Below are 53,761 nucleotides of genomic sequence, written 5' to 3'. Positions count from 1 at the left end.
AGCGGGTGACCGGCGAGCAGTGGCGGCGGACCGGGAACCGGAGCGACGGGGCGCGGTTCACCGTCGAGTCGTTCTCCCGGTACCTGATCCACGACCCGGTGCACCACCTGGTCGACGTGACGGGCGAGCGGGTCTGAGGCCGTCCGGAAGGCGCGTGGGGCCGCACGGCGGGGCCGCGGGAGCGCGTGGGTCGCGTGGTGCCCGAGGTCACCAGCCGGAGGCCTCGCGCAGCATGGTGCGGCGCAGCCGTCCGGCCACGCTGGCGGCGTCGGTGCCGATGACGTCGGCGATCTCGGGGGCGGCGAGGCCGACGACGTAGTGCAGGATCGCCAGGTCGTCGTCGGCCGGGTGGCGGTCCGGGTCCGGTGGCTCCCGGCGGGTGCGCTCGGCGACGGTGCCGCGCAGGATCTCCCAGGCGTGCGCGGTCGGATTGGAGCTTCCCATCAACTCGCGCCAGTGAACCGCGATTTCGGCGAACGCCTGCTGGACGGCGATGGCCGCGTCGCCGTGCTCGGTCAGCCACACCCTGGCGTAGCTGAGGTACCGGGGGCGGTGGAGCTCACAGAAGGCCGTGAACTCCAGCGGTACGTCCTCCGGCTCGCCGGGCCCCGGGGGTGGCTCGGCTGAAGTCGCGTGACGGTTGGTCATCTCGTCTTCTCGGAAAGGGAGATGGGTTTCTGACGGTCGATCATCTGTGCTCACTCTACGGTAGGCCCTCGGTGCGCTGGGTGACCAATCCGATGGAATGCCCGGAACCCGCTGCCGCCCGGCCGGTTCCGGTGGCGACCGGGTCGTGAAGGGGCGGTGGAGCGGTCGGGCGGGGCTGGCGGGGGGCCGGCGCCGGTCCGGCGGGGTGGTGCTGCGCAGTGACGTGGGAAGCGTAGGTGCGAGTGCGTCGCGGCTGGTCAGAGGGTGTGGAACGGCTGTGGCTGCAAGGCAGTTGATGTGCCACCGTAGGTCCTCCGGAGGCTGGCGTCCACGCCCACGGCGCGAACCCGCGCCCGCACAACCACCCGCACAACCGCACTCACGACCACAGCGGCGATCACCGTGACGAGGGACGCGGATGCGGGTACGGGCGTCACCACGACCACACGCATGGCCCTATCCGGGGCCGTGCTCGCGGAGTGGGTGCGGGCCGTGCGCCATCGCGGGCGGCGGCGTGCGGGGGGTGTCCGTCGGTGCACGGGGTGTCCTCCGGTGTCCGTCGACGTCCGTCGATGTCCGCCGACGTCCGTCGATCGTGCCCCGGCGGCCGGAACTGGCCTCGGCGGCCGGGGCGGTGCGGACGGACGGTGTGGTCGTCCGTCGGGGGGCGTCCGTCGGGGAGGTCGTCAGGTGGTCGTGCGGGCCTCCGTCGGGGAGATCCGGTCGGCGGCGGTGTCCCGCTCGATCTGGGCGGGGAAGGACTCGACGGCCCGCCGCCGGGCGGCCTGTGCGGCCGTGGCTGCCGCGGCCGCAGCCGCCACGGCTGCCCCGGCGGCCGCTTCCTCGCGCTCGCAGCGGTGCGCGGTCCCGCCGGTGTGCGTCCCGCCGGCGTGTGGCCCGCCGGTGTGCGCCCCGGTGGTGTGTGTACCGGGGCCGTGCGCCCCGCCCGGATGCGCCCCGCCCGCGTGAACCGTCGGTGCGTGCCCGCCGGAGCCCCGCCCCGACGCCCGTCGCCGGCCGCCGACCGCGGCCCGGGCGGCGTGTTCCTCGGCCGCCTGTCTAGCGGCCAGGTAGGCCTGCACCGCCGCCATGCCGTAGACCGGCTGGATGAGCTGGTGGCCCTTGAAGAACGGTCTGGCCGGGGCGAACCCGGCGGCGACGACCAGGTCGCGGATCTCTGCTATCTCGGCCTCGCTGCGGGCGGTGAAGCGGACCTCCCAGCCCTTCTTGTACGTATGGCCCTTTTCGCCGCTGCGGCGGGCGGGGTCCGGGCGGCGGACGTATCCGGGCAGGCGGCCGAGGCGGAGCTGGGCCGCGCGGAGGCCGGCGGTCTCGTCACGTGACATGACGTAAGCCTAGGCAATCCCCGGGGCGGGATTGACGCCTGGAGGGTCCCTCGCCGTATGCCTTTGGTCACTCTGGGTCAGGCGACCAGGTCGGCGATCGTTTTCGATCAGATATGGCAACCGGCTGGGCGTCAATTACTCCAAATGAGTGAGGGTATGAGGACTTTAGTGCGGGCTGATCCCGGTTTAGCGACGGTTGCGTAACAGTGCGTCAGGCTCCCGGTCGCGGGTCGGGGTGGTTGGGGATGGTGTCGGCATGAGCTACCGGATTCCCTCGCCTCCGCCGTCGCTGGAGGAGCTGGCGAAGCGTCAGCAGAACGTCGTCACCGCGAGTCAGCTGCGTGCCCGGGGCGTGCCGGCCCGCGTCATCACCGAGCACTGCCGTCGGGGCGGCCCCTGGCAGCGGATGCTGCCGCGGGTCTACCTGCTGCAGTCCGACGGGCCGACCCCGGAGCAGCGGATCTGGGCCGCGCTGCTGTACGCCGCGCAGAACGGCCGTGAGGAGGGTCGTCGCGAGGGGGCGGTGATCACCGGTGCGGCCGCTCTGGCGCTGTACGGCTTCGCGGCCGTGCCGCGGCTGCCGGCGGTGACCGGGGTGGACGTCCTGGTCCCCCGTCAGCGCCGGCTGAAGGACGTCGGCGAGGTGCGGATCCGGCGCACCGAGCGGGAGTTGGTGGCCCACTCGGTGCACGGCCTGGCCTGCGCGCCGGTGGCCCGGGCGGTCGCCGACGCGCTCGGCGAGTGGACGGCGGTCCCGGGAGCCCCGGCACCGGTGCGCGAGGTGCTGCGCGAGGCCGTCTCCCGCCGCGAGAACGGCTGCACGGTGCGGGAGTTGGCCGTGGAGCTGATCGAGTCCGGGCTGACCGACGAGCCCCGGGTGCGTTCCGCGCTGGACGAACTCCTCGCGGCCGAGCGGGACTCGGTGCTGGAGCGACTCGGCCACCTGGTGGACGAGTGGCTGCTGCCGGTCCCGCTGAACGCCCCCGAGCTGCGGATGCGCGGCGGTACGTACATCGCCGTCCCGGACCTCTACTGGCCCGAGCGCGGCGTCGCGGTGGAGGTGGACTCGGACCTGCGCTGCGTCAGCGAGGGCGAGGCGGCCTGGGTGCGCGGCGGCCAGCACCGGATGGAGTACCTGGGCATCCGGGTGGTGTACGTCTCCGGCGCCCGGCTCGCCGCCGACCCGGACGCGGTCGGCGGCGAGCTGCGCGAGGCCCACCGGGCCGGCGGCACGGACGTGGTGGAGCTGCTGGTGGTCTGAACCGGAGGTGCCGCGGGCGCCGGGTGCGTCAGGAACGGACCACCGGCGCGCCGACCAGCTCGACCCCGGCCGCCCGCAGCTCCTCCAGCGCGGCGGCGGTGGTCTCCGGAGCCACCCCGGCGGTGAGGTCCAGCAGGACGCGGGTGGCGAAGCCCGCCCGGGCGGCGTCCAGCGCCGTCGCACGGACGCAGTGGTCGGTGGCGATGCCCACCACGTCGACCGCGTCGACCTGCCGCTCGCGCAGCCACTCCACCGGACCGCGGTTGTTCTCGTCCAGCCCCTCGAAGCCGCTGTACGCCGCCGAGTGGGCGCCCTTGTCGAAGACCGCCTCGACCGCGCCGGAGATCACGGAGGGCGCGAAGTTGGGGTGGAAGCCCACGCCCTCGGTGCCGGCCACGCAGTGCGGCGGCCAGCTGTCGACGTAGTCCGGCTCGGCGGAGAAGTGCGCACCCGGGTCGATGTGGTGGTCGCGGGTGGCGAGGATGTGCTGGTAGCCGGGGGAGGACTCGGCGATCAGGTCGGTGATGGCGGCGGCCACCTCGGCGCCGCCGGCGACGGCCAGGCTGCCGCCCTCGCAGAAGTCGTTCTGAACGTCGACGACGATCAGTGCCCGGTGCATGGCTCGCATCCTCGGATGTCGGGGGCCCGCGGGAGGCGGCGCCCCGGTGGGGGAGCCCTCGGGAGTACTCGGCCCGGCGGTGCGGGCTCGGGGGGTTCTCGGGGAGCTCCGGGGAACTCTACGGCTGACTCTAGGGAGTGCCGCGCGGGGGCGGAAGCCCCGGGGCCCGTCCGGTGGCCGGACCGGAGGCGGGTCCGGTGGTCGGACCGGTGCCTCCGTGCGGGCGCCCGTGCGGGCGTCCGCGTCCGTCCTCGGGCGGGTCGTCCGTCCGGACGGGGTACGTCGGTCGCCGGACGGGGTGCGTAGGACGGGTACGTCGGACGGGCTGCGTCGGACGGGTGCGTCGGTCGGGGCCGCGCCCCGTCAGAGCACCACGTCGGCCGGCAGGAGCAGCTCGGTCGGCAGCACCGGGTCGCCCTTGGAGAGCTGGGTGGCCGACAGCGGCAGCGCGGCCCGGGCGCGGACGTGGCGCTCGCGCGCGGCGCTCAGCGGCTCCCGGCCGACCGTCTCGCCGGCCCGCACCAGCGGCACCTGCACGAGGTGCGGCCGCAGCTCGTCCGGGACGGGCCCGGTGCCGACCACCTCGGCCTCGGCCACGCCGTCGGCGTCGGGCCGGCGGGCGGCCCACTTGCGGCCGCCGATGCTGGTCTTGCCGCCGGCCGCGCGCTTGGCCACCGGCACGAGCGGACCGCCGTCCGTCCCGGCGCGGGCGACCAGCTTGTAGACCATCGCGCAGGTCGGGTGCCCGCTGCCGGTGACCAGACTGGTCCCGACGCCGTAGCCGTCCACCGGCGCGGCGGCCAGGGCGGCGATCGCGTACTCGTCCAGGTCCGAGGTCACGATGATCCGGGTGTTCCCGGCGCCCAGCTCGTCCAGCTGTCGGCGGACCCGGTGGGCCAGCAGGGTGAGGTCGCCGGAGTCGATCCGGACGGCGCCCAGCTCGGGGCCCGCGACCTCGACGGCGGTGCGCACGGCCTCGTGCAGGTCGAAGGTGTCGACCAGCAGCGTGGTGCCCTTGCCCATCGAGGCGATCTGGGCGCGGAAGGCGTCCCGCTCGCTGTCGTGCACCAGGGTGAAGGCGTGCGCGGCTGTGCCGGTGGTGGGGATGCCGTGGGTGAAGCCGGCCTCCAGGTCGGAGGTGGCGGCGAACCCGGCCACGTAGGCGGCCCGGGCGGCGGCGACGGCGGCGTGTTCGTGGGCCCGGCGGGCACCCATCTCGATCACCGGGCGGCCGCCGGCGGCGGCGGTCATCCGGGAGGCGGCGGCCGCGATCGCCGAGTCGTGGTTGAGGATCGACAGGATCACCGTCTCCAGGATCACCGCCTCGGCGAAGCTGCCCTCGACGGTGAGCAGCGGCGAGCCGGGGAAGTAGACCTCGCCCTCGGGGTAGCCCTGGATGTCGCCGCGGAAGCGGTAGTCGGCGAGGAAGCGCAGGGTGTCCTCGTCGACCACGTCCTGTCCGGACAGCCAGTCGAGCTGGGCGCTGGAGAAGCGGAAGTTCTCGACGGCGTCGAGTACCCGGCCGGTGCCGGCCATGACGCCGTACCGGCGGCCGTTCGGCAGGCGGCGGGTGAACACCTCGAAGACGGAGCGGCGGTGCGCGGCCCCGCTGCGCAGGGCGGCCTGCAGCATGGTGAGCTCGTAGCGGTCGGTGAGCAGCGCGGTCGAGCCGGCCGCGCGCACTGAAGTGGCGTCCATGAGGATGATGCTACTACCACTTAGCGTCAGAGTGACGATTTCTCGCCGAGTGGGCCGGGTCGGAATCGCCCGGGTGTCCCCCGGATGGCAGCATGGGGCTTGAGGACCAACGGACGAGTGTGCAGCGAGGAGGACCCGGCGTGAGTGTCGCGCCCGCAGAGATCGAGCGCCCTGAGGTCGAGGGGCTGCCGGTGACAGAGCCGGACACGCCCTGGGTGACCATCGTGCACAACGACGCGGTCAACCTGATGAGCTACGTCCAGTACGTGTTCCAGGCCTACTTCGGCTACCCGAAGGACAAGGCCAGGAAGCTGATGATGGACGTCCACACCAAGGGGCGGGCGGTGGTCTCCAGTGGTTCCCGCGAGGAGATGGAGCGCGACGTCCAGGCGATGCACGGCTACGGCCTCTGGGCGACGCTGCAGCACGACTGACGCCGGGCCGACGGGTCGGGCGGCCGCGCGCCGACCGGCCGAACGCCGACCGCCGACCGCACGACACGAAGACGACGAAGACGGGCTGACCGATAGAGATGGCTGGGTTGTTCGAGAGCACCGGCGGTGGCGGCGCGGCGATCGCGCTGGACGAGTGGGAGGCCTCCATCCTCCGCTCGCTGGAAGTGCAGTTGCTGGAGCTGATCGGCCCCGGCCCGGGTGGGGAGGGCGGCGACCCGCTGGCCGCGCTGTTCGCCGAGGGCCCGACCGAGGCACCCGCCGACCCGGTGCTGAACCGCTTCTTCCCGGACGCCTACCGCGACCCGGAGAAGCCGGACGACGAGGAGGCCCGGGCCGCGTCCGGGGAGTTCCGCCGCTTCACCGAGCTGGACCTGCGGGCCCGCAAGCGGGACGACGCGCTGTTCGTCGTCCGGGCGCTGGACGGCCTCGGCGGCGCCGGGGTGCTCAAGCTGGGCGCTCCCGACGTCCTGCGCTGGCTGGGTGCGCTGAACGACCTGCGGCTGGCCCTCGGCGTGCGGCTGGAGGTCACCGAGGACGACGAGGAGGGCCTCTACGCGCTGCCGGACGGCGACGAGCGCAAGCCGCTGGTGATGGCGTACCTCTGGCTGGGCGCGCTGCAGGAGTCGCTGCTGGAGGCGATGGCCGACTGAGCGGCGCCGGCGGGCGGACGGCCCCGGTCGGGTGAACGGGGCCTGAACCCAAGGGAGTTCCCGCGTGTACGCGGGGCGTCGCGGTTCTCTCCCGTTCGCACTTCCGGGGTGATCCTGCCCGCTTTCGGGCAGGCCCCGGCGGTTCGGTCCAGCATGTGGACGATCAGCCGCGGCTTTTCCCTCCAAAATCGGGCAAACCCTGCCAGGGCATGCTCAAATATCGCTCAGATGGACACCGTTATCCGGATCGTGCGTGGTACGACTTCTCCACCCCCGAGACCGAGCAGGACGGTGCACCATGGCCGAGAAGTCGTACGACCACGTGGTCGACACCAAACCGGACGAGGAGGGCTACGAGCGGGGACTCGGCAGCCGCCAGATCCAGATGATCGCGATCGGCGGAGCGATCGGCACCGGGCTCTTCCTCGGCGCCGGCACCGCGATCTCCAAGTCCGGCCCGAGCCTGATCCTCTCCTACGCCGTCGCCGGCGTGGTGATCTTCGTGATCATGCGCGCCCTCGGTGAACTCCTCACCTACCGACCGGTCTCCGGCAGCTTCGCCGAGTACGCGCGGGAGTTCCTCGGCCCCTTCGCCGGCTACGTGACCGGCTGGACGTACTGGCTGTTCTGGGTCGTCACCGGCATGGCGGAGACCACCGCCGCCGCCGTGTACGTGAAGTTCTGGGCACCCGGCATACCCCAGTGGGCCAGCGCGCTGACCTTCCTGGTCGTCCTCTACGCGGCCAACCTGATCTCGGTGAAGCTGTTCGGCGAGATCGAGTTCTGGTTCTCCATGGTCAAGGTCACCGCCATCATCGGCATGATCCTGATCGGCATCGGGGTGCTCACCCTCGGCTTCAGCAAGGCCGGTGACACCGCGTCGATCACCCACCTGTGGCAGGACGGCGGCTTCTTCCCCAAGGGCATCGGCGCCACCGTGATGACCCTTCAGATCGTCATGTTCGCCTACCTGGGCGTCGAACTCGTCGGCGTCACCGCGGGCGAGAGCGAGAACCCCGAGAAGACCCTGCCGCGCGCCATCAACACCCTGCCCTGGCGCATCGCGCTGTTCTACATCGGCGCACTGGTCGTCATCCTCTCGCTCGTGCCGTGGACCGAGTTCCAGCCCGGCGTCAGCCCGTTCGTCGCCGCCTTCGGCAAGATCGGCATCCCGGCCGCGGCCGGCATCATCAACTTCGTGGTGCTCACCGCCGCGCTCTCCTCCTGCAACTCCGGGATGTACTCCACCGGCCGCATGCTGCGCGACCTCGCCCTGCGCGGCCAGGCCCCGGGACAGCTCACCAAGCTCAACTCCCGCCGCACCCCGGCCTTCGCGATCACCGTCTCCAGCCTGCTGATGGGCCTCGGCGTGGTGCTCAACTACCTCGTCCCGGCACGGGCGTTCGAGTACATCACCTCGGTCGCCACGGTCTGCGGCCTGTGGACCTGGGCGATGATCCTGATCTCCCAGATCCGCTACCGCCGGGCCTGGCAGGCCGGCCGCCTGCCGGCGCCCAGCTTCAAGGCCCCTGGCGGCGCCTGGGTCAGCTGGACCGCGCTCGCCTTCCTCGCCCTGGTCGTGGTCCTGATCGGCCTGGACGAGGACAACCGCATCTCGCTCTACGTGTTCCCGGGCTGGGCCCTGGTGCTGGTGGTCGGCTACCGCTTCCTGCGGCGCCGCGACCCACAGGCCGTCGACGGCCCCGCCCAGGAGGCCGGCCGCGACCACGCGCAGGTCGCCAACGGCGGCTGATCCCGCGCCTCGTACGGACACCGGGCCCACCCGGCGGGCGCCCCCGCCGGGTGGGCCCGGAGTCCGTCGCCCACCCCGCGGACGCCCGCCGACCGCGCCTCGGACGCCCCGGCGGACACCCGCCGGGGCGTGGCTATCCTGACCGCATGCTGACCATCACCCGAGAACTCCGCGACCGGATCGTGGCCCACGCCCGCGCCGACCACCCGGACGAGGCCTGCGGCGTGGTCGCCGGACCGGCCGGCAGCGGACGGCCCGAGCGGTTCATCCCGATGCTCAACGCCGCCCGCTCGCCCACCTTCTACGAGTTCGACTCGGGCGACCTGCTCAAGCTCTACCGCGAGATGGACGACCGCGACGAGGAGCCGGTGATCGTCTACCACTCGCACACCGCGACCGAGGCCTACCCCTCGCGCACCGACGTGAGTTACGCCTCCGAGCCGTTCGCCCACTACGTCCTGGTCTCCACCGCGGACGGCAACGGGGAGGACGACCCCTACCAGTTCCGCTCGTTCCGCATCGTGGACGGCGAGATCACAGAGGAAGACGTCCAGGTCGTCGAGACGTACCAGGCCTGACCGGCACCCGCCCGGACGCGGCCCGCCGACCGCCGACGAGCGGTCGGCGGCCCGCGCCGTCTCAGCAGCGGGGACGGGAACATCCGGATCCCGAGACGGGCATGTCTAAGCGGGCCCGGGAATCTATACGATGAGCCCATGCGTTCCGTCGATGTGAGCAACCAGGCCCCGGGCACCCGCCTCGTGGCGCGCCTGCACATCGACCTGTGCCGGCACGCCGGCGCGATCTGTCCAGGCACGCCCGCGCGCTCGCGCTGAGAGCCGCCGCACCCCACCCGGGCCCGCCACCCCTGCGGCGGCGCCGAGCCCCGGGCACCCGTCCGCCCTGCCGCGCCCGCTGCGGCCCACCCACTCCACGACTCGCACAGGAGCGCACCCATGGCCATCGAGGTCCGCATCCCGACCATCCTCCGCACCTACACCGACGGCGCCAAGGCCGTCGAGGGCAACGGCAGCAACCTCGGGGAACTCTTCACCGACCTCGACGCCCGGCACCCGGGCATCGCCGCCCGCCTGGTCGAGGGCGGCGAGCTGCGCCGCTTCGTCAACGTCTACCTGAACGACGAGGACGTGCGGTTCCTGGAGGGCATCTCCACCGCCCTCGCCGACGGTGACAGCGTCACGATCCTGCCCGCCGTGGCCGGCGGCGCCCGCTGACCTCCCGGTTCCCCCGCCGCCGGCGGGGGAACCACCCTCGTGACCCTCACCGCCGTGTGACCCTCACCGCCGTGGCCGGAGGCCTCCCTTGCGTTACGACAGTCCGCTCGAAGCCGTCGGCAACACCCCGCTGGTCCGCCTGCCGCGGCTGTCCGCCGCCGTTCCCGGCAACACCGAGGGCCTGGTCAGCCTCTGGGCCAAGCTGGAGGACCGCAACCCGACCGGCTCGATCAAGGACCGCCCGGCGCTGCACATGATCGAGCGCGCCGAGGCCGACGGCCGGCTCGCCCCGGGCTGCACCATCCTGGAGCCCACCAGCGGCAACACCGGCATCTCGCTCGCCATGGCCGCCAAGCTCAAGGGCTACCGGATGGTCTGCGTCATGCCCGAGAACACCAGCGAGGAACGGCGCGAGCTGCTCCGCATGTGGGGCGCCGAGATCATCCCCTCCCCGGCCGCCGGCGGCTCCAACACCGCCGTCCGGATCGCCAAGGAGATCGCCGCCGAGCACCCCGACTGGGTCATGCTCTACCAGTACGGCAACCCCGACAACGCGGGCGCCCACTACACCGGCACCGGCCCCGAGATCCTCGCCGACCTGCCGACCGTCACCCACTTCGTGGCCGGCCTCGGCACCACCGGCACCCTGATGGGCGTCGGCCGCTACCTGCGCGAGAAGGTCCCCGGCGTGAAGATCGTCGCCGCCGAACCGCGCTACGACGACCTGGTGTACGGGCTGCGCAACCTCGACGAGGGGTTCGTCCCCGAGCTGTACGACGCCGAGGTGCTCACCACCCGCTTCTCCGTCGGCTCCGCGGACGCCGTCCGCCGCACGCGTGAACTCCTGCAGCAGGAGGGCATCTTCGCGGGCGTCTCCACCGGCGCCATCCTGCACGCGGCGATCGGCGTCGGCCGCAAGGCCGCCGCCGCGGGGGAGCGCGCGGACATCGTCTTCGTGGTCGCCGACGGCGGCTGGAAGTACCTGTCCACCGGCATCTACACCGCCGAGTCCACCGAGGCGGCGGTCGAGGCGCTGCAGGGCCAGCTCTGGGCCTGAGGCCCGGCCCCGGCCCCAGCGCCGGACCCGGCTAGTTCAGCACCTTCTGCGCCCGGGCCCACACCTGCCGGTCCACCGTGCCCGCCCGGCGGCGGAACGCCGACAGCGGCACCTCGCGCAGCTCGTCGGTCTCCAGCCAGCTGGCCCGGCCCTGGCGGTCGCCGACCGAACCGGGCGGCAGCGGCAGCACTCCCGGTCGCTCGGCGTGGTGCTTGCTGGTGATCTTCGCGACGGTGGCCGTCCGGCCGTGCACCCGCAGCACCAGGCACGGGCGGTCCTTGGCGCCGGGGCCGTCCTCGAACGGCACCTCCGCCCACCAGATCTCCTGCGGCTCCGGGCGGGCCGCCCGGGTGCTCGGGCGCGGCCGCGGGCCGGTCGGCCCCGCCGGGCGCGCGGCCGGGCGGGTGCGCCGCGCCAGCACCGCCGCGACGGCCGCCACCAGCGCGATGCCGGCCAGCGCCAGGACGACCCAGGTACCAGTCATGCCGTTCATGCGGCGAACCGTACCGGGCCGACGGCGGACGCCACCACCGTGCCGACCGTGACAGTTGAGTATTTGTCCCCGCGTTGCTCCCGGTTCGTCACGGAACCGCCACGGTGCCCGTTCTGTGCCGAACGCCCGCCCCGCTCCGGGGAGGCTGCGTCACGAACGCCCGCCCCGCCCCGGAGGTGCCTCGTGAGTGAGCGACGTCAACGAAGCGAGCGAACGGTCGACGAGCGAACGGCCGACCGGAGAACGGTCGGGGGGCGCGCGTGAGCCGCGACGACGAACCGTGGTCCTACGCCGAGATCGCCCGGCACATCGGCGTCCGGCCCGACACCGTCCGCAGCTACCGGCGGCACGGACTGCTGCCCGACCCGGACGCGACCGACGGCAGCGGCCACCCCCGCTGGTACCCCGACACCATCCGCGCCTGGGCGCGCAACCGCCCCCGGCACCGCTGATCCCACCCGCGCCCCCGCCTCCCGCCGCCGTCCCCGGCGTTCTGGTGATTCCAGCCACAGCCCGGCACGGGGACGGGGGCAAAGTGCCGCTCCACCCTTACCCTCGACACACCAATGCAGTGCTACCGGCCGGTCCACCGGCCCGGCCTGCCGTTTTCCATGCCGTTTTCCAGCAGCAGCCAGGACGTGTCGGGGCGGAGGGGCTCGGATGAAACTGACCGTGGTGGGGTGCTCGGGGAGCTTCCCGTCCGCCGACTCGCCCTGCTCCAGCTACCTGGTCGAGGCCGAGGGCTACCGCGTCGTCCTCGACCTCGGCAACGGAGCCCTCGGCGCCCTGCAGAAGTACACCGGCCTCTACGACGTCGACGCCGTCCTGCTCAGCCACCTGCACGCCGACCACTGCATCGACCTGTGCGCGTACTGGGTGGCCCGCAACTACCGCGCCGAGGGCTGCCCCGACCCGCTCCCGGTGTACGGCCCGGCCGGCACCGCCGAGCGACTCGCCCGCGCCTACGACATGCCGGAGAACCCCGGCATGAAGGAGGTCTTCGAGTTCCGCACCCTCACGCCGGGCAGCTTCGACCTGGGCCCGTTCCGGGTGGACGTCGCCCAGGTCAACCACCCCGTCGACGCCTTCGCCTTCCGCCTCGGACACGGCGGCCGCTCGATCGTCTACAGCGGTGACACCGGTGAGAGCACCGAACTCGTCGAACTGGCCCGCGACACCGACCTCTTCCTCTGCGAGGCCGCCTACATCGACGGTCGGGACACCTACCGGGCCGTCCACCTCAACGGCCGCGAAGCCGGCGAGCACGCAACCGCCGCCGGCGCCCGCCGGCTCGTCCTCACCCACATCCCCCCGTGGACCGACGCCGAGCACAACCGCCGCGACGCGGCCGCCGCCTACGCCGGCCCGGTCGAGATCGCCCGCGCCGGCGCGGTGTACGAGGTCTGACCGGCCGGCGGGGGCTCGACGACGGGCCTCAGGGCCGCCGGGGGACGGGCAGTCCGAGGTGGTCCCGCAGGGTCGGGCCGGTGTGGTCGGCGCGGAACACCCCGCGTTCCTGGAGCAGCGGCACCACCCGGTCGACGAACTCGTCCAGGCCGCCCGGGGTGAGGTGCGGGACGAGGATGAAGCCGTCGGCGGCGTCGTTCTGCACGAAGTGGTCGATCTGCGCGGCGACGGTCGCGGGGGAGCCGACGAAGGACTGCCGGCCGGTCACCTCGATGACCAGTTCGCGGGTGGTCAGCCCCTTCTCCGCGGCGACGGCCCGCCACTGTTCGGCGACGGCCCGCGGGTCGCCGAACCGGACCCGGCCCTGGACGAGCGTGCTGTCCGGCTCGGGATCGACGTCCGGCAGCGGTCCGTCCGGGTCGTGGTCGGAGAGGTCCACGCCCCAGACCTGCTCCAGGAAGGCGATCGCGGTCTGCGGGCCGACCTGGGCCCGGCGGACCTCGGCGGCGCGTTCGTCGGCGTCGGCGTCGGTGTCGCCCAGGACGAAGGTGGCCCCAGGCATGATCTTCAGCTCGTCCGGCCCGCGCCCGTACGCGGCGAGCCTGCGCTTGACGTCCGCGTGGAAGGCCTGGCCGGCGGCGAGGGTGGAGTGCCTGGTGAAGACCACGTCGGCGGTGGCGGCGGCGAACTCCCGGCCCTCTTCGGAGTCCCCGGCCTGGATCACCACCGGGTGGCCCTGGGGCGGGCGCGGCAGCGAGAGCCGGCCCTCGACCTCGAACTGCGGGCCGCGGTGCCGGACGCCCCCCTCCTCGGCGTCCCAGAACTCCTTTGCCAGCCGGACGAATTCGGCGGCCCGGGTGTAGCGGTCGGCGTGGTCCAGGTAGCCGCCGCGGCGGAAGTTCCCGCCGGTGAAGGCGTCCGAGGAGGTGACCACGTTCCAGGCCGCGCGGCCGCCGGAGAGGTGGTCCAACGAGGCGAAGCGGCGGGCCAGTTCGTACGGTTCGTTGAAGGTCGCGTTGACGGTGGCGGCCAGGCCGAGCCGCTCGGTGACGGCGGCCAGCGCGTTCAGCACGGTGATCGACTCGGGGCGGCCGACCACGTCCAGGTCGTGGATGCGGCCCTTGGACTCGCGCAGCCGCAGGCCCTCGCCTCGGCCTCGGTCGCGGAGACGCCGACCAGCCAGCCGGCCCGGCCGCGGCTCACCCAGTCCAGGGTGTTGACCGAGATCGAGGTGTGGAAGGGCTCGGTGTGGGTGGTGGTGACGGTCGGCACCAGTCCGATCCGGCCGGTCAGCGGGGCGATCCGGGCGAGTGCGGCGAGCGCGTCGGGTCGGCCCGGCTCGGCGGCGAAGGAGTCGTCGAGGGTGACGAAGTCCAGGGTGGCCCGTTCGGCGAGCCCGGCGAGGGCGGCGTAGTGCCCGGCGTCGAAGCGGCCGGGGCTGTCGAGGGCGGCGGACAAGGCACGCCGAAGGCCCCGCCCCGCCGCTGGGGGAGCAGCGGCGGGGCGGGGCCTTCGGGCGGAGCGGTGCGGGCGTCAGGCCTTGGTGACGTCCTCGATCTCGTCGTCGTCCTCGCGACCGGGGGTCTTGAGGTCGAACTTGGTGATCGCGAAGCGGAAGAGGAAGTAGTACAGCGCGGCGAAGACCAGGCCGAGCGGGATGATCATCCACGGGTCGGTGGCCTTGTTCCAGGCCAGCAGGTAGTCGATCAGGCCGCCGGAGAAGGTGAAGCCGTCGTGCACGCCGAGCGCCCAGGTGACGGCCATCGAGACGGCGGTGAGCAGCGCGTGGATGACGTACAGGGCCGGGGCGATGAAGACGAAGGCGAACTCGATCGGCTCGGTGACACCGGTGACGAAGGAGGTCAGGGCCAGCGAGACCATCATGCCGGTGATCGCCTTGCGGCGGTGCGGCTTGGCGGAGTGGGCGATGGCCAGCGCGGCGGCGGGCAGCGCGAACATCATGATCGGGTAGAAGCCCGACATGAACTGTCCGGCGGTCGGGTCGCCGGCGAAGAAGCGGGTCAGGTCGCCGTGCACGACGGTGCCGTCGGCCTTGGTGAAGTCACCGGTCTGGAACCAGGCGAAGGAGTTCACGAACTGGTGCATGCCGACCGGCAGCAGACCGCGGTTGACCAGGCCGAAGGCGCCCGCACCGAACGCGCCGGCGCCGATCAGGGAGTCGTTCAGGCTCTTGATGGCGTCGCCGATCGGGCCCCAGGTCAGGGCGAACAGCACACCGACGGCGGTGCCGACGAAGGCCATCAGGATCGGGACCAGGCGGCGGCCGTTGAAGAAGCCGAGCCAGTCGACCAGCCTGGTGCGGTGGTACTTCTGCCACAGCACGGCGGCCAGCAGGCCGATCACGATGCCGCCGAGCACCCCGGGGTTCTGGTAGGTCGGGGCGACCCACTTGCCGTCGGCGATGTGGCCCTCGGTGATCGGGAACGCGGTGAGCACGTTCTTGTACACCAGGAAGCCGACGAGCGCGGCGAGGGCGGTGGAGCCGTCCGCCTTCTTCGCGAAGCCGATCGCGATGCCCACCGCGAACAGCAGCGGCAGGTTGTCGAAGACGCCGCTGCCGGCGGTGGCGAAGACCGAGGCGACCTTGTCCCAGCCGAGGCCGTCCTTGCCGAACACGTCGTCCTGGCCGAGTCGCAGCAGCAGGCCGGCGGCGGGGAGCACCGCGATGGGCAGCTGGAGGCTGCGGCCGATCTTCTGCAGACCCTGGAGGAGGTTCTGGCCGAACTTCTTGGCGGGGCTTGGCGTGGCCGGAGCCGCGGCGGGCGCCGGTGCCTGCGCAGACTGACTCATGGGGGTGGGTTCCTAACGGCATGGCGGTCGGTCGGGGGAAGGCACAGGGGCCGAACCGCGAACTGGTCTACACCACGGGTGGTGTAGACCAGTTTTGTAGCACGGGCGGACAAGGCAAGGAACCCCGGAAAGCGCCGCCGCCGGGAAGCGCTATGAAATCGAAACCTAGTCGCGGAACGACGATCATGATTAGCGGCGGGATTGCGATTTTGGCTATTTGCGCAACAAAAAGAGCCGCGCCCCGGCAGCGGCCCGGCCGGGGCGGACGCCCGGGGCGGTCCCGGGGTGATCCCGCCGCTCCGGGGCCCTCCCGGAGGCTGCTGAGAGTGACTGCGACGTCGCGGACGTGCACGATGTGGCACCCCCGCGCGCGGTGGACCCCCGTACGAAGCGAGCCCGGCACGGCCGGACCGCGGCCGAATTGCCTTTCCGGCGGCTGTCCGGCCGGGAATTCGGCCCTTTCCCGAAATGCCGAAGACCCCCGGGCCGTACGGTCCGAGGGCCTTCGCCGGAGATGTCCGGAGGGCGCGGGAATCAGGCCTTGGTGACGTCCTCGACTTGGTCCTCGTCCTCCCGGCCCGGGGTTTTCAGGTTGAATTTCACGATGATGAACCGGAAGAGGGCGTAGTAGACGGCGGCGAAGGCCAGGCCGATCGGGATGATCAGCCACGGCTTGGTGGCCAGGCCCCAGTTGAGCACGTAGTCGATCAGGCCGGCCGAGAAGCTGAACCCGTCGTGCACCCCCAGTCCCCAGGTCACCGCCATCGAGGCGCCGGTCAGCAGGGCGTGCACGGCGAACAGGGCCGGGGCGATGTAGGCGAAGGAGTACTCGATCGGCTCGGTGACGCCGGTGACGAAGGAGGTCAGGCCGACCGAGAGCATCAGCCCGTAGATCTCCTTGCGGCGGTGCGGCTTGGCGGAGTGCGCGATCGCGAGCGCGGCGGCGGGCAGCGCGAACATCATGATCGGGAAGAATCCGGACAGGAACTGGCCGGCCGTCGGGTCGCCCGCCAGGAAACGCGGGATGTCGCCGTGCACCATCATGCCGTCGGGCTTGGTGAACTCACCGAACTGGAACCAGACGAAGGTGTTCAGCAACTGGTGCATCCCGATCAGCAGCAGCGCGCGGTTCGCCACTCCGAAGATGCCGGCGCCACCCGCACCGAGATCGGCCAGATCCTGCGAGAAGTCGTTCAGGCCGCGGCCGATCGGCGGCCAGACCCAGAGCGCGACGACGGCGAGCAGCATGCCGACCAGCGCGGTGATCATCGGGACCAGGCGGCGGCCGTTGAAGAAGCCCAGCCAGTCGACCAGCCTGGTGCGGTGGAACCGCACCCACAGCCAGGCCGACATCAGGCCGAGCAGGATGCCGCCGAGCACCCCCGGGTTCTGGTAGGTCGCGACGGCCGCCTTCGCCGAGGTGTAGTCCACGCACTGGTCGCTGACCAGGACGGTCGGCGGTGCGCACTTCTCCGGGAAGGCCCGCAGGACCTGGTAGTAGACGAGGAACCCGACCACGGCCGCCAGGGCCGTCGAGCCGTCCGCCTTCTTGGCCATGCCGATCGCCACGCCGATGCAGAACAGCATCGGCAGGCCGAGCGAGGAGTCGAGCAGCGCGCCGCCGGCCGCGGCGAAGACCTTGGCGACCTTGTCCCAGCCCAGGCCGTCCTTGCCGAACACGTCCGGCTGGCCGAGCCGGTTGAGGATGCCCGCCGCGGGGAGCACGGCCACCGGCAGCTGCAGTGAGCGGCCCATCTTCTGGAGGCCGCCGTAGACGGTGTGCCACCACGTCGTCTGCGGGGCGGTGGCGCCTGCCGAACTCATCCTTCGCCCTCCGGGAAGCAGTTGCCGGCCGGTGGCCCCTGCGGGACCCTCGGGCGGGGCCCGGGAACACCCGGGGTCCGTCCTGCGTTCATCGGAGTACACATATATTGGTGTAGACCACCTTGGGACGCAGGCCGCACTCCGGGACGCCGGCCCCGCTGATCGTCATCCTCGGGCGACGGCCGGGGGCCTGCCCGCCGGAATGGGCCGAATGTGGACTAACGTGGCAAACCGGACCTGCACGGGTGATGCTGGTCGCGCTGCCCGGCAGCACGGCCACGACTGACCCCGCGTCAGCCACCGGCACGGACCTCGCCGCACCCGGCCGAGGAACGACCCCCACAGCACCACGCACGACGGCACCCGGCAGAGCCGCCGGCGAGCCGAGACAGAGGGAGAGAGCAGATGGCCAGCAAGGCTGAGAAGATCGTCGCGGGTCTGGGCGGCATCGACAACATCGAAGAGGTCGAGGGCTGCATCACCCGACTCCGCACCGAGGTCAAGGACGCCTCCCTGGTCGACGAGGCCGCCCTCAAGGCCGCCGGCGCCCACGGCGTCGTCAAGATGGGCACCGCGATCCAGGTCGTCATCGGCACCGACGCCGACCCGATCGCCGCCGACATCGAGGACATGATGTGAGCTGAGCCACCCGCGCTCACCCGCCCCGGCCCGCCGCCCCACCCAGGGGAACGGCGGGCCGCGGGCTACCCGGGGCACACCCCGCCGGACACACCCCGCGAGCCCCCCACAACCGGGCCGAGCCGCATCCGAACCACCACCCCGAGCCACTACGCTCAGTGCCTATGTCACGCATCGACGGCCGCACCCCCGAACAGCTCCGCCCGATCACCATCGAACGGGGCTGGAGCAAGCACGCCGAAGGCTCCGTCCTCATCTCCTACGGCGACACCAAGGTGCTGTGCACCGCCAGCGTCACCGAAGGCGTCCCCCGCTGGCGCAAGGGCAGCGGCGAAGGCTGGGTCACCGCCGAGTACTCCATGCTCCCCCGCGCCACCAACACCCGCGGCGACCGCGAAGCCGTCAAGGGCCGCATCGGCGGCCGCACCCACGAGATCAGCCGCCTCATCGGCCGCTCGCTGCGCGCCGTCGTCGACCACCGCGCCCTCGCCGAGAACACCATCGTCCTCGACTGCGACGTCCTCCAGGCCGACGGCGGCACCCGCACCGCCGCCATCACCGGCGCCTACGTCGCCCTCGTCGACGCCGTCGCCTGGGCCCGCGACAAGAAGCTCCTGCGCGCCAAGGGCCAGCCCATCACCGGCGGCGTCAGCGCCGTCAGCGTCGGCATCATCGACGGCGTCCCGATGCTCGACCTCCAGTACGAGGAGGACGTGCGCGCCGAGACCGACATGAACATCGTCTGCACCTCCGACGGCCGCTTCGTCGAGGTCCAGGGCACCGCCGAAGGCGCACCCTTCGACCGCGAGCTGCTCGACCGCCTCCTCGACCTCGGCAGCCTCGGCTGCGCGGAGCTCGACGAGATCCAGCGCAAGGCCCTCGGCGGCTGACACACGCTGACACGCGCCGGGGCAGGCCGGGGCAGGCGGACCGGGCGGCGCGAGCGGAGCGGGCGCCGGCGGGCTGAGGGGCTGTCGGCCGACCGAACCGGCGCAGCCCCACAACCGCGACCCGGGACCGACACCCCGCCACACGGCCCACCGGACAGCCTGCTGTACACGCCGGGCCCCGAGCCCGTACGGTTCCCGCAGCACCCCCGCTGCGGGAACCGCGCACCCCCCGGCGCGCGTCCCCACCACGGAACCCGCGCCCCACAGGAGGACCGGATGCCGTCCAGCATCGCCCGCCCCGCCGCCCTCGCCGTGGCCGGACTCATCGCGATCCTCCCGCTCTCCATGGTGAGCTGCTCCGCCGCACAGAAGGCGATCGACTGCGGCAGCACCGCCGTACGGATCACCGGCGACATCGCCGACGTCACCAAGGCCTACGACAACGCCAGCAACGACTCGGCCGCCGCCGGGAAGGCGCTGCAGAAGCTCAAGACCGACCTCGACCAGGTCGGCAAGAACTCGAAGAACACCGACGTCGCCAAGGCCGTGACGGACCTGCAGAAGCAGGCCGACAACGTGCAGCAGGCCGCCGACAAGAACCAGGTCCCCGACCTCAAGCCGCTCGGCGACGCCGCCGGCAACCTCACCAAGGCGTGCACCGGCTGACGGACCACCGGCGCTCGGTAGGGTGGGCGATATGTCCACCCGTCTGATCCTCGCCACCCGCAACCAGCACAAGGTCGCCGAGCTGCGCGCCATCCTCGGCGACGCCGGCCTCGACGTCGAACTCGTCGGCGCCGACGCCTACCCCGAGATCCCGGACGTCCCCGAAACCGGCGTCACCTTCGCCGAGAACGCCCTGCTCAAGGCCCACGCCCTGGCCCGCGCCACCGGCCTGCCCGCCGTCGCCGACGACTCCGGCCTCTGCGTCGACGTGCTGAACGGCGCACCCGGGATCTTCTCCGCCCGCTGGGCCGGCAAGCACGGCGACGACCGCGCCAACCTCGACCTGCTGCTCGCCCAGCTCTCCGACATCGCCGAGCCGAACCGCGGCGCCCACTTCTTCTGCGCCGCCGCCCTCGCCCTCCCCGACGGCACCGAGCGCGTCGTCGAGGGCCGCCTCCTCGGCACCCTCCGCACCACCCCGGCCGGCGACGGCGGCTTCGGCTACGACCCGATCCTCCAGCCCCTCGGCGAGACCCGCACCTGCGCGGAGCTCACCGCGGACGAGAAGAACGCCATCAGCCACCGCGGCCAGGCCTTCAGGGCCCTGGCACCGGTGGTCAAGGACCTCGTCGGCTGACGGCCGGCAGGAACGACGATGGCCCGCCACCCTTCGATTCGAAGGGTGGCGGGCCATTTCACTCGGTACGCCCGGTGGGACTCGAACCCACGACACTGCGGACCTAAACCGCACCTCTCTAGCCAGCTGGAGTACGGGCGCGCGCCGGGACAAGCCTACCGGTTGGCGGCTTGTATCGGAGCCGGTTCGCCGTCGGGGTCCGGGTCAGGCGGCGGTGTCCTTCTCGAACGGCAAGCGGCTCCTGTTCCGGCCGCAGTAGGTCGGTGTGATGGAGTGGCAGTTGGGGCAGAGCAAGCGGAGGTTCTCGCGTCGGTTGTCGAGCCAGTCGCCGTTGATGTGGTCGACCTCCAAGGTCATCGGCTTGCCGCACCAGAGCGGAGGGGTGCCGCACGACTCGCAGACGTCGGGGTGACCGATGTGGACGAGCATGGCGCGAAGCCTTTCGCCCGGCACCCGCTGGCTCCCCGGTGCGCGTCGCACCAGAAGTTCCTCGGCCGTGCGCCTGGGCCCGGTCTTCCGCCCCTTGTTGTGCGCCCGTCCGGTGAAGTGGCTGGTGTCGAGCCGGTGGAGGTCGATGGCTTCCCGTATCAGCGTCCGGGAGTTGCCGCAGTCCTTCATTCCGAGGGCGAGGATCACGCCGCGGATGCTCCGATGACCGGCTACGGCGACGGTCAGCGCGTCTTCGGGAATGGACGCGGCCCTGTGGCGGCCGTCGTTTCGGAACGTGAAGTGCGAGGTGTCGATGCCGAGGTCGGCCAGCCGCTTCTTCAGGTACGAGTAGAGGCTGTCGTAGGGCGTGACACCCAGATGAGCCATGACGCCGTTGATGCTGTCGCTGTGCGCTGCGGCTTCGGCCAAGAGCTCCCGCGGGTAGCGTCGGCGACCGTAGTCGGGTCGGCCACCGTTGAAGTGCGAGGTGTCGATGCCGTAGTGCCGGAGTCTCTTGCTCAGGTAGCTGTGCGTGCCGCCCGCCATCGGCACGCCGAGTCTGCGCATCATCTCGTTGACGCTGCTGGACTCCGCGGCGAGCGAGGCGAGCAGTTCGCGGGTGTACTTGACCGGCATGGGAGTCCCCTTCGAGCTGGTGGACCCCTTCTTCCCGTGCGTGTGAACGAGCGGCGGGCGGTTCGGTTACGGGTGGGGCGGGTTTCGGCCATCGGCTGACCGGTTGTCGGGGGCTCCGACCTGTGATGTTTGACTGCTGATTACCAATTGGTACAGACCTATTGACCTATGTGGTTCAGACCACATAGCTTCTGCGCCAATTGCAATCCCCCACGTGCGTGCTCCCCCACAGGCACGCGCCGACACTCTCTCCTGGAGGACCGAGTGTTGATCCGAAGCACGGCGGAGCGGCGTCCCACCGCCGCCACCCGCCGTCACAAGAGTCCGGTGCGCCGGGCGGGCGTGGCCTCCTTGGCCGCGGCGTCCCTGGCCGGGCTGCTGATGGCGACGCTGGGTGCGGCGCCCTCGCAGGCGTCGGCGGCCGTCGACAACGCGGCCTGTCGGCCGGACGGGCTGTACCGGACCCCCGGGGTGGACGTCCCGTACTGCTCCGTCTACGACACCGGCGGGCGCGAGAAGATGGGTGCGGACCACCAGCGCCGCATCATCGGGTACTTCACCGGTTGGCGCACCGGCAAGAACGGCGACCAGCCGTACCTGGTGAGCGACGTCCCCTGGGACAAGGTCACCCACCTCAACTACGCCTTCGGGCACGTCGGCGGCGACAACAAGCTGTCGGTCGGCACGGACGGCCCGACGAACGAGGCCACCGGGATCTCCTTCCCGGGCGTGCCCGGTGCCGAGCTGGACCCGACGCTGCCGTACAAGGGCCACTTCAACCTGCTGGCGAAGTTCAAGAAGCAGTACCCGAACGTCAAGACCCTGATCTCGGTGGGCGGTTGGACCGAGACGGGCGGCTACTTCGGGGACGACGGCAAGCGGGTGGACTCCGGCGGCTTCTACTCGATGACCGTCAACCCGGACGGCAGCGTCAACCAGGCGGGCATCGACACCTTCGCCGCGTCGTCCGTCGACTTCATCCGCAGGTACGGCTTCAACGGCGTCGACGTCGACTACGAGTACCCGACCTCGATGAAGGACGCCGGCAACCCGCTGGACTGGCAGCTCGCCAACTCCAAGCGCGGTTCGCTCGCCAAGGGCTACGCGGCGCTGATGAAGACGCTGCGGGAGAGCCTGGACAAGGCCGGTGCCGCCGACGGGAAGCACTACCTGCTGTCGGTCGCGGCGCCGTCGTCCGGCTACCTGCTGCGCGGCATGGAGACGTTCCAGGTGGCGCAGTACCTGGACTACGTCAACATCATGTCGTACGACCTGCACGGCGCCTGGAACAAGTACGTCGGGCCGAACGCCTCGCTGTTCGACGACGGCAAGGACGGCGAGCTGGCGGCGGCCAACGTCTACGGCACCGGGCAGTACGGCGGGATCGGCTACCTGAACGCCGACTGGTCGTACCACTACTTCCGCGGGGCGATGCCCGGCGGGCGGATCAACGTCGGCCTGCCGTACTACACCCGCGGTTTCAAGAACGTCCAGGGCGGCACCAACGGCCTCTGGGGCACGGCGTCCGCGACCACCTGCCCGGTCGGCTCCGGTCTGACCTCGTGCGGTGACGGCGCGGTCGGCATCGACAACATCTGGAACGACAAGGACGACGCGGGCAAGGAGTCCCCGGCCGGGTCGAACCCGATGTGGCACGCCAAGAACCTGGAGAAGGGCATCCTGCCCGACTACCTCGCCAAGTACGGCGTGACGGACACCGCGCTGCAGGGCACCTACGCCCGCAACTACAGCTCCTCGCTGGTGGCGCCGTGGCTGTGGAACGACACCAAGAAGGTGTTCCTCTCCACCGAGGACGAGCAGTCGGTGGGCGCCAAGGCGGACTACATCGTCAACCAGGGCGCGGGCGGCGCGATGATCTGGGAGCTCGCGGGCGACTACCGGTGGGACGCCACCGCGAACGGCGGCAAGGGCGAGTACGTGCCCGGTTCGACGCTGACGTCGCTGATGTACGACAAGTTCAAGTCGGCGGCCCCGTACGGTGCGACCCGTTCGACGGTCGCGCTGCCGCAGCAGACCCTGCCGGTCGACGTGTCGTTCACCAACTTCGCGCTGGGCGACTCGAACTACCCGATCAACCCGAAGCTGCACATCGTCAACAACTCGACGCTGACCCTGCCGGGCGGCACCGAGTTCCAGTTCGACTACGCCAACTCGGCCCCGGGCAACGCCAAGGACCAGTCCGGCTTCGGGCTGCAGGTGATCAGGCAGGACAACCCGGGCCCGGGCAACGTGGGCGGGCTGAAGGGCACCTACAACCGGGTGTCGGTCAAGCTGCCGGGCTGGCAGTCGCTCGCGCCGGGCGCGTCGGTGGACATGGACTTCGTCTACTACCTGCCGGTGTCCACGCCGTCGAACTGGACGGTCAACGTGGGCGGCACGCTGTACGGGATCAAGGGTGACCTGACCCGCGGTACGACGGACGGCGGCACGACCCCGCCGACGACGCCTCCCACGACCCCGCCGACCACCCCGCCGACGACGCCTCCCACGACGCCGCCGACCACCCCGCCCACCACACCTCCCACCACCCCGCCGACGACGCCGCCGGCCGGTTGCGCGGGTGCGCCGGGCTGGGACGCGGGCACCACCTACGCGACGCCCACCAAGGTGTCCTGGAAGGGCCACTACTACCAGAACAAGTGGTGGACCAAGGGCGACGACCCCGCGGCGAGCGGTGCGTGGGGAGTCTGGAGCGACCTCGGGACCTGCTGAGCCGACAGCGGTCCGCCGAGGTGAGGGACGGCGGTGGCGGTGCACCCGGTCGGGGGGTGTGCCGCCACCGCTGCGTTCCGGGCCTGCCGGGCGTTCCCGGCCGGCCGGTTCAGGCCTCGATCTTGAGGTCGCGCAGCAGCTTGGCGACGTGGCCGGTGGCCTTGACGTTGTAGAGCGCGCGCTCGACCTTGCCCTGCTCGTCGACGATGACCGTGGAGCGGATCACGCCCTGGTAGGTGCGGCCGTAGTTCTGCTTCTCGCCGTAGGCGCCGTACGCCTCCAGGACCTTGTTGTCCGGGTCGGAGAGCAGGGTGACCTTGAGGTTCTCGGTCTCACGGAACTTGCCGAGCTTCTCCGGCTGGTCCGGTGAGATGCCGATGACGTCGTAGCCGGCGCCCGCGAAGACCTCCAGGTTGTCGGTGAAGTCGCAGGCCTGCTTGGTGCATCCCGGCGTGAGCGCCTTGGGGTAGAAGTAGACGACGACCTTGCGGCCCGCGTGGTCGGCGAGGGAGACCTGGTTGCCGTCGGCGTCGGACAGGCTGAAGGCGGGCGCGGTGTCGCCGGGCTGGAGACGCTCAGTCATGGGTGGACTCTCCTGGTGCGTGCTGCTGGGGCGGGCGGTCGTACCACGGCAAACTTACCCCCGATGGTGGGTGGGGCCGCGCGACCGTGCGCGGCAGCTGACACACTGGGTCAGTCGCACAGAGCGCAACCGATCGCACGGATCGACATCGGCAAGTGAATGGGGTGGCCCGAGTGGGCGAGGCGAGCACGCAGGACAAGTCGGCGCGGACGACCGCCCAGATCGAGGCGGACATCGCGAGCGCCCGCGACCGGCTGGCGACGACCCTGGACGAGCTGGCCGTGCGCGTTCACCCGAGCACGATCTCCGCGCAGGTCAAGGCCAAGGCGGCGGCCGCCGTCGAGGAGCGGGCCGGCCGGGCGTACGTGGCCGCCAGCGGCATGGTGGACAAGGTCAAGGCGCAGTTCGTGGACGAGAAGGGCCAGCCGCGCCGGGAGCGGATCGTTCCGGCGGCGCTGGTCGGGGTGGGCCTGGTGCTGCTGGTGGCCTCGTCGCGCAAGCGCCGCAAGGGCTGACGCGGACCGCGGAACGCGGGTGGAGGCCGGGCGCGGTGCGCGCCCGGCCTTCCGTGTGCCGGGCCAGCGTCACGCTCCGCGCCCGGGGGCGGTACCTTCGGGATCGTGAGCACGAACGACGAGACCCACTCCGACCACCGGCACGAGGCCGCCCGGCACGACCGGCTGGGCGAGAAGCTGCCGATCCGGATGCTGCACGACCGCGTGCTGGTGCGCATCGAGGGAGCCGAGGGCGAGCGCCGCTCGACCGGCGGCATCCTGATCCCGGCGACGGCGGAGCTGTCCAAGCGCTGCACCTGGGCCGAGGCGGTCGCGGTGGGCCAGAGCGTGCGCGCGGTGGAGCCGGGCGACCGGGTGCTGTACGACCCCGAGGACAAGCTGGAGGTCGAGGTCCGCGGCGCGACCTACGTGCTGCTGCGCGAGCGCGACCTGCACGCGGTCGCGGCCGCGCGGTTCGGTGACACCGAGGGTTCGACCGGGCTGTACCTGTGATCGGGCTGTACCTGTGATCGGTCTCCACCCGTGACCGGTCTCCACCCGTGGACGGTCGTGGACCGGTTCCGGCCGGCCCGCTGGGCGCCCGCCGTCCCGGTGCGAGGGGCTTCGGCCGACCGGCCGTGACTCACCGGGTCTGTCCGGCGTGGGTGGCACGGGCGGACGGCGCCGTTGCTCGCGGGGTTCGCGGAGCCGGCGGCGGAGGTGGCGGCGGGGCCGGCGGCCGGGAGCGCCGGACCGGTTGTGTCGGTGGGAGGCGTTAGGGTCCCGGCATGACGAGGCGTGTGCCGGTGATGGGTGACGGGGAGCGTCGGGCCCGGTTGGGCCGGCGGCAGTTGTTGGCGCCCTCGGTGCGGGTGGCGCGGGTGGAGGACGTGGCCGACGCGGTGGTCGGGTTGCACGCGACGGACGCGGCCACGGTGTACCTGTCGGCGTGCGCGCGGCTGGTCGAGCCTTCGGCGGCGGAGGTGGACCGGGCGCTGTACGAGGACGTCTCGCTGGTGAAGCTGCTGTCGATGCGGCGGACGATCTTCGCGGTGACGGAGGGCTTCGCCCCGTACGTGAGTTCGGCGGCGGCGCGGGCGATCGCGGCGAAGGAGCGGGCGACACTGCTGAAGCACCTGCGGGACCACGCGGAGGGCTGGGACGAGGCGCGGCTGGCGGTGACGGAGCGCGAGGTGCTGGCCGCGCTCGCGGCGCGGGGTGAGGCGACGACGAAGGAACTCGGCGAGGACGTGCCGCAGTTGCGCGAGACGATGCTGATGTCGGCGGGCAAGGCGTACGAGGCGAAGCAGAGCGTGGGCAGCCGGCTGCTGCGGTTGCTGGCCTCGGACGGGCACGTGCGCCGCTGCCGTCCGCGCGGTTCGTGGTTGAGCAGCAGCTATCCGTGGGCGCTGGTGCCGCAGTGGCCGGACGTGGCGGTGCGGGAGGCGAAGGCGGAGGTGGTGCGCCGCTGGCTGGCGGCGTACGGTCCGGCGACGGTCGAGGACGTGAAGTGGTGGACGGGCTGGACGTTGGGGGACGTCCGCAAGGCGCTGGCGGACGTCGGTGCGCGGGACGTGGAGCTGGCGGGCGGTGCGGCCGGGCTGGTGCTGCCGGGCGATGACGCTCCGGTGGCGCAGCCGGAGCCGTGGGCGGCGCTGTTGCCCGCGCTGGACCCGGCGGTGATGGGTTGGCGGGGACGGGACTGGTACCTGCGGCCGGAGGACGTGCCGTCGCTGTTCGACCGGGCGGGGAACGCCGGGCCGACGGTGTGGTGGTGCGGCGAGGTGGTGGGCGGCTGGGCGCAGCGGGCGGGCGGTGAGCTGGTGTGGCGGTTGTTCCGGGATGTCGGGGTTGAGGCGGAGCGGGCGGTCGCGGCGGAGGCGGAGCGGTTGGCGGGCTGGTTGGGGGAGGTGCGGGTGACGCCGCGGTTCCGGACGCCGGTGGAGCGGGAGTTGGTGGCGGGGCGGTAGTCCGCCGGGTTCACGGGGTGGGTGTCGCCGCGGGGTGGGTGGCGGGTCCGCCGGTGGCGGTGGGTGGGTCGGTGGGCTTGGGCGGTGGGGTCTGGGTGGGCCTGGTGGTGGGGCTGGGTTGTTCGTGGGTGGTGGTGGGCTGGGGGGCCGGCGGGCTGGGCGCGGTCGGGCCGGGTGCGGGGTTGCCGGTGGCGGCGGGGGGTGCGCTGGGGGCGTGGGTGGGGATGGTGGTGATGAGTCCGGGGATGGTGGCGCTGGGTGCTGCGGGGCCGGGGTGCGGGGTGGCGCCGGTGTTCGGGGGTGTGCTGCCGGTGGTGGTGGGCCAGGTGTCGGTGCCGGGGGTGTCGTGTCCGCTTTGTAGGTCGAACTGTTGGGTGGGGGTGCCGTCGAGGGCGGCGGTCATGTAGGCGGTCCAGATCTTGGTGGGGATGGTGCCGCCGTTGATCCGGGTGAGTCCGGCGGTGCCGGCGAGTGGTTCCTTGGCGTGGGTTTTCGGGTTCTCGCGGAACAGGCCGACGGTGGTGGTGAGTTCGGGGGTGTAGCCGGCGAACCAGGCGGAGAGGTTGGAGTCGGTGGTGCCGGTCTTGCCGGCGGCGGGGCGGCCGAGGTCGAGGGCGGCGGCGCCGGTGCCGCGGGGGCTGACGACGTCGCGCAGGACGTCGGTGACGGAGTCGGCGACGGTGCGTTCGACGGCGTCGGTGGGGTTGTGTTCGGGCATCTTGGGGACGTCGATGGCGCCGCCGGGGGCGACGCGTTCGAGTTTGAGGACGGACCACGGGGTGTGTGCCTGGCCGTGGTTGGCGAGGGTGGCGTAGGTGCCGGCCAGGTCGAGGGCGCTGGGGGTGGCGGTGCCGAGGGTCATCGAGGTGTTGGCCGGGTCCATGCCGCGGACGCTGTCGGGGATGCCGAGTTTGACGGCGGTGTCCCGGACGCGGGCGAGTCCGGCGTCGACGCCTTCCTGTGCGTACACGGAGTTGACGGACTTCACCATGGCGTAGCGCAGGGTGATGTTGCCGTAGTCGGTGTCGTCCTCGTTGGGTGGTGCGTACGGGGTGGGGCCGCCGGTGACGGGGCGTTCGCTGGTGCCGTCGTAGTGGGACTCGGTGGTGATCGGGCGTCCGTCGAGGGTGTGTTGGGCGAGGAGGCCGGCGGCGAGGTCGATCGGTTTGAAGGTGGAGCCGATCTGGTTGTCCTGGCGGAGGGCGTCGTTGTAGGGCTGTTTGGCGTAGTCGGGGCCGCCGTAGACGGCGACGACGCGGCCGGTGGCGGGTTCGACGGAGGCGCCGGAGACGCGGACGTCGGTGTCGGTGGTGGGGCGGGATCCGGGGTCGAGGTCGCCGGCGAGTTCGTCCTGGACGGCTTTGGTGAAGGCGTCCTGTCGGGGTTTGTCGAAGGTGGTGGTGATGCGCCAGCCGCCGGCCTTGAGGGTGGCGGCGTCGATGGTGCCGGAGGAGATCAGGTAGTCGTCGGCGACGCCGACGAGGTAGCCGGCCTGGCCGGAGAGTCCGGTGGTGGGTTGGGGGTCGATCGGGTCGGGGAAGGTGGCGGCGGTGCGGTCGGCGGTGGTGAGGAAGCCGAGTTGGACCATGCCGTCGAGAGTGTAGTTCCAGCGGGCGACGGCTTTTTCGCGGTTCGCGGGGGTGGCGGTCTTGACGTCGTAGAGGCTGGGGGCCTGGAGGAGGGAGGCGAGGTAGGCGCTCTGGGTGAGGGTGAGGCCGGAGACGTCGACGCCGTAGTAGGCGTGGGCGGCGCTCTGGATGCCGTAGGCGCCGCGGCCGTAGTAGCTGCTGTTGAGGTATCCGGCGAGGATGTCCTTCTTGTCGCGCTGTTGGTCGACCTTGAGGGCGATGAGGAGTTCGCGGCCCTTGCGTTCGATGGTCTGGTTCTGGGTCAGGTAGTAGTTCTTGACGTACTGCTGGGTGATGGTGGAGCCGCCTTGCATGCCCTTGCCGGTGAGGGTGTTCCAGCCGGCCCGGATCATGCCTTTCAGGTCGATGCCGCGGTTCTGGTAGAAGGTCCGGTCCTCGGCGGAGACGGCGGCTTGCTGGGTGTGCAGCGGGATCTGGTCGATGGTGACGTCGGTGCGGTTGACGGCACCGGTGCGGGCGATCTCGGTGGTGCCGTCGGCGTAGAGGTAGATGTTGTTCTGGGCGACGGCGTGGGCGTTGGGGTCGGGTACGGGGACGATGACGTAGAGCACGGCGAAGCTGCCGACGGCGAGCAGGAACAGTGCGGTGAGCGTGCCGAGGGTGATGCGCCAGGTGGGCAGGAGCCGGCGCCAGAGCGGGAGGGCGCGGCGGGCCTCGCGGCGGGCGGCCCGTTTGGCCTGGCGTCGGGTGCTCAAGGTCATGCCGTGATTATGTGCTATTTGACGTCGGATCAGCGGTGTGTGGGCGGCTGACGTGGGCTGTTGCGGGTGCCGTGGTGAGTGCCGTTGCGAGTGGCGGAAAACCGGGTGCGGGCGTGGGTGCCCGGAGGTACGGTGAAAGATGCGAACTTCATAGCGCGCCCACTTCGTCAGCTCCGCTTGTCCGGCCCGGTACCCCCGGGTTCGGCCGGTCGGAGCTGCTGGGGTGTGTGCGGACGCGTGCGGGCACTCCTGTGCCCGTATTTGTCGACAAGGAGACAATATGCTGAACGCTGCCCCCGCCGAGGCGCGGCCCCCCGATCCCGGGGCGGCCCTCGCCGCCTCCCTCGGGCTGTACGCGGCCGTCGCCCGCGGCGCCTTCCGCCGCTACTCCACCTACCGGGCCGCCACCCTGGCCGGCACCTTCACCAACACCGTCTTCGGCATCATCCTCGCCTCCTCCTTCCTCGCCCTCTGGCAGGCCCGCCCCCACCTCGGCGGCTACGACCAGAGCCAGGCCGTCACCTACATCTGGGTCAGCCAGGGTCTGCTGGTCACCGTCGCCGTGTGGGGCGGCGGCTTCCAGGACGACCTCCAGGACCGCTTCCGCAGCGGGGACATCGCCGTCGACCTCTACCGCCCCGTCGACTTCCAGGGCTGGTGGCTGGCCGGCGACCTCGGCCGGGCCGCCTTCCAACTGCTGGTCCGCGGCACCGTGCCGCTGCTCGTGGGCGCCCTGGTGTTCCGCACCCGGATGCCCGAACACCCGCTGACCTGGGCGTTCTTCCTGCTCTCGGTGCTGCTCGCGGTGGTGGTCAGCTTCGGGCTGCGCTTCCTGGTCTCGATCACCGGTTTCTGGCTGCACGACTCCGAGGGCGTGCGCGCGGTGATGCTGGTGGTCTCGATGTTCTTCTCCGGGATGCTGCTGCCCATCACGCTGTTCCCCGGCCTGCTCGGCGACCTCGGCGCGGTGCTGCCCTGGGCGGCGCTGATCAAGGTGCCGACGGACGTCTTCCTGGAACGCGCGAGCGGCGGCGGGCTGCTCGGCGCGTTCGGCTTCCAGCTCGCCTGGGCGGCCGCGCTGCTCGCCGCCGGGCGGGGCGCACAGTGGCTCGCGACCCGCCGGGTGGTGGTGCAGGGTGGCTGAGCACCTCGTGGCCGGGCCCCGCCCGGACGGACACCGCCCGGACGGACACCGCGCGGCCGGGCCGCCGCCCGTACGGGAGCGCCTCGTCCCCCGCACCGCCTGGGCGGTCCGCTCCTGGTGGCTGTGCGCGCGGATGTGGATGCGCTCGATGATGGCCTACCGGGCCTCGTTCGCACTGAACCTGCTGGCGAGCCTGGTCACCCACTCCCTCGACTTCGTCGTGCTGGTGATCATGTTCCGGCACACCGACCGGCTCGGCGGCTGGACCCTGCCGGAGATCGCCTTCCTCTACGCCACCGCGACCTTCTCCCTCGGCATCGCCAACCTGCTGGTCGGCTCGGCCGACGGCCTCGGCGTACGGATCGTCAACGGCACGCTGGACACCATGCTGATCCGCCCCGCGCCCGCGCTCTCCCAGCTGTGCGCCGAACGCTTCTCGCTGCGCCGGCTCGGCCGGCCGCTGCAGGCCGCGGCGGTGCTCGTCTGGTCGCTGGCCGCCCTGGACGTGCACTGGACCTGGGACCGGGTGCTGCTGGTGCCCGTCCTGCTGGTCTGCGGCAGCGTCATCTTCGGCGCGATCTACATCGGCGGCGCCACCGTCCAGTTCTGGTGGGGCGAGTCCAAGGAGATCCAGAACTCCTTCACCTACGGCGGGGCGACACTGCTCCACTACCCGCCGACCATCTTCGCCAAGGAACTGGTCGCCGGAGTGGTCTTCGGCGTGCCGCTGGCCTTCGTCAACTGGCTGCCGGCCCTGCGCATCCTCGGCCGGCCCGATCCGCTCGGCCTGCCCACCGCCTTCCAGTACGCCTCCCCGGTCGCCGCCGCGGTCTGCGTCGCCGCCGCCGGGCTCGCCTGGCGCGCCGGGCTGCGCGCCTACCGCGGCACCGGCAGCTGAAACCCCCGTCGCCTTCGAGGAGCTTCCATGGCACTGATCGAACTCCAGGACGTCCGGCGCAGCTTCACCGTACGGGCCCGCGCCGGCCGGTTCAGCCGCACCAAGCGCGAGGTGCGCGCGGTGGACGGGCTCAGCTTCACCGTCGACGCCGGCGAGTGCGTCGGCTACATCGGGCCCAACGGGGCCGGCAAGTCCACCACCATCAAGATGCTCACCGGCATCCTCGTCCCCAGCTCGGGGCGGCTGCGCGTGGCCGGGGTCGACCCGGCCCGCGAACGCGTCGCGCTGGCCCGTCGGATCGGCGTCGTCTTCGGGCAGCGCACCACCCTCTGGTGGGACCTCCCGCTGCGCGACTCCTTCGAACTCGCCCGCCGGATCTACCGCATCCCCGACACGCGGTACCGCGAGAACCTCGACCGCTGCGTCGAACTGCTCGACCTGGCGGGCCTGCTGGACACCCCCGTGCGCCAGCTCTCGCTCGGCCAGCGGATGCGCGGCGACCTCGCGGCCGCGCTGCTGCACGACCCTCAGGTGCTCTACCTGGACGAGCCGACCATCGGCCTGGACGTGGTCAGCAAGGGCAAGGTGCGCGAGTTCCTGCGCGAGGTCAACCGCGACCGGGGCACCACCGTGCTGCTCACCACCCACGACCTGACCGACATCGAGCAGCTCTGCGGCCGGGTCATGGTGATCGACCACGGCCGGGTGGTGTACGACGGCGGGCTGGAGGGTCTGCACACCACCGGGCGCAGCGAGCGGACGCTGGTGGTGGACCTCGCCGAGTCCCGGGCCCCGATCGAGGTGGCCGGGGCGCGGGTGGTCAAGGTCGAGGGGCCCCGCCAGTGGCTGGCCTTCCCGGCGCAGCAGAGCGCCGCGCCGATCGTGGCGGCGGTCGCGGAGCGGTACCCGCTGGTGGACCTGTCGGTGCGTGAGCCGGCCATCGAGGACGTGATCGCCCGGATGTACGCCGAGGTGGCGATCGGCTGAGCGGCGCGCCGCCCGCGCCTCCCGGCCGCCGTGCCGCCCGCACGGCGGCCGGGAGCGGTCCCGGGGCGCGTGATCGCGGGGGACGCCCCCGTACGCGCCGGGTACCGGGCAGACTGGCGGGGTGAGTGACGATGCCTTCCGCGGGACCGGCCCCGGGTTCCGGTTCACCGCGGCCGACGAGCAGAAGAGACGCGGCGTCCGCCGGATGAAGACCATCGCGACCGGCCTGCTGGCCTTCGCGACCCTGGTCTTCGCCCTCTCCACCTGGGCCGATGCGGCCGGTGCCGGTTCCTGGGCCGGCTACGTGGCGGCCGCCGCGGAAGCGGGCATGGTGGGCGCGCTGGCCGACTGGTTCGCGGTGACCGCGCTGTTCCGCCGCCCCTTCGGCCTGCCGATCCCGCACACCGCGATCATCCCGACCAAGAAGGACGCCTTCGGCCGCTCGCTGGGCGACTTCGTCGGCGAGAACTTCCTCTCCGGCCAGGTGGTGCGCGGGCGACTCGCGGCGCTCGGCATCGGCCGCCGGCTGGGGGAGTGGCTGGCCGCGCCGGGCAGTGCCGAGCGGGTCACCAAGGAGGCCTCGGCGGCGCTGCGCGGCCTGCTCGCGGTGCTCCGCGACGACGACGTGCGGGCGGTCGTCGCCGAGGCGGTGACCCGGCGGGCGGCCGCGACCTCGGTGGCCGAGCCGATGGGCCGGATGCTCGGCAAGGTGGTCGCCGACGGCGGGCACCACGGCGTGGTGGACCTGGTGGCGGTCCGGGCGCACGACTGGCTCACCGCCAACCACGAGGAAGTGGTGCAGAAGGTCACCCAGAAGACGCCGGGCTGGACGCCCAGGTTCATCGACCACCAGGTCGGCGAGCGGGTCTACAAGGAGCTGCTGCGCTTCGTCACCGACATCCGGGACGACCCCGACCACCCGGCCCGCGGCGCGATCGACAACTTCCTCGTCGACTTCGCGGCCGAGCTGCAGACCGACCCGGAGACCATCGCCCGGGTCGAGCGGGCCAAGGGCGAGCTGCTGGCCCGCCCCGAGGTGCAGGAGCTGATCAACTCCACCTGGGCGGCCGTGCGCGGCCTGGTGATGGGCGCGGCCGAGGACGAGGACAGCGAGCTGCGCCGGCGCATCCGCGAGCGTGTGCGCCGCTTCGGCGAGCGCCTGGCCACCGAGCCCAAGCTGCAGGCCAAGGTGGACGGCTGGGTGCAGGACGCCGCGCAGTACCTGGTCGACACCTACCGGGCCGAGATCACCTCGCTGATCTCGGAGACGGTGGCGGGCTGGGACGCCGACGAGGCCTCCCGCAAGATCGAGGCCAACGTCGGCCGCGACCTGCAGTTCATCCGGATCAACGGCACCGTGGTCGGCGCCCTGGCCGGGCTGCTGATCCACACCGTGACGGTCGCGCTCGGAGGATGAGCCGGGAGTCGGCCTATGCTTGCCAGCACAGTCGGAACGCGCGTAGAGGCGCGGAGAAGGAAGAAGGGCACCGCCGTGGTCCAGCCGGACGGAAGTCGGATCGGAAACCCCACCGGGAACACCGGTAGCAGCAGCGGCATCGAGGCGTTCATCGCCGGGATGCCCAAGGCGGAACTGCACGTCCACCACGTCGGCTCGGCCTCGCCGCGCGTCGTCGCCGAACTGGCCGCCCGGCACGCCGGCCAGTCCAAGGTGCCGACCGACCCGGCGGCGCTCGCCGAGTACTTCACCTTCACCGACTTCGCGCACTTCATCGACGTGTACCTGAGCGTGGTGGACCTGGTCCGCGACGCCGAGGACGTCCGGGCGCTCACCTACGGCGTGGCCGAGGACATGGCGCGCCAGAACATCCGGTACGCCGAGCTGACCATCACCCCGTACTCCTCGGTCAAGCGCGGCATCCCCGACGTCGCCTTCATGGAGGCGATCGAGGACGCCCGGCTGCGCGCCGAGAAGGAGCTCGGCGTCGTGCTGCGCTGGTGCTTCGACATCCCGGGCGAGGCCGGTCTGGAGTCGGCCGAGGTGACCGCCCGGCTGGCCACCGAGCTGGCCCCCGAGGGCCTGGTCAGCTTCGGCCTGGGCGGCCCGGAGATCGGCGTGCCGCGCCCGCAGTTCAAGCCGTACTTCGACCGGGCGCGGGCGTCCGGCCTGCGCAGCGTCCCGCACGCGGGCGAGACCACCGGGCCGCAGACGGTCTGGGACGCCATCCGGGAGCTCGGTGCCGAGCGCATCGGGCACGGCACCCAGGCGGTCAAGGACCCGGCGCTGCTCGACTACCTGGGCGAGCACCGGATCCCGCTGGAGGTCTGCCCGACCTCCAACATCGCCACCCGGGCCGTGGAGCGGATCGAGGAGCACCCGATCAAGCAGATGGTGGACTCGGGCCTGCTGGTGACGGTCAACAGCGACGACCCGCCGATGTTCGGCACCGACCTCAACACCGAGTACGCGGTGGCGGCGCGGCTGCTGGGCCTGGACGAGGCCGGGGTGGCGGGTCTGGCCCGCAACGCGGTCGAGGCCTCCTTCCTGGACACGGCCGGCAAGGCCCGGCTGGTCGGCGAGATCGACGCCTACCTGGCGGGCTGGCAGCGCTGACCCTCCCCGCGGGGCCGACGCCCCCGTCGTGAACCGCCCCGTCGACCTCGGTCGGCGGGGCGGTTCCGTTTCGGCGGGGTGGTTCCCGTTCGGTGCCGCACCACCCCTCCGGCCGATGGTGCCAAAGTGGTGCCACAAGTGACTCGACATGGCGCCACCCCTGTGCCATGCTTGAGCCATGGACCTCACGCCGTACGTCGAAAACCTCCGGAACGAGCTCGCGGTGGCCGCTGCCGCCGGCGGGGACGAAGCCCGCGCGCTGGCCGACCGGCTGACGCTCCCGCTGGAGTCGGCCGTACGGCTCACCCTGCTCAACGCGCTCTCGGCCGCCATGGGCGAGGTCACCCGCGACCTCGCGCCGGGCTCGGTGGACGTGCGCCTGCGCGGGCTGGACCCGGAGTTCGTGGTGACCGCACCGCCCGGCTCCGACAGCTTCCACGGCGACGCGCCGACGGCGGTGCCACCGGCGCCGCCCGTGGTGCCACCGGTGGTGCCGGCGGTGCCGGAGTCGGACGAGAGCGGCACCGCCCGGATCAACCTGCGCCTGCCCGCCAACCTCAAGGCCCGGGCGGAGGAGGCCGCCGGACAGGAGGGCGTCTCCCTCAACGCCTGGCTGGTCCGGGCCGTCGCCGGCGCCCTGGAGGGCGGCCGCCAGCCGGCCCGCCCGGTCGCCGACCCCGGCGCCCGAGCCCCGCGCGGCGTCGGCGGCCAGGGCTTCACCGGCTGGGTCCACTGACGCCTGCGCACCACCCACACCCCTGCACCTTCGACGTCACCCCCGCTCCGACCAGCGGGAACACCTACACGAGCCAAGAGGACGGGACAGCCATGCCTACGTACGAGACCGACGGACCGATCTCCGCGACCCTGGAGTTCGAGATCGGCTCGGTGTGGATCCGCGCGAGCAAGCGCACCGACACCGCGGTCGAGATCCGCCCCGCCAACGCGGCCAGGGACGCCGACATCAAGGCCGCTGGGCTGACCCAGGTCGACTTCTCCGGCGGTCGGCTCACCATCAAGGGCCCCAAGCAGCGCACCGTGTTCTCCAACAAGAAGGGCTCGATCGAGGTCGTCGTCGAACTGCCGGCCGGCTCCGAGGTGCACGCCGAGTCCCCGATGGCGGACTTCGTCACCGAGGGCCCGCTCGGCGACTGCCGGGTGAAGGCCTCCATGGGCCGGATCCAGGTCGACCGGGCCGAGAACGTGCGGCTCAAGACCGACCACGGGGACATCCGGCTCGGCGCGGCCACCGGCGACGCCGAGGTGTTCGGGGCCGGCCGGATCGAGGTCGGCACCGTCGAGGGCCGGCTCACGGTCAAGAACAGCAATGGCGACACCGAGATCGACGAGGTGCACGGCGAGCTGGCGGCCAACGCCTCCAACGGCCGGATCCACGTCGGCGACGCCGGGGCGGGAGTGGACGCCAAGACGGCGAACGGCCACATCCGGATCGGCCGGGTGGTGCGGGGCAAGGTCACCGTGCAGTCCGGCGTCGGGGACGTGGAGGTCGGCATCGCGGAGGGCACGGCGGCCTGGCTCGACGTGCACAGCAAGTTCGGCGCCGTCCGCAACACCCTCGGTGCGGCCGAGGGCCCGGGCGAGGCCCGGGAGACCGTCGAGGTCCGCGGCCAGACCCAGGTCGGCAGCATCACCATCCGGAGGGCCTGATGGCGGCGATCTCCGCCGTCGGGCTGACCAAGTCCTACGGGGACAAGGCCGTCCTCAAGGGCATCGACCTGGACATCCCGGCGGGCAGCGTGTTCGCGCTGCTCGGGCCCAACGGCGCCGGCAAGACCACCACCGTGCAGATCCTCTCCACCCTGGTCCCGGCCGACGGCGGCTCCGCCCGGGTGGCCGGACACGACGTGGCCCGGCAGGCCGACGGGGTGCGGAAGGCGATCGGGGTGACCGGCCAGTTCTCGGCCGTGGACAACCTCCTCACCGCCGAGGAGAACCTGATGCTGATGGCCGACCTCAACCACCTCCGCCGTCGGGAGGGGCGGAGGCGGGCCGAGGACCTGCTGCGGGCGTTCGAACTCACCGACGCGGCGCGCAAGCCCGTCGCCACCTTCTCCGGCGGCATGCGGCGCAAGCTCGACCTGGCGATGACCCTGGTCGGCGACCCGGAGGTGATCTTCCTCGACGAGCCGACCACCGGGCTGGACCCGCGCAGCCGGCGCACGATGTGGGAGATCATCCGCGGACTGGTCGCCGACCACGGGGTGACGATCCTCCTCACCACCCAGTACCTGGACGAGGCCGACCAGCTCGCCGACCGGATAGCCGTCCTGGACGGCGGGCGGATCGTCGCCGAGGGCACCGCCGAGGAGCTCAAGCGGATCGTCCCCGGCGGGCGGATCCGGCTCCAGTTCGCCGACGCCCGCCAACTGGCGGCCGCCACCACACTGTTCGACTACGCCGCCGCCGACACCGAGGCACTGCGGCTGGACATCCCGGGGGACAACTCCGTCCTCACGGTGAAGGCCGTGCTGGACGCCCTCGACAACGCCTCCGTACGGGCCGAGTCGCTGGTCGTGGAGACGGCCGATCTGGACGACGTGTTCCTCACGCTCACCGGGGAGGGCGCGCGATGAGCGCGACGACGAGCTACGCGGTCAGCGACTCGCTGACCATGCTGCGCCGCAACCTGAAGCGCGCGCAGCGGTACCCGGCGATGACCTTCTCGGTCGTGGTGATGCCGGTGATGATGCTGGCGCTCTTCAACTACGCCTTCGGGGGCGCGCTGGGAGCGGGGATCGGGGGCGGCAGCTACATCGACTACGTGACGCCGGGGATCGTCCTGATGACGGCGACGGCGGGCTCGGTCGCCACGGCGGTCGGCGTCTGCGTCGACATGACGGAGGGCATCGTCAACCGCTTCCGGACGATGTCGATCTCGCGGTCGGCGTTCCTCGCCGGACACGTGGTCGGCAGCGTGGTCCAGACGATGATCGCGCTGCTGCTGGTGATCGGCGCGGCCTTCGCGATGGGGTTCCGGTCGAGTGCCGGGCCGCTGGAGTGGCTGGCGGCCGCGGGCCTGCTGATGTTCGTCACGCTGGCGCTGACCTGGATATCGGCGGGCATCGGGCTGGTGTCCAAGACCCCGGAGAGCGCGAGCAACACGCCGCTGCCGCTGACCTTCCTGCCCTTCATCGGCAGCGCGATCGTCCCGCCCGACTCCATGCCGACGGTGCTGCGCTGGTTCGCCGAGTACCAGCCCTTCACACCGATCATCGAGACCCTGCGCGGCCTGCTGACGGGCACCGGGATCGGCACCAGCGGGTGGAGCGCCCTCGCCTGGTGCGCCGGACTGACGCTGCTCGGCTACTTCTGGTCGCGGAGCGTCTTCCACCGGCGGTGACGGGGGTACGGCCGGCGGCCGCGGCCCGGGTGACGGAACCACCGTCGCCCGGGCCGCAGGGTGTGCCCGTAGTAAAGTCCGGGCAAAAGTTCACCCAGGGGGAGCACATGGCAGCGGTCGCGTGGCACAGACGGATCGAGTGGTGGTTCAGGGGGGCGGCGCTGGTCGCGTTCCTGGCCTACCTGTCGGGCCACCAAGCCTCCCGCTCGGGCGGGCTGGTGGAGGTCGAGCGCTGGCTGAACCACCCGGTGCTGCTGCTCGGGGCGGCAGCGGTGATGCTCATGGTGTCGATGCTGGTCCAGTTCGAGTTCCGAGAGCGGTGGGCGCAGCTCGGCTGCGCCGCCATCCTCTCCCCGCTCATCATGGTCTCGGTGGCGATCGGTGCCGTCACCTACTTCCTCGGCGGCGACGGCCGGTTGATGGAGCGCAAGCCCGATCCGGGCAACCCCGAGCACGTCCTGACCATCACCGACATGGCCTTCTCCATCGACCCGGTCTACCGCGTGGAGCTGCTGACCGGCAGCGGTTGGACGGCCCGCCACTGGAACCTGGGCACCTGGGACGACGGCGACGGCTTCCTACGGGCCGAGTGGTCCGGGTCGAACCGGATCACGGTGATCACGAGGAACGAGATCAGGGAGTACCCGGTCAAGCGGGACGGCCGACTGGGCGAGCCGGAGGTCACGCCCCGCTAGGTGCCCCGGAGTTGCCGTGCGGGTGCGGGCTGCGGGGTGCGGGTGGGGCTGCGAGGGCGGCGTCGCCATACTGGCGGGATGGAACCCGAGCGCTGCCCCGACCTCGTTCCCGGCCTCGGCCCTGCCGTCGCCCGGCCCGACCTCGGTCTTGATGATGCCGAGGGGAGTGCCGAGCAGCCCGGCCTGGACGAGATCGAGCGCTGGTTCGCCGCCGTGGCGGACGGCCGGGTCAGCCGGGACGAGGCCGATCGCTGGGCGGGGCGCTGGTTCCTCGACGACGAACTGCGCTGGGACGAGCTGTCCCTGTGGGCGCTGGGCCTGTTGTACGGCATCGACCTGCCGGCCGGGCCCGGCGGACCGTACCTGCACGACGACGCGCAGGTACGGGGGTGGCTGGCCGAGTTGAGGCGCCGCCGCGGCCGGTGAGGGCGGTGACGTCGGGTGTCGGGCGCCGGCTGTCAGGTGCCGGGGCCGGTGCCGGGTCGAGGCGCACCGCGCAGGCGGCGAGGACGTCGACCGGCGTGAATGTGCGGGCTCCGTCGCAGAGCCTCCCCGGCTTCCGGTGGTCCGTGCACTATCTTTCGTGCTTGTGTCGACACGTTCCGTAATCGCACGATCCGCCCCACGGAAGGCCTGTGATGACCGCCCAACTCCCCATCACCATCGACGGGGTGATCTCCCGCATGGAGGAGATCGACGCCGAACTCGACCGCCACGACGGCGTGGCCTGCTTCAACCGCGTCTATCTGAAGGTCACCAAGCTGGTCAAGGAGCACGTCACCGCCGGGACCTTCAAGGACCCCGCGTTCCTTGAGCGGATGGACGTGATCTTCGCCGGGCACTACCTCAAGAACGTCGACGCGGCCAAGGCCGGCCGTCCGACCGAACTGCCCTGGCAGCCGCTGTTCGAGGCGCGCGGCAACCGGGTCATCTGGCCGATCCAGTTCGCCCTGGCCGGCATGAACGCCCACATCAACCACGACCTCGCCCTGGCCGTCGTGGAGACCTGCAAGGAGCGGAGCACGGCCCCGGAAGTCGCGCCGGTCCACGAGGACTTCGAGAAGGTCAACGACCTGCTCGCCAGTGTCGAGGCGGAGATCCGGGCCGAGTTCGAGCTGCAGATCGTCAAGGTCGCCACCGCGCCGGCCGAGCAGCTCAAGCACGCCGTCGCCGCCTTCAGCATGTCGTCGGCCCGCGAGGTCGCCTGGCTCAACGCCACCCAGCTCTGGGAGGCGCGGAACAACCCCGTCAAGTACCAGGTCCAGCTGACCGCCATGGCCGGGGCGGTGAACGCCACCAGTCGCATGATCCTCGCCCCGGTCGTTCCGCCGCCGGCCGACTAGCGGTCGGAGCCCGACCGCCCGCGCCTGCCCGCCCGTTCCACCCATCTGCTCGCGGCGCCCGCCGGTCCGGCCATCCGCCTGTCCGACTGTCCGGCCATCGGCATGTCCGGACGCCCGCTCGACCCGCCCGCCCGGCTTCCGGGCGGGCGGGTCCTTCGTCGAGGGCGGGCTGGTCCCGCCGTGAGCCGCCGCCGCTACCGGAACGCGGGCAGGTTGCGCTCGACCCATGCGTCGAACGGCGCGGCCGGGCGCCGGAGCACCGCCGCGACGTCGGGGCTGACCGCCAGTTCGGCCGGGAGCGGGACCCCGAGGACGTCCAGGGTGCCGGGGATGACCTGCTCCGGCATGAACCGCGCCAGGTGGGCGTGGGCCTCCTCGCGCGACAGCTCGACGAAGGTCACCTCCTCGTCCAGGGCCTCGGAGAGGGCCGCGGCCTGTCGGCGCGGGCTGATGGGCTCGGGGCCGGTCAGTTCGTACGTGCGGCCCGCGTGCCCGTCCTCGCGCAGCGCGACCGCCGCGACCGCCGCGATGTCCGCCGGGTCGACGACGGGCAGGGCCACGTCGCCGAACGGGGCGTGGACCGTGCGCCCGGTGCGGACTGTCTCGGCCCAGGCGAAGGCGTTGGAGGCGAACCCGCTGGGGCGCAGCACGGTGAAGTCGAGTCCGGAGCCGCGCACGGCGGCCTCGAACTCCCGCAGGCGGGCGTGCGACGGCGCGTCCGGCCGGGTGGCGCTGACCTGCGAGGAGACCAGGACGATCCGTTCGACCCCGGCGTCCGCGGCGGCGTCCAGCAGGGCGTTCGGGCTCTCGCCCCGACTGTTGAGCTCGCCGGCCAGCAGCAGGAAGAGCGCACGGGCTCCTTCGAGGGCGGGTCGCATGCTCGCGGCGTCACCGACGCCGCCCTGGGTCCATCGGACACCGGTCTGCGCGGGGGTGGGCTGCGGCTGCCGCGACACGGCCACCACCTCCTCGTCCGCCCCTGCCAGCAGCTCCACCAGCGTCCGCCCGATGTTTCCGGTGGCTCCCGTCACTGTGATCATCGAGATCCCCTCCCAAGTGAGTTAGTTGGCTGACTTAGAAAGACCGTAGCATGCGGCCACCGGCGGCTGTCTATAGTCAGTTGGGTGACTGACTCAGTGAATCGACGTGTCCGGGCGTCGCAGAAGCGCCGGCGACTCGCCGCGGCCGCGGCCCGCGTCCTCCATGAGCAGGGCGTCGAGCGCACGACCCTCGCCGACATCGCGCGCGAGGCGGACGTCCCGGTCGGGAACGTCTACTACTACTTCAAGACCAAGGACGAGCTGGTCCGCGCCGCACTGTCCGAGCACGGCGCACACCTGGACGAACTGGCCGACGCGCTGGAGCGGTCGGAGGACCCGCGGGAGCGCCTCAAGGCGCTGGTCCGGGCCTGGATCGACCAGCGTGACGTCGCCGCCCGGTTCGGCTGTCCGACCGGCACCCTCGCCGCCGAACTCGACAAGCGGGCCGACGGGGTCCTCGACGCGGAGGCCGGCGCCGTGATCCGGCGCCTGCTCGACTGGGTCGGGAGCCAGTTCCGACTGCTGGGCCTGCCCGATCCGGACGACCTGGCGCTCACCCTGGTCGCCGGCTACCAGGGCATGTCGCTGCTGGCCAACGCCCTGCGCGACCCGGACGTGATGACCCGCGAGGGCGCCCGCCTGCTGCGCTGGCTCGACGCGCTGGCGGTGCCGGCGATGCCGGAGGCGCCTGAGGTGCCTGACGTTCCTGGGGCGCCTGAGGTGAGTCGCTGAGCCTGGCCCGCGCGGCGCTGGGCCCGACCTGCACGGCGGGCGGCTAGCGGAAGTCCGCCGCGTGGTCCCGCACCCAGCTGCGGAAGTCGCGCGGCGGCCGTCCCAGCACCCGCTCCACGGTGTCGGTCACCCGCTCCGGCTCGCGTGTGAACGACTCCCAGGCCCGCAGTCGGGAGTCCACGAACGCCGCGTCCCCCCAGGCCGCCGTCAGTCGCTCGCGGGCGGCCGTCTGCGGCGCCAGCTCCTCCCACCGCACCTCGGTGCCCAGCTCCTCGCCGATGATCCGCGCCAGCTCGGCGTGCGAGAGCGACTGCGGCCCGGTGACCACGTACGCGCCGCCGTCGTGCCCGTCCTCGGTGAGCGCCCGCACCGCGACGTCCGCGATGTCCCGCTCGTGCACCAATGAACGGCGCGCCTGCCCGTACGGCCAGCGGACCACGCCCTCCCGCACCTGGTCGGCCCAGGCGAGCAGATTGCCCGCGAAGTCGATCGCCCGGACGAAGGTCCAGCCCAGGCCCGACCGGCGGATCAGCCGCTCGATCTCCTGGTGGAAGATCGCGGCCGGCTCGTCGTCCGCGAGGTCGGCGACGTCCGCCGACAGGTAGACCACGCGCTCGGCGTGCCGGGCGATCAGCTCGACGACCCGGGGCTCCACGGGCAGCCCGGGCCACATCAGGTAGACCGCCTCCACCCCGTCGGCCAGTGCCGGCTCCAGGCTCTCCGGCGCGGTCAGATCGCCCCGTACGGGATCGACTCCCTTGGGCAGCACGACCTTTGATGGGTCCCGCACCAACGCCCGTACCTCGTGGCCGCCTTCGGCCAGCGAGGCCACAACGTGCCTGCCCACACTGCCGTTTGCGCCGATCACCAGAATCTTGGTCATGCCCGCCCCCAACGCGGGCCGGGCGGAAGGTATGCCCCCCGGCCCCGGGCCCGGCACCCCTGGCCCCCGGCATCCGACGCCGAGGGCCTTGCACGGGAAGTCGGCCAGACCGACTTCCCGTGCAAGGCCCTGCGGGTGTTCCCGGCGCGCCGGTCAGGGTTGCGCGGTGCCCGTGCTCGCGGCGCCCGGGCTCGCGGCGCCCAGGTCCGCCGCGCCCGGTGGGCTCAACCGCCCACCCGTACCACGTACTTCCCGGTCGCCCGCCCGTCCGCCATCGCGTCGTGGGCGGCCGGGACGGCGGCCAGGTCGGGCAGTTCGGTGACCGGCAGCTTCAGGCCGCCGTCGGCCATCAGGTCGACGGCCCGGCGGATGGCCCGGGCCAGGCGCTCCGGCGCGGTGGCGGCCAGGAAGCGGTGACTGAAGCCGGTGACGGTCAGGTTGCCCGCCATCAGCCGCCCGAGCGGCGGCAGGTCGGCGACGGCTCCGCCGCCCGCGTTGCCGAACAGGACGATCCGGGCGCCGGGGGCGGCCACGGTGAGGTCGAGCTCCAGGGCCTCGGTGCCCAGCGGGTCGAGGACGAGGTCGACGCCCCGGCCGCCGGTGGCGGCCCGGATCGCTTCGGGCAGTGCCTCGTCGCGGGCGAAGGCGTGGTCGTAGCCGGAGGCGATCGCGGCGGCGGCCTTCTCCGGCCGGCCGACGGTGCCGATCAACCGGCCGCCGCCGAGCAGCGGGACGAGTTGGGCGACGGCGTGGCCGATCCCGCCGCCTGCCGAGTGCACCAGGACGGTGTCACCGGCGTCGAAGCGGCCGGCGTCGGTCAGCAGCAGCACCGAGGTGGCCAGGCCGAGCGGTACGGCGGCGGCCTCGCGCAGCGCCACGCCGTCCGGGAGCGGCACGGTGAGCGCGGCCTCCGCGACGACCACCTCCGCGAGCCCGGCGCCGACCGGAGCGGCCACGACCCGGTCGCCCGCGGCCAGGCCGGTGACTCCCTCGCCGACCTCCCGGACCGTTCCGGCCACTTCCTTGCCCGGTCGGTGCGGCCACTCGGTGGCGTACGCGGCATCGCCGCGGCGGGTCATCACGTCCACGAAGTTCAGTCCGGCGTAGGCGACGTCGATCGCCACCTGCCCCGGTCCGGGGCGCGGTGCCTCGACCTCCCGGATCTGCGAGTTCTCGCCTCCGCCGGGCGCGGTCATCACCAGTGCACGCATGTCGGTCCCCCTCCGATACGATGTTCGACGAACTACGAAATTGACGCGGCACAGTGGTACCACGCCATTTCTATGGATGTCGAACATCGCAGATCAGGGAGGTCTGACCATGCCTCGCAGCACCCGCCGCCGACCGGCGCTCGCCCACCCCGCGACCGAGGAGATCGACCTCTTCGACGTCCTGCACGCCCTCTCGGACCCCACTCGGATGACCATCGTCCGGGTCCTGCGCGCCGAACCCGAACGGGCCTGCGGCACCTTCCCGGTGGACGTCGCGCCCTCGACCCTCAGCCACCACTTCAAGGTGCTGCGCGAATCCGGCCTGATCAGCCAGCGCGAGGAGGCCAACCGGCGCTTCTCCGCACTGCGCACGGTCGACCTGGAGCGGCGCTTCCCCGGCCTGCTCGACACCGTCCTCGCCGCCCACGGCCGCACCGGGGACGACTCCGTGCCCGGTGCCGGTGCCGGTGGCGGCGGGGACGTGGGCGGCCAGAAGGGCTAGCGGGCCTCGGCGCCGTCGCCGCACGGTCCGCCGTCGCCGTACGGCCGGGCTCCGCCGCGCGCGCCGGTGCAGGAGCGGTCGGCAGCGGGCCATTGCCTCCGTGCCCGTCGATGTCGGCGGGCCGTCAGGCCGAGCGGGGGAGTGGCGTCGTCGCCGCGACCCGGTGGCGGCGGTGGTACGACACCGTCACGGCGGCCAGCAGCGGGGCCCAGGCGACGGTGGGAAGGTAGAGGAAGCCGACCAGGAAGTGACCCGGCCGGGTCATGTCCGTGCCCGGCATGGCCCACCACCCGGCGAACGGCGTCCAGAGCACGGCCAGCCCGGCGGCGCCGAGCGAGGCCGCGAGGACCACCGCACGAGGATTGACCGGGCGCCCGCCGACGAACGGGACCCAGCGCGGCGGCACCGTGCCCCAGGGGCGGACCAGTCCGATGGTGAGCAGGGCCAGCGCCTCCGTGAACAGGCTCAGGAAGACCGGCCACACCGCGCCCCACCCGCTGAAACCCATCGCCCGGTACCCCGCGTCGGTGTACCCGCCGTGCCAGCCCGCGACCAGCCCGAGCCGCCACAGCCCGGCCGGCAGCGCCGTGACGGCCGCGACGTGGGCGGCGCGCACGGCCCACCGGGGCGGTGCGGGCACGACGGCGAGGGCGCGAGCGGCGGCGGAGGGCCGGGTGTCGGCGGAGGGCTGGGGCGTCGTCATGTCCCTACCCTCCCGCCGGGCCCCGGCCCGCCGCGTCCACCCGGCGACGGGCTTCGCCGGCGCTCCTCCCCCGGGTGGGGGAGGGCGCCTCACCCCGGCTGCCGGGCGCCTCACCTGCGGTGCCGGGGGCGCCTCGCCAGGGCTGCCGGGGTGTCTCACCTGCGGTGCTGGGAGGGCGCCCGGCCGTGCCGCCGCGGGGCGGTGCGCTCAGCGCAGCCGCGAGGACGACAGGATCGACGCCAGGTGCGCGACCACCATGCCCCAGGTGATCACCGTGATCGCCGCGAGCGTCGCCCGCGTCGCGTCCAGGTTGCCGAGCCCGGAATCCACCACGGCCGCCGCCAGCAGCACCAGCGAGGCCTCGATGCCGTTGGTCACCCGGTGGATCTTGAACACCGAAGCGAGCCGGCGGGCCGTCGCCATGCCCTGCGAACGCGGCTGCGTCGACTCCTCGTCCGCCGGCGGCTGACCGCTGCGGGCGCGGGCCACGTCCACCAGGTCCGTCGAGGCCTTGAGCAGCACCACGCCCAGCGCGGCCGCCAGACCCGCCGACACCCACAGCTCCGAGCCGCCGCGTGCCGCCCGGACACCCGCGCCGATCATCAGCGCGGCGTCCGCCAGATAGGCGCCGAGCCGGTCCACGTACACCCCGGCCATGCTGAACTGGCGCTTCCAGCGCGCCACTTCGCCGTCCACGCAGTCGAAGAGCAGGAACAGCTGGAACAGCACGGCCGCCAGGGCCGCGCCGGTCAGGCCCGGGATCAGCAGGGCCGCGCCGCCGCCGACCCCGCACACCACCATCACCCAGGTCAGGGTGTTCGGCGAGACCGAGGTGCGGACCAGCTGCCGGGTGGTCCGCAGCGAGATCGCCCGCATGTACAGCCGACCCGCCCAGTGCTCACCGTTGCGGCTCTGCAGCTTGGCCTGCGGCTGGCACACCTCGCGCAGCTCGGCGAGTGCCGGAGCAGCCACCATGACGACATCCCTCCACCTGTCCCGTGACGATCAGCACAGGCTACGGCCTCCCGGTAACGCCCCGACCAGCCGGTACGGCACCTGCGGGCCGGCCGGCAGGACGCCCGTGGACCAGGCCGGCGCGACGCCCGTGGACCGGGCCGGCGCGACCTCCCTGGACCGGCCGGCATGGCCGGTGCGGCCGGGCGAAAATCGGTGGGCCCCCGACGAGCCCCGGGCTAGGCTTCGCGGGTTCGCCGGAACCGGAAGCCCCGGGCCCGACCACCGTTCCCCGCAAGCCCGTTGACGTCATCAAGCCCGACGACGTCACCAGGCCCGTCGACGCCATCAGGCCCGTCGACGTCACCAGGCCAGGGCCGTTCCGACCCGCCTCGGAGCCGTCCGGCCGGATCCGGGACGACGGCGGCGACAATCCCGGACCGGGCCCGCAGCAGAACGAGGAGTACAGATCCATGGTGACCACGGGCAGCCCGTCGTACGGCCCCGACCTGGCCCGACTGCTGGACGACCACCGACCGCAGGGCCCGGAGGAGACGGCCGACCACGAGCGAGCCCGCAGCCTCCTCGGCGCCGCCGACCCCTGGAACCGCGGCACCTTCCCCCTCCACTTCACCGCCTCCGCGCTGATCGTCCACCCGCCGACCCGCCGCGTCCTGCTGCGCTGGCACGTCCGCCAGCAGGCCTGGCTGCAGGTCGGCGGCCACGGCGACCCGGGGGAGACCCGACCGCTGGACATCGCCCTGCGCGAGGGCCGGGAGGAGACCGGCCTCGCCGACCTCACCCCGTGGCCCGACGCCGCTCTGGCCCACCTCGTCGTGGTCCCCGTCCCGGCCTCACCCGTCGAGCCCGCCCACGAGCACGCCGACCTGCGGTTCCTCCTGTCGACCGGGACCCCGGACCGGGCCCGGCCGGAGAACCCGGCCTCCCCGCTGGAATGGCTCACCGTCGAGGAGGCCGTGCAGCGGACCACCGAGGACAACCTCCGCGAGACCCTCGCCCGCGTCGCCCGCCTGCTCCCGCCCGCCTGACGGCCCCCGCGGCCGTCTGACGCCCCTCGCGCGTCCGACGGCCGCCCGCCGCCCGCTCTCGCCCGCTCCCGTCCATCTGACGACCCTCGCCCTGGAGACCACCGGATGCACACCGACCAGATCCTCATCTTCGACGCCGACGACACCCTCTGGGAGAACAACGTCCTCTTCGAGCGGGTCATCGACGGCTTCCTGGACTGGGTCGCCACCCCGGCCGACCGGGACCGCACCCGCTCCCTCCTGGACGGCATCGAAGCCGCCAACTCGGCCACCCTGGGCTACGGCGCCACCGTCTTCCGGCAGAGCCTCGCCGACTGCCTGCAGCAACTGAGCGGCCGCACCCCCTCCGCGGAGGAGCTCGCCCGCATCGACGAACTCCTCACCCCGCTGAACAGCCGGCAGGTCGAGCTGATCCCCGGCGTCGCCGACACCCTCACCGCCCTCGCCGACCGCCACCACCTGCTGCTGCTCACCAAGGGCGACCAGGACGAGCAGCAGGGCAAGGTGACGGCGTCCACCATCGACCACCACTTCCGGGGCATCCACATCGTGGCCGAGAAGTCGGTCGACACCTACCGGCAGCTGACCGCGGACCTCGACCTCGACCCGGACCGCACCTGGATGATCGGCAACTCGCCCAAGTCCGACATCGCCCCCGCCCGCCGGGCCGGCCTGCGCACCGTCTACATCCCGCACGAGCACACCTGGGTGCTGGAGCACGAGGAGCTCGGCCCGGACGCGGCGACGCTCCGGCTCGGGGCCTTCCCCGAGCTGCTGCGCCACTTCTGATCCGGACGGCGGGCCGAGCCGGACCGAGCCGAGCCGGGCCGGGCCGGGCCGAGCTAGATGGTGAGCGCCGTCACCGGGGCCTGCGCCCCGTCCCGGTACAGCCACGCCCGTTCGGCGGCCGACCACACGCTCGTCGTCAGCAGGTAGAGCGCGGCGGCCACCGGCACCAGCGTCGCGAACAGCACCGACCCGAACGACAGGTACGGCAGCAGCCCCGCCCCCGGCTGGGGGGTGGGCTGCGCCGCGGCTGCGGCCGTCGCACGCCGGGCCCGGCGGAAGTTGACGACCCCGACCGCCGCCAGCCCCGCGTACAGCAGCCCGAACACCGCCAGCTGCCCGGCGCCGTGCGCACCGCCGACGTGCAGGCCCAGCGGCACGCCGAACAGGGTGTGGTCGAGCAGGTCGTTCGGGGTGGTGAACAGCCGGTACATCACCGAGAAGAACGGGATCTGCACCAGCACCGGCAGGCACCCCGCGAACGGCGACACCTGCTCCTTCCGGTACATCTCGGTCAGCGCCTCCTGCAACTTCTCCGGGCGCTTCTCGTGCTTCTTCCGCAGCGCGGCGACCTGCGGCGCCAGCCGCGTCCTGGCCTTCTCCCCGCGCGACGCCGCCCGGGCCAACGGGTGCAGCGCGAGCCGGACGGCAACGGTGAACAGCACGATCGCCAGCGCGGTCGGCATGACGTGGGCGATGGCGGCGACGACGGCGTGCGCGGCGGCGACGGCCGGGTCGAGAACAGCGAGTACGGACATGGTGGAGCGAGCCCTCCGGGGTCTCGGAACACGAGTGGTCGGCGGAGGACGGCCGCGAAGACGAACGGAACTACCGGGGCTTACGCGGCCGCCAGGGCCGCACCCGGCGCCCTGGGGCGTCGCCTGCCCCGGGCGTCCGGATCACGCTGCGGAAGGAACGCCGTACGGAACGCCCGGCGCCGCAGCACCCCGCTGCGCACCGCCGCCGGCGCCCGCGGCCCCAGGAGCCGGGCCCCGGCCAACGCCCCGGCAACCGCCCCGGCCACCAGCGCCACGGCAGCAACGGCGGCAACGGACGCCAGCGACCCGCTCTCGCTCACCAGGTTCCCGGTCAGCACCCGGAGCAGCCCGAGCAACATCGCGACAACAGCCACGGCCCGTGCCCTCCTCAGTGTCTCGCCGGCTCCCGGACGTACAGCACGACGATCCTACGACCCACCGGGTTCCCGCGGCGTACGGAATCCCGTCACGGCACATCCCGGGCGTCCACAAACACACGCGTGCCCCCGCCCGCCTCCGCCGCCACGGACGGGCCCGGGGTGGGCGGTGCGTCCTGGCCGTGGAGCCACGGGTTCCGGTCCTTATCGTCGGTGCCGGCCATGAACAGAAGCCCCCCTCTGCGTGAAACCATCGGTGCCCGAACCTAGCGGACGGGGCACGGCCAGGAGGCGCTTTCGCGGGGGCGCGCGGGGTGTAGCCATCGGTGCTACGCGGGGCTACCGTGGATGGTATGAAGACGATTACCCAGCGGGAGTTCCGGAACAACTCCGCCGCGGTGATGGACGCCGTGGAGGCGGGGGAGACCTTCCACATCACCAGGAACGGGGTCGAGGTGGCGGAGTTGCGGCCGGTGTCCGGGCGACGGCGGCTCACGGCGGAGGAGCTGGTGGCGCGGCACGTGAAGCTGCCGCGGGTGGACTACCAGCAGATGCGCAAGGAGGCCGAGGAGTACTTCGGACCCGAGGAGCTGGTGGGGGACGAGGGCGACGATCCGTTCGAGCGGCGGCGTGGCTGAGCGCCGCAGGGCGTCCCGGCGGCGGCCCGCCGGGGTGCTGGACACCTGTGTCTACATCGACCTGGCGCTGCTCAACCCGGCGGACCTGCCGGCGGTGCCGGAGCTGACCGCGATCACGTTCGCGGAGTTGCAGCAGGGCGTGTCGATGGCCCGGGACCCGGCGAGCCGGGCGGCCCGGCTGGAGGTGTTGGGCGCGGCGATGGCCGACTTCGATCCGCTGCCCTTCGACGCGGCCGCCGCCGCCCGCTACGGGACGCTGGTGACCCTGACCATCGCCGCCGGCCGGCAGCCGCGGCCGCGTCGGATCGACCTGATGATCGCCGCCGTGGCCTCCGCCCACGGGCTGCCGCTGTACACGCGCAACGTGGCGGACTTCCGGGGGCTGGGTTCGGCGGTGGAGGTCATCGGGTTGTGAGGGCGGCGGTTCCGTCCCGTTCGACGCGGTCGGCGAGGGCGGCGGCGAACCGCAGGGCCGCGCGCCGGCTGCGGCTGCGCAGCAGGATGACGTTGTTGTCGCCGCCCTTGCCCCGGTCGGGGCCCGCGGCGGCGCCGACGGCCCAGCGCGGGCGGTCGGCGAGCCGGAGGGCCAGCCAGCGGAGGCCGGCGTTCAGGCCGACGAGGACGACGTAGAGGACGAACAGGACGAGTCCTTCGACGCCACCGCCGCTGAGGTCGGTGGGCGGGACGGGGTCGTAGCCGTCCAGCGGCTTGCGGGTGGCCCGGAAGCGGCCGAGCCACACCACGGCGATCCGTACGGGCTCCTCGTCGGGGCCGGCGACGTCGAGGTAGCCGATCGACCCGGCCCGCTTGCCCTCTGCCCAGGCATTCCGTTCGGCGGCGATGGACGCGGTCCGCTGGTGTTCCCGGGTCTCGGTCTCGACGACCTCCTGGCGCTTCGTGAACTCCGCGGTCCAGGCCTTCTCGCGCTTCTTCTGCTCGGCGGACCACGCCCGTTCGCGTTCGCGACGCTCGTCGGTGCTGATCTGCCACCCCCGCTGACTGTTCATCCGCTCATCCTAGGAGGCGGGTCGGCGGGAGCGGCAGGCTCCGGCGGGCGGCAGATCCTGCCGGAGCCTGCGCGGGGTGCCCGTCAGCCCAGGCGGACCGCCGTCCCGGTGGCGGCGGAGGTGCGGGCGGCCTCCAGGACGGTGAGGGTGGCCACCGCGTCGCGCGGGTCGACCGGGGGCGGGGTGCCCGGGTCGGCCAGGGCGGCGGCGATGCCCGCGTAGTAGGCGGGGTAGTCGCCCGGGTCGGTCGGGAGGGAGATCGCGGACTCGTCCGTGCCGAGGGTGCCGTAGTGCCCGGGCTCGTCGGCGCCCCATGGGCGGGTGCCGTCGGGGCGCAGGCCGGCCCGCAGGTCGGCTTCCTGCGGGTCCATGCCGGGCTTGACGTACCCGGCGGCGTCGCCGAGCACCCGCAGCCGGGGGCCGATCAGCGGGGTGATGGCGCTGGTCCACAGGTGCGAGCGGGTGCCGGAGGCGTGGGTGAGGGCGAGGAAGGCGTCGTCGTCCACGACCGCGCCGTCGCGCCGCACGTCGATCTCCGCGTACACCGTCTCGACCGGTCCGAACAGGGTGAGCGCCTGGTCGACCAGGTGACTGCCCAGGTCGTACAGGGTGCCGCCGACCTCGGACGGGTCGGCCAGCTCGCGCCAGCCCGGCTTGGGCTTGGGGCGGAAGCGCTCGAATCGGGACTCGAAGCGGTGCACCCGGCCGAGCGCGCCGCCGCGCACCAGGCGGCCGACGGTGAGGAAGTCGCCGTCCCAGCGCCGGTTCTGGAAGACGGAGAGCAGGACGCCCCGCTCCTCGGCGAGCCGGCAGAGCTCCTGCGCCTCCGCGGCGGTGCCGGCCAGCGGCTTGTCCACCACGGTGGCCAGGCCGGCCCGCAGGGCGGCGCGGGCGAGCGGGGCGTGGGTGCGGTTGGGGGAGGCGATGACGACCAGGTCGAGCGCGTCCGGGTCGGCGAGCAGCTGCTCGGGGGTGTCCACGGCGCGGGCGTCCGGGTGTTCGCGTGCCAGCTGCTCGCGGCGCTCGGGGTTGGCGGTGACCACGGCGTCCAGCCGCAGCCCCGGCGTGGTGGCGATCAGCGGCGCGTGGAAGGCGGAGCCGGCCAGGCCGTAGCCGATCAGGCCGACGCGCAGCGGCTGTTCGGGCAGGGGGCGGGAGGTCTGCGGGTTCATGAGGCCTACTCAATCACGGGGCGCCCGGTTGCTCCCGGTTTGGTGCACGGCGTCGGGGAGCGCCGACCGGTCCCGGGCGGGGGCGCGGTGCCGGAGCGCGGACGGCTCCTGGACGGGGCCGTCGTCGCGGGCGCCGCCGCGGGCGTCGTCGGGGAGGACCGCCGGCTCGTGGTCGGGGCAGTCGACGCGCAACTGGCCGTCGCCGAACGGGGCGTCGACGAAGTCGCAGTGGTGCGGGGCGTGCGGGTCCTCGGGGTGGGCGTCGGGCCGGTAGAAGCGGCAGGTGACGCAGGTGCGGGAGACCGGGACGGCGCCATGGCGCTGGAGCGCGCGGATCATCGTGGTGGTGCCGCGGAGCATCGCGGCCACGGTGTCCCCGTCGAGGGCGGCGAGCGCCTCGCCGAGCGGCGGCGGGACGACGGCGAGGCGTTCGGCCTCGGCGCGCCCGGCGTCGGTGAGGGCCAGTGTGACGGCGCGCGAGTCGGCCCGGTCGCGTTGACGGTCCACCAGTTCCTTGCCGACGAGGGCGCGGACGGCGTCGCTGACGGTGGGTGCGGTGGAGGCGAGTGCGGTGACGATCTCGCCCTGGCGGCGGGGCCGCCGGTCGCCGGCCAGGAACAGCAGGATGTCGGCCTGGAGCGGGGTGAGCCGGACCGGGCCGGCGTTGTGCCAGGTGCTGAGGCGGACGGCCTGGCCGAGTCGGGTGAGCCCGATCAGCAGTTGCTCGCTGGGGGAGAGTCCGGGCAGCGGATCCGCCATGGTGTCCGGTCCTCTCCTCTGGTCGGCCTGCCGCCCGGGCGGCTCGGCCGTCGGGTCCGCTCGGCTGTCGGGTCCGCTCGGCCTTCGGGTCTGTCCGGCCGTCGGGCTCGCTCGGCGTCCGGGTCGGGTGGTCGGCGTGCGATGGGCGCCCTTGCATTCTAGGCAGTGCCAACTATATTTGGCTCTGCCAACAATCACTTGGCACTGCCAATGAAAGTCAATCGCAGCGAACGGAGAGCACAGCCATGCCCCGACTCGGCACGATCGACCCCGCGACCGCCGAACCCGCCGCCAAGGCCCTTCTCGACAAGGTCGAGCGGGCCCTCGGCGTGACGCCCAACATGATGCGCGCCATGGCCTCCTCGCCCGCCGTCCTGGAGGCCTACCTGGCCTTCGGCGGCGCCCTGGCCAAGGGGCGCCTCGGTGCCGGCCTGCGGGAGCAGATCGCCCTGGTCACCGCCGTCGAGAACGCGTGTGACTACTGCTACGCCGCCCACCACGTCCTGGGCGCCCGCGCGGGCGTCAGCCCGGCCGACCTCGCCGCCGGCGGCCACGCCGGGGCCGCCGACCCGAAGGAGGCCGCGGCCCTGCGGTTCGCCCGCACCGTCCTGCGCAGCAAGGGCTTCGTCTCCGACGAGGACCTCGCCGAGGTGCGCGCGGCCGGCTACGGGGACGGCGAGATCGGCGAGATCATCGGCGCGGTCGCGCTGAACTCCTTCACCAACTGGTTCAACTCGGTCGGCCGGACCGAGATCGACTTCCCGGTCGTTCCGCTGCCCGAGCCGACGCCGGCCGGCGCCTAGACCGACGGCTAGGTGTACTGACCACGGAGGTTGGTGACGGGGTTCACGGCGCGGTGATCTTGAAATGAGTGAGGGCCTTCTGGCTCGGTGTGGATTGCGACAT

59 protein-coding genes, 1 tRNA gene and 1 pseudogene (1 of these 61 cut by a window edge) are annotated in these 53,761 nt (G+C 72.6%); 38 read left to right on the top strand and 23 right to left on the bottom strand.

The features are described 5' to 3' along the window. Positions 1-137, top strand: partial view of a DinB family protein gene (locus ACIRST_RS27760; protein WP_402805136.1) — the 3' portion only. The gene continues 478 nt to the left of window position 1, outside the view; the window shows 137 of its 615 coding nt (coding positions 479-615); the start codon falls outside the window, past its left edge; the stop codon is at positions 135-137. Between the two features lie 70 nt (positions 138-207). Here the strand turns inward: ACIRST_RS27760 and ACIRST_RS27755 are convergent, their stop codons facing one another. Both ACIRST_RS27755 and ACIRST_RS27750 read right to left on the bottom strand, forming a co-directional pair. Continuing rightward, positions 208-648, bottom strand: a complete 441-nt coding sequence (locus tag ACIRST_RS27755; protein ID WP_350521802.1) for a hypothetical protein — start codon at positions 646-648, stop codon at positions 208-210. Between the two features lie 686 nt (positions 649-1,334). Continuing rightward, positions 1,335-1,994 carry a hypothetical protein gene (locus tag ACIRST_RS27750; RefSeq protein WP_402805134.1) on the bottom strand — a complete coding sequence of 220 codons (660 nt, stop codon included), beginning with the start codon at positions 1,992-1,994 and terminating at the stop codon, positions 1,335-1,337. A 256-nt stretch (positions 1,995-2,250) separates the two neighbouring features. Here ACIRST_RS27750 and ACIRST_RS27745 point away from each other — a divergent pair, with 256 nt between their 5' ends. Then, positions 2,251-3,255 carry a hypothetical protein gene (locus ACIRST_RS27745; protein WP_350521804.1) on the top strand — a complete coding sequence of 335 codons (1,005 nt, stop codon included), beginning with the start codon at positions 2,251-2,253 and terminating at the stop codon, positions 3,253-3,255. A gap of 28 nt (positions 3,256-3,283) precedes the next feature. On the opposite strand, the gene ACIRST_RS27740 is transcribed toward ACIRST_RS27745, so the two are convergent. Beyond that, positions 3,284-3,874 (bottom strand): isochorismatase family protein, encoded by a 591-nt coding sequence (locus tag ACIRST_RS27740; protein WP_350521805.1) that lies wholly within the window; start codon positions 3,872-3,874, stop codon positions 3,284-3,286. A 363-nt stretch (positions 3,875-4,237) separates the two neighbouring features. Continuing rightward, positions 4,238-5,572, bottom strand: coding sequence for a nicotinate phosphoribosyltransferase (locus ACIRST_RS27735; protein WP_350521806.1), 1,335 nt, complete (start codon positions 5,570-5,572; stop codon positions 4,238-4,240). 140 nt (positions 5,573-5,712) lie between these two features. Between ACIRST_RS27735 and clpS the strand changes: the two genes are divergently transcribed. From clpS to ACIRST_RS27700, 7 genes are all read left to right on the top strand, one after another. Beyond that, on the top strand, positions 5,713-6,006 hold the full coding sequence (gene clpS, locus ACIRST_RS27730; RefSeq protein ID WP_350521807.1) for an ATP-dependent Clp protease adapter ClpS: 294 nt from the start codon (positions 5,713-5,715) through the stop codon (positions 6,004-6,006). A gap of 98 nt (positions 6,007-6,104) precedes the next feature. Then, complete coding sequence (locus ACIRST_RS27725) at positions 6,105-6,677, top strand: DUF2017 domain-containing protein (RefSeq protein WP_350521808.1); 573 nt, start codon at positions 6,105-6,107, stop codon at positions 6,675-6,677. Positions 6,678-6,975: 298 nt separating this feature from the next. Then, on the top strand, positions 6,976-8,430 hold the full coding sequence (locus ACIRST_RS27720) for an amino acid permease (RefSeq protein ID WP_350521809.1): 1,455 nt from the start codon (positions 6,976-6,978) through the stop codon (positions 8,428-8,430). A gap of 146 nt (positions 8,431-8,576) precedes the next feature. Beyond that, on the top strand, positions 8,577-9,008 hold the full coding sequence (locus ACIRST_RS27715; protein ID WP_350521810.1) for a M67 family metallopeptidase: 432 nt from the start codon (positions 8,577-8,579) through the stop codon (positions 9,006-9,008). A 138-nt stretch (positions 9,009-9,146) separates the two neighbouring features. After that, positions 9,147-9,266 carry a putative leader peptide gene (locus ACIRST_RS27710; RefSeq protein WP_317621128.1) on the top strand — a complete coding sequence of 40 codons (120 nt, stop codon included), beginning with the start codon at positions 9,147-9,149 and terminating at the stop codon, positions 9,264-9,266. A gap of 120 nt (positions 9,267-9,386) precedes the next feature. Beyond that, positions 9,387-9,665 carry a MoaD/ThiS family protein gene (locus tag ACIRST_RS27705; protein WP_030242903.1) on the top strand — a complete coding sequence of 93 codons (279 nt, stop codon included), beginning with the start codon at positions 9,387-9,389 and terminating at the stop codon, positions 9,663-9,665. Positions 9,666-9,753: 88 nt separating this feature from the next. Continuing rightward, positions 9,754-10,722: a PLP-dependent cysteine synthase family protein gene (locus ACIRST_RS27700; protein WP_402805129.1), complete on the top strand. Its 969-nt coding sequence runs from the start codon at positions 9,754-9,756 to the stop codon at positions 10,720-10,722. A 31-nt stretch (positions 10,723-10,753) separates the two neighbouring features. Here ACIRST_RS27700 and ACIRST_RS27695 read toward each other — a convergent pair whose 3' ends face one another. After that, positions 10,754-11,215: a type II toxin-antitoxin system PemK/MazF family toxin gene (locus ACIRST_RS27695; protein ID WP_402805127.1), complete on the bottom strand. Its 462-nt coding sequence runs from the start codon at positions 11,213-11,215 to the stop codon at positions 10,754-10,756. A 260-nt stretch (positions 11,216-11,475) separates the two neighbouring features. Here ACIRST_RS27695 and ACIRST_RS27690 point away from each other — a divergent pair, with 260 nt between their 5' ends. Both ACIRST_RS27690 and ACIRST_RS27685 read left to right on the top strand, forming a co-directional pair. Further along, positions 11,476-11,667, top strand: coding sequence for a MerR family transcriptional regulator (locus tag ACIRST_RS27690; RefSeq protein WP_350521811.1), 192 nt, complete (start codon positions 11,476-11,478; stop codon positions 11,665-11,667). Positions 11,668-11,875: 208 nt separating this feature from the next. Continuing rightward, complete coding sequence (locus ACIRST_RS27685) at positions 11,876-12,622, top strand: MBL fold metallo-hydrolase (RefSeq protein WP_396550581.1); 747 nt, start codon at positions 11,876-11,878, stop codon at positions 12,620-12,622. A gap of 28 nt (positions 12,623-12,650) precedes the next feature. On the opposite strand, the pseudogene ACIRST_RS27680 reads toward ACIRST_RS27685, so the two are convergent. The 4 genes and pseudogenes from ACIRST_RS27680 to ACIRST_RS27665 all read right to left on the bottom strand — a co-directional run. Continuing rightward, positions 12,651-13,769 (bottom strand): annotated as a pseudogene (locus ACIRST_RS27680) (LLM class flavin-dependent oxidoreductase); the annotation flags it as partial. Next, positions 13,688-14,080 carry an LLM class flavin-dependent oxidoreductase gene (locus ACIRST_RS27675; protein ID WP_402805229.1) on the bottom strand — a complete coding sequence of 131 codons (393 nt, stop codon included), beginning with the start codon at positions 14,078-14,080 and terminating at the stop codon, positions 13,688-13,690. The gene ACIRST_RS27675 and the pseudogene ACIRST_RS27680, both read right to left, overlap by 82 nt. Positions 14,081-14,155: 75 nt before the next feature. Continuing rightward, positions 14,156-15,433, bottom strand: a complete 1,278-nt coding sequence (locus ACIRST_RS27670) for a PTS transporter subunit EIIC (RefSeq protein WP_350521813.1) — start codon at positions 15,431-15,433, stop codon at positions 14,156-14,158. 534 nt (positions 15,434-15,967) lie between these two features. After that, positions 15,968-17,257, bottom strand: coding sequence for a PTS transporter subunit EIIC (locus ACIRST_RS27665; protein WP_350521814.1), 1,290 nt, complete (start codon positions 17,255-17,257; stop codon positions 15,968-15,970). A gap of 405 nt (positions 17,258-17,662) precedes the next feature. Between ACIRST_RS27665 and ACIRST_RS27660 the strand changes: the two genes are divergently transcribed. From ACIRST_RS27660 to rdgB, 4 genes are all read left to right on the top strand, one after another. Then, positions 17,663-17,896: a glucose PTS transporter subunit EIIB gene (locus ACIRST_RS27660; protein WP_030060521.1), complete on the top strand. Its 234-nt coding sequence runs from the start codon at positions 17,663-17,665 to the stop codon at positions 17,894-17,896. A gap of 164 nt (positions 17,897-18,060) precedes the next feature. Then, positions 18,061-18,786 (top strand): ribonuclease PH, encoded by a 726-nt coding sequence (gene rph / locus ACIRST_RS27655; RefSeq protein ID WP_350521815.1) that lies wholly within the window; start codon positions 18,061-18,063, stop codon positions 18,784-18,786. Positions 18,787-19,062: 276 nt separating this feature from the next. Then, the gene (locus tag ACIRST_RS27650) at positions 19,063-19,452 is read left to right on the top strand and encodes a hypothetical protein (protein ID WP_402805124.1); all 390 of its coding nucleotides are present in this window, start codon (positions 19,063-19,065) and stop codon (positions 19,450-19,452) included. A gap of 31 nt (positions 19,453-19,483) precedes the next feature. Next, the gene (gene rdgB, locus ACIRST_RS27645; protein WP_350521817.1) at positions 19,484-20,089 is read left to right on the top strand and encodes an RdgB/HAM1 family non-canonical purine NTP pyrophosphatase; all 606 of its coding nucleotides are present in this window, start codon (positions 19,484-19,486) and stop codon (positions 20,087-20,089) included. A gap of 66 nt (positions 20,090-20,155) precedes the next feature. Here rdgB and ACIRST_RS27640 read toward each other — a convergent pair. After that, positions 20,156-20,230: transfer RNA gene (locus ACIRST_RS27640), tRNA-Leu, on the bottom strand. Between the two features lie 63 nt (positions 20,231-20,293). Beyond that, complete coding sequence (locus tag ACIRST_RS27635; RefSeq protein WP_402805122.1) at positions 20,294-21,154, bottom strand: HNH endonuclease; 861 nt, start codon at positions 21,152-21,154, stop codon at positions 20,294-20,296. Between the two features lie 264 nt (positions 21,155-21,418). Between ACIRST_RS27635 and ACIRST_RS27630 the strand changes: the two genes are divergently transcribed. Further along, positions 21,419-23,887, top strand: coding sequence for a chitinase C-terminal domain-containing protein (locus ACIRST_RS27630; RefSeq protein ID WP_402805120.1), 2,469 nt, complete (start codon positions 21,419-21,421; stop codon positions 23,885-23,887). A gap of 109 nt (positions 23,888-23,996) precedes the next feature. On the opposite strand, the gene bcp is transcribed toward ACIRST_RS27630, so the two are convergent. After that, positions 23,997-24,470 (bottom strand): thioredoxin-dependent thiol peroxidase, encoded by a 474-nt coding sequence (gene bcp / locus ACIRST_RS27625; protein WP_350521819.1) that lies wholly within the window; start codon positions 24,468-24,470, stop codon positions 23,997-23,999. A gap of 173 nt (positions 24,471-24,643) precedes the next feature. On the opposite strand from bcp, the gene ACIRST_RS27620 reads away from it, so the two are divergent. The 3 genes from ACIRST_RS27620 to ACIRST_RS27610 all read left to right on the top strand — a co-directional run bounded on the left by ACIRST_RS27620 (position 24,644) and on the right by ACIRST_RS27610 (position 26,934). Beyond that, entirely contained in the window at positions 24,644-24,985 is a 342-nt protein-coding gene (locus tag ACIRST_RS27620) for a DUF3618 domain-containing protein (RefSeq protein WP_350521820.1), read from the top strand. A gap of 189 nt (positions 24,986-25,174) precedes the next feature. Beyond that, positions 25,175-25,477, top strand: coding sequence for a GroES family chaperonin (locus ACIRST_RS27615; protein WP_402805227.1), 303 nt, complete (start codon positions 25,175-25,177; stop codon positions 25,475-25,477). Between the two features lie 275 nt (positions 25,478-25,752). After that, on the top strand, positions 25,753-26,934 hold the full coding sequence (locus ACIRST_RS27610) for a winged helix DNA-binding domain-containing protein (protein ID WP_402805118.1): 1,182 nt from the start codon (positions 25,753-25,755) through the stop codon (positions 26,932-26,934). A 10-nt stretch (positions 26,935-26,944) separates the two neighbouring features. On the opposite strand, the gene ACIRST_RS27605 is transcribed toward ACIRST_RS27610, so the two are convergent. Beyond that, positions 26,945-29,284 carry a transglycosylase domain-containing protein gene (locus ACIRST_RS27605; RefSeq protein ID WP_402805116.1) on the bottom strand — a complete coding sequence of 780 codons (2,340 nt, stop codon included), beginning with the start codon at positions 29,282-29,284 and terminating at the stop codon, positions 26,945-26,947. A gap of 280 nt (positions 29,285-29,564) precedes the next feature. Between ACIRST_RS27605 and ACIRST_RS27600 the strand changes: the two genes are divergently transcribed. The 12 genes from ACIRST_RS27600 (at position 29,565) to ACIRST_RS27545 (ending at position 40,284) form a co-directional block, all read left to right on the top strand. Then, positions 29,565-30,428: an ABC transporter permease gene (locus tag ACIRST_RS27600; protein ID WP_402805114.1), complete on the top strand. Its 864-nt coding sequence runs from the start codon at positions 29,565-29,567 to the stop codon at positions 30,426-30,428. Continuing rightward, complete coding sequence (locus ACIRST_RS27595; RefSeq protein ID WP_402805112.1) at positions 30,421-31,326, top strand: ABC transporter permease; 906 nt, start codon at positions 30,421-30,423, stop codon at positions 31,324-31,326. Before ACIRST_RS27600 ends, ACIRST_RS27595 begins: the two co-directional genes overlap by 8 nt. Before the next feature lie 27 nt (positions 31,327-31,353). Next, positions 31,354-32,313, top strand: coding sequence for an ATP-binding cassette domain-containing protein (locus tag ACIRST_RS27590; protein ID WP_396550593.1), 960 nt, complete (start codon positions 31,354-31,356; stop codon positions 32,311-32,313). 121 nt (positions 32,314-32,434) lie between these two features. Beyond that, entirely contained in the window at positions 32,435-33,730 is a 1,296-nt protein-coding gene (locus ACIRST_RS27585; RefSeq protein ID WP_402805110.1) for a DUF445 domain-containing protein, read from the top strand. A gap of 15 nt (positions 33,731-33,745) precedes the next feature. Continuing rightward, entirely contained in the window at positions 33,746-34,885 is a 1,140-nt protein-coding gene (locus ACIRST_RS27580; RefSeq protein ID WP_402805108.1) for an adenosine deaminase, read from the top strand. A 178-nt stretch (positions 34,886-35,063) separates the two neighbouring features. Beyond that, positions 35,064-35,621: a YlcI/YnfO family protein gene (locus ACIRST_RS27575; RefSeq protein WP_402805107.1), complete on the top strand. Its 558-nt coding sequence runs from the start codon at positions 35,064-35,066 to the stop codon at positions 35,619-35,621. A gap of 92 nt (positions 35,622-35,713) precedes the next feature. Next, positions 35,714-36,553, top strand: coding sequence for a DUF4097 family beta strand repeat-containing protein (locus ACIRST_RS27570; protein ID WP_350521844.1), 840 nt, complete (start codon positions 35,714-35,716; stop codon positions 36,551-36,553). Next, on the top strand, positions 36,553-37,479 hold the full coding sequence (locus ACIRST_RS27565) for an ATP-binding cassette domain-containing protein (protein WP_350521845.1): 927 nt from the start codon (positions 36,553-36,555) through the stop codon (positions 37,477-37,479). Before ACIRST_RS27570 ends, ACIRST_RS27565 begins: the two co-directional genes overlap by 1 nt. Continuing rightward, positions 37,476-38,246 (top strand): ABC transporter permease, encoded by a 771-nt coding sequence (locus ACIRST_RS27560; protein ID WP_402805104.1) that lies wholly within the window; start codon positions 37,476-37,478, stop codon positions 38,244-38,246. The genes ACIRST_RS27565 and ACIRST_RS27560 overlap by 4 nt, the downstream gene beginning before the upstream one ends. 107 nt (positions 38,247-38,353) lie before the next feature. Then, a complete protein-coding gene (locus tag ACIRST_RS27555) occupies positions 38,354-38,941 on the top strand; it encodes a hypothetical protein (protein ID WP_402805102.1) in 588 nt (195 codons plus the stop codon). 78 nt (positions 38,942-39,019) lie between these two features. Further along, entirely contained in the window at positions 39,020-39,367 is a 348-nt protein-coding gene (locus ACIRST_RS27550; RefSeq protein ID WP_402805100.1) for a hypothetical protein, read from the top strand. A 212-nt stretch (positions 39,368-39,579) separates the two neighbouring features. Continuing rightward, positions 39,580-40,284, top strand: coding sequence for a DUF5995 family protein (locus ACIRST_RS27545; RefSeq protein WP_402805098.1), 705 nt, complete (start codon positions 39,580-39,582; stop codon positions 40,282-40,284). A gap of 194 nt (positions 40,285-40,478) precedes the next feature. Here ACIRST_RS27545 and ACIRST_RS27540 read toward each other — a convergent pair whose 3' ends face one another. Beyond that, positions 40,479-41,324, bottom strand: coding sequence for an NAD(P)H-binding protein (locus ACIRST_RS27540; protein WP_350521850.1), 846 nt, complete (start codon positions 41,322-41,324; stop codon positions 40,479-40,481). Positions 41,325-41,408: 84 nt separating this feature from the next. Here ACIRST_RS27540 and ACIRST_RS27535 point away from each other — a divergent pair, with 84 nt between their 5' ends. Beyond that, positions 41,409-42,056, top strand: coding sequence for a TetR/AcrR family transcriptional regulator (locus tag ACIRST_RS27535; RefSeq protein ID WP_402805097.1), 648 nt, complete (start codon positions 41,409-41,411; stop codon positions 42,054-42,056). 43 nt (positions 42,057-42,099) lie between these two features. Here ACIRST_RS27535 and ACIRST_RS27530 read toward each other — a convergent pair whose 3' ends face one another. Together ACIRST_RS27530 and ACIRST_RS27525 are read right to left on the bottom strand one after the other, a co-directional pair. Next, positions 42,100-42,939, bottom strand: a complete 840-nt coding sequence (locus ACIRST_RS27530; protein WP_402805095.1) for an NAD(P)H-binding protein — start codon at positions 42,937-42,939, stop codon at positions 42,100-42,102. Between the two features lie 224 nt (positions 42,940-43,163). Continuing rightward, positions 43,164-44,150, bottom strand: coding sequence for a zinc-binding alcohol dehydrogenase family protein (locus ACIRST_RS27525; protein WP_402805093.1), 987 nt, complete (start codon positions 44,148-44,150; stop codon positions 43,164-43,166). Positions 44,151-44,259: 109 nt separating this feature from the next. Here ACIRST_RS27525 and ACIRST_RS27520 point away from each other — a divergent pair, with 109 nt between their 5' ends. Next, positions 44,260-44,652 carry an ArsR/SmtB family transcription factor gene (locus ACIRST_RS27520; protein WP_402805091.1) on the top strand — a complete coding sequence of 131 codons (393 nt, stop codon included), beginning with the start codon at positions 44,260-44,262 and terminating at the stop codon, positions 44,650-44,652. Positions 44,653-44,776: 124 nt separating this feature from the next. Here ACIRST_RS27520 and ACIRST_RS27515 read toward each other — a convergent pair whose 3' ends face one another. Both ACIRST_RS27515 and ACIRST_RS27510 read right to left on the bottom strand, forming a co-directional pair. Beyond that, complete coding sequence (locus ACIRST_RS27515) at positions 44,777-45,355, bottom strand: hypothetical protein (RefSeq protein WP_402805089.1); 579 nt, start codon at positions 45,353-45,355, stop codon at positions 44,777-44,779. Between the two features lie 207 nt (positions 45,356-45,562). Further along, on the bottom strand, positions 45,563-46,330 hold the full coding sequence (locus ACIRST_RS27510; RefSeq protein ID WP_402805087.1) for a CDP-alcohol phosphatidyltransferase family protein: 768 nt from the start codon (positions 46,328-46,330) through the stop codon (positions 45,563-45,565). Positions 46,331-46,782: 452 nt separating this feature from the next. On the opposite strand from ACIRST_RS27510, the gene ACIRST_RS27505 reads away from it, so the two are divergent. Further along, positions 46,783-47,358: an NUDIX hydrolase gene (locus tag ACIRST_RS27505; RefSeq protein ID WP_402805085.1), complete on the top strand. Its 576-nt coding sequence runs from the start codon at positions 46,783-46,785 to the stop codon at positions 47,356-47,358. A gap of 105 nt (positions 47,359-47,463) precedes the next feature. Next, on the top strand, positions 47,464-48,147 hold the full coding sequence (locus tag ACIRST_RS27500; protein ID WP_402805083.1) for an HAD family hydrolase: 684 nt from the start codon (positions 47,464-47,466) through the stop codon (positions 48,145-48,147). 53 nt (positions 48,148-48,200) lie between these two features. Here the strand turns inward: ACIRST_RS27500 and ACIRST_RS27495 are convergent, their stop codons facing one another. Together ACIRST_RS27495 and ACIRST_RS27490 are read right to left on the bottom strand one after the other, a co-directional pair. Continuing rightward, on the bottom strand, positions 48,201-48,902 hold the full coding sequence (locus ACIRST_RS27495; RefSeq protein WP_402805081.1) for a YidC/Oxa1 family membrane protein insertase: 702 nt from the start codon (positions 48,900-48,902) through the stop codon (positions 48,201-48,203). Positions 48,903-48,982: 80 nt separating this feature from the next. Next, positions 48,983-49,276: a DUF6412 domain-containing protein gene (locus ACIRST_RS27490; RefSeq protein WP_350521860.1), complete on the bottom strand. Its 294-nt coding sequence runs from the start codon at positions 49,274-49,276 to the stop codon at positions 48,983-48,985. Between the two features lie 356 nt (positions 49,277-49,632). On the opposite strand from ACIRST_RS27490, the gene ACIRST_RS27485 reads away from it, so the two are divergent. Together ACIRST_RS27485 and ACIRST_RS27480 are read left to right on the top strand one after the other, a co-directional pair. Then, positions 49,633-49,917 (top strand): type II toxin-antitoxin system Phd/YefM family antitoxin, encoded by a 285-nt coding sequence (locus ACIRST_RS27485; protein WP_063349249.1) that lies wholly within the window; start codon positions 49,633-49,635, stop codon positions 49,915-49,917. Beyond that, the gene (locus ACIRST_RS27480; protein ID WP_350521861.1) at positions 49,910-50,332 is read left to right on the top strand and encodes a type II toxin-antitoxin system VapC family toxin; all 423 of its coding nucleotides are present in this window, start codon (positions 49,910-49,912) and stop codon (positions 50,330-50,332) included. Before ACIRST_RS27485 ends, ACIRST_RS27480 begins: the two co-directional genes overlap by 8 nt. On the opposite strand, the gene ACIRST_RS27475 is transcribed toward ACIRST_RS27480, so the two are convergent. From ACIRST_RS27475 to ACIRST_RS27465, 3 genes are all read right to left on the bottom strand, one after another. After that, a complete protein-coding gene (locus tag ACIRST_RS27475; protein WP_402805078.1) occupies positions 50,319-50,924 on the bottom strand; it encodes a hypothetical protein in 606 nt (201 codons plus the stop codon). The two genes, ACIRST_RS27480 and ACIRST_RS27475, sit on opposite strands and share 14 nt — an antisense overlap. Before the next feature lie 83 nt (positions 50,925-51,007). Then, the gene (locus tag ACIRST_RS27470) at positions 51,008-52,096 is read right to left on the bottom strand and encodes a Gfo/Idh/MocA family oxidoreductase (RefSeq protein WP_402805076.1); all 1,089 of its coding nucleotides are present in this window, start codon (positions 52,094-52,096) and stop codon (positions 51,008-51,010) included. Between the two features lie 9 nt (positions 52,097-52,105). Next, positions 52,106-52,855 (bottom strand): MarR family winged helix-turn-helix transcriptional regulator, encoded by a 750-nt coding sequence (locus tag ACIRST_RS27465; protein WP_402805074.1) that lies wholly within the window; start codon positions 52,853-52,855, stop codon positions 52,106-52,108. A 245-nt stretch (positions 52,856-53,100) separates the two neighbouring features. Here ACIRST_RS27465 and ACIRST_RS27460 point away from each other — a divergent pair, with 245 nt between their 5' ends. Continuing rightward, positions 53,101-53,658: a carboxymuconolactone decarboxylase family protein gene (locus tag ACIRST_RS27460; protein WP_402805072.1), complete on the top strand. Its 558-nt coding sequence runs from the start codon at positions 53,101-53,103 to the stop codon at positions 53,656-53,658. Positions 53,659-53,761: the final 103 nt, after the last annotated feature.

It is taken from the genome of Kitasatospora sp. NPDC101447, from assembly GCF_044767225.1.
GTDB lineage: Bacteria > Actinomycetota > Actinomycetes > Streptomycetales > Streptomycetaceae > Kitasatospora.
The sequence above is the reverse complement of the archived record's forward strand: the minus strand, read 5'-3'. Positions and strand labels throughout refer to the sequence as shown.

Bases quoted from the DNA above. Each gene is read 5' to 3' on its own strand.
- ACIRST_RS27755 (WP_350521802.1), bottom strand. From the start codon at position 648: ATGACCAACCGTCACGCGACTTCAGCCGAGCCACCCCCGGGGCCCGGC.
- ACIRST_RS27750 (WP_402805134.1), bottom strand. From the start codon at position 1,994: ATGTCACGTGACGAGACCGCCGGCCTCCGCGCGGCCCAGCTCCGCCTC.
- ACIRST_RS27745 (WP_350521804.1), top strand. From the start codon at position 2,251: ATGAGCTACCGGATTCCCTCGCCTCCGCCGTCGCTGGAGGAGCTGGCG.
- ACIRST_RS27740 (WP_350521805.1), bottom strand. From the start codon at position 3,874: ATGCACCGGGCACTGATCGTCGTCGACGTTCAGAACGACTTCTGCGAG.
- ACIRST_RS27735 (WP_350521806.1), bottom strand. From the start codon at position 5,572: ATGGACGCCACTTCAGTGCGCGCGGCCGGCTCGACCGCGCTGCTCACC.
- ACIRST_RS27725 (WP_350521808.1), top strand. From the start codon at position 6,105: ATGGCTGGGTTGTTCGAGAGCACCGGCGGTGGCGGCGCGGCGATCGCG.
- ACIRST_RS27720 (WP_350521809.1), top strand. From the start codon at position 6,976: ATGGCCGAGAAGTCGTACGACCACGTGGTCGACACCAAACCGGACGAG.
- ACIRST_RS27715 (WP_350521810.1), top strand. From the start codon at position 8,577: ATGCTGACCATCACCCGAGAACTCCGCGACCGGATCGTGGCCCACGCC.
- ACIRST_RS27710 (WP_317621128.1), top strand. From the start codon at position 9,147: ATGCGTTCCGTCGATGTGAGCAACCAGGCCCCGGGCACCCGCCTCGTG.
- ACIRST_RS27705 (WP_030242903.1), top strand. From the start codon at position 9,387: ATGGCCATCGAGGTCCGCATCCCGACCATCCTCCGCACCTACACCGAC.
- ACIRST_RS27695 (WP_402805127.1), bottom strand. From the start codon at position 11,215: ATGAACGGCATGACTGGTACCTGGGTCGTCCTGGCGCTGGCCGGCATC.
- ACIRST_RS27685 (WP_396550581.1), top strand. From the start codon at position 11,876: ATGAAACTGACCGTGGTGGGGTGCTCGGGGAGCTTCCCGTCCGCCGAC.
- ACIRST_RS27670 (WP_350521813.1), bottom strand. From the start codon at position 15,433: ATGAGTCAGTCTGCGCAGGCACCGGCGCCCGCCGCGGCTCCGGCCACG.
- ACIRST_RS27665 (WP_350521814.1), bottom strand. From the start codon at position 17,257: ATGAGTTCGGCAGGCGCCACCGCCCCGCAGACGACGTGGTGGCACACC.
- ACIRST_RS27660 (WP_030060521.1), top strand. From the start codon at position 17,663: ATGGCCAGCAAGGCTGAGAAGATCGTCGCGGGTCTGGGCGGCATCGAC.
- rph (WP_350521815.1), top strand. From the start codon at position 18,061: ATGTCACGCATCGACGGCCGCACCCCCGAACAGCTCCGCCCGATCACC.
- ACIRST_RS27650 (WP_402805124.1), top strand. From the start codon at position 19,063: ATGCCGTCCAGCATCGCCCGCCCCGCCGCCCTCGCCGTGGCCGGACTC.
- rdgB (WP_350521817.1), top strand. From the start codon at position 19,484: ATGTCCACCCGTCTGATCCTCGCCACCCGCAACCAGCACAAGGTCGCC.
- ACIRST_RS27635 (WP_402805122.1), bottom strand. From the start codon at position 21,154: ATGCCGGTCAAGTACACCCGCGAACTGCTCGCCTCGCTCGCCGCGGAG.
- bcp (WP_350521819.1), bottom strand. From the start codon at position 24,470: ATGACTGAGCGTCTCCAGCCCGGCGACACCGCGCCCGCCTTCAGCCTG.
- ACIRST_RS27615 (WP_402805227.1), top strand. From the start codon at position 25,175: ATGCTGCACGACCGCGTGCTGGTGCGCATCGAGGGAGCCGAGGGCGAG.
- ACIRST_RS27610 (WP_402805118.1), top strand. From the start codon at position 25,753: ATGACGAGGCGTGTGCCGGTGATGGGTGACGGGGAGCGTCGGGCCCGG.
- ACIRST_RS27605 (WP_402805116.1), bottom strand. From the start codon at position 29,284: ATGACCTTGAGCACCCGACGCCAGGCCAAACGGGCCGCCCGCCGCGAG.
- ACIRST_RS27600 (WP_402805114.1), top strand. From the start codon at position 29,565: ATGCTGAACGCTGCCCCCGCCGAGGCGCGGCCCCCCGATCCCGGGGCG.
- ACIRST_RS27590 (WP_396550593.1), top strand. From the start codon at position 31,354: ATGGCACTGATCGAACTCCAGGACGTCCGGCGCAGCTTCACCGTACGG.
- ACIRST_RS27580 (WP_402805108.1), top strand. From the start codon at position 33,746: ATGCTTGCCAGCACAGTCGGAACGCGCGTAGAGGCGCGGAGAAGGAAG.
- ACIRST_RS27575 (WP_402805107.1), top strand. From the start codon at position 35,064: ATGGACCTCACGCCGTACGTCGAAAACCTCCGGAACGAGCTCGCGGTG.
- ACIRST_RS27570 (WP_350521844.1), top strand. From the start codon at position 35,714: ATGCCTACGTACGAGACCGACGGACCGATCTCCGCGACCCTGGAGTTC.
- ACIRST_RS27565 (WP_350521845.1), top strand. From the start codon at position 36,553: ATGGCGGCGATCTCCGCCGTCGGGCTGACCAAGTCCTACGGGGACAAG.
- ACIRST_RS27560 (WP_402805104.1), top strand. From the start codon at position 37,476: ATGAGCGCGACGACGAGCTACGCGGTCAGCGACTCGCTGACCATGCTG.
- ACIRST_RS27555 (WP_402805102.1), top strand. From the start codon at position 38,354: ATGGCAGCGGTCGCGTGGCACAGACGGATCGAGTGGTGGTTCAGGGGG.
- ACIRST_RS27550 (WP_402805100.1), top strand. From the start codon at position 39,020: ATGGAACCCGAGCGCTGCCCCGACCTCGTTCCCGGCCTCGGCCCTGCC.
- ACIRST_RS27545 (WP_402805098.1), top strand. From the start codon at position 39,580: ATGACCGCCCAACTCCCCATCACCATCGACGGGGTGATCTCCCGCATG.
- ACIRST_RS27540 (WP_350521850.1), bottom strand. From the start codon at position 41,324: ATGATCACAGTGACGGGAGCCACCGGAAACATCGGGCGGACGCTGGTG.
- ACIRST_RS27530 (WP_402805095.1), bottom strand. From the start codon at position 42,939: ATGACCAAGATTCTGGTGATCGGCGCAAACGGCAGTGTGGGCAGGCAC.
- ACIRST_RS27525 (WP_402805093.1), bottom strand. From the start codon at position 44,150: ATGCGTGCACTGGTGATGACCGCGCCCGGCGGAGGCGAGAACTCGCAG.
- ACIRST_RS27520 (WP_402805091.1), top strand. From the start codon at position 44,260: ATGCCTCGCAGCACCCGCCGCCGACCGGCGCTCGCCCACCCCGCGACC.
- ACIRST_RS27515 (WP_402805089.1), bottom strand. From the start codon at position 45,355: ATGACGACGCCCCAGCCCTCCGCCGACACCCGGCCCTCCGCCGCCGCT.
- ACIRST_RS27510 (WP_402805087.1), bottom strand. From the start codon at position 46,330: ATGGTGGCTGCTCCGGCACTCGCCGAGCTGCGCGAGGTGTGCCAGCCG.
- ACIRST_RS27505 (WP_402805085.1), top strand. From the start codon at position 46,783: ATGGTGACCACGGGCAGCCCGTCGTACGGCCCCGACCTGGCCCGACTG.
- ACIRST_RS27500 (WP_402805083.1), top strand. From the start codon at position 47,464: ATGCACACCGACCAGATCCTCATCTTCGACGCCGACGACACCCTCTGG.
- ACIRST_RS27495 (WP_402805081.1), bottom strand. From the start codon at position 48,902: ATGTCCGTACTCGCTGTTCTCGACCCGGCCGTCGCCGCCGCGCACGCC.
- ACIRST_RS27485 (WP_063349249.1), top strand. From the start codon at position 49,633: ATGAAGACGATTACCCAGCGGGAGTTCCGGAACAACTCCGCCGCGGTG.
- ACIRST_RS27475 (WP_402805078.1), bottom strand. From the start codon at position 50,924: ATGAACAGTCAGCGGGGGTGGCAGATCAGCACCGACGAGCGTCGCGAA.
- ACIRST_RS27470 (WP_402805076.1), bottom strand. From the start codon at position 52,096: ATGAACCCGCAGACCTCCCGCCCCCTGCCCGAACAGCCGCTGCGCGTC.
- ACIRST_RS27465 (WP_402805074.1), bottom strand. From the start codon at position 52,855: ATGGCGGATCCGCTGCCCGGACTCTCCCCCAGCGAGCAACTGCTGATC.
- ACIRST_RS27460 (WP_402805072.1), top strand. From the start codon at position 53,101: ATGCCCCGACTCGGCACGATCGACCCCGCGACCGCCGAACCCGCCGCC.